The organism is Roseomonas sp. SRI_022, assembly GCF_057586215.1.
Genome location: NZ_JBYCZL010000001.1, coordinates 277,351 through 332,834, shown reverse-complemented (window position 1 = coordinate 332,834; position 55,484 = coordinate 277,351). Strand labels below are relative to the sequence as shown.

General features: G+C 68.9%; 55 protein-coding genes (2 of these 55 only partly in view). 35 read left to right on the top strand and 20 right to left on the bottom strand.

All coding sequences use genetic code 11. From position 1 onward, the window contains the following. From AC2YHJ_RS01560 to rfbC, 7 genes are all read right to left on the bottom strand, one after another. Positions 1–772: the 5' portion of a FecCD family ABC transporter permease gene (locus tag AC2YHJ_RS01560; RefSeq protein ID WP_487393543.1), read on the bottom strand. The gene continues 299 nt to the left of window position 1, outside the view; only the first 772 of its 1,071 coding nucleotides appear in the window; it begins with the start codon at positions 770–772; its stop codon lies beyond the left edge, outside the window. Further along, positions 769–1,638, bottom strand: a complete 870-nt coding sequence (locus AC2YHJ_RS01555) for a heme/hemin ABC transporter substrate-binding protein (RefSeq protein WP_487393542.1) — start codon at positions 1,636–1,638, stop codon at positions 769–771. Before AC2YHJ_RS01555 ends, AC2YHJ_RS01560 begins: the two co-directional genes overlap by 4 nt. Continuing rightward, a complete protein-coding gene (locus AC2YHJ_RS01550) occupies positions 1,635–2,672 on the bottom strand; it encodes a hemin-degrading factor (RefSeq protein WP_487393541.1) in 1,038 nt (345 codons plus the stop codon). The genes AC2YHJ_RS01555 and AC2YHJ_RS01550 overlap by 4 nt, the downstream gene beginning before the upstream one ends. A 17-nt stretch (positions 2,673–2,689) precedes the next feature. Further along, a complete protein-coding gene (locus AC2YHJ_RS01545) occupies positions 2,690–3,679 on the bottom strand; it encodes an energy transducer TonB (protein ID WP_487393540.1) in 990 nt (329 codons plus the stop codon). A gap of 75 nt (positions 3,680–3,754) precedes the next feature. Beyond that, entirely contained in the window at positions 3,755–5,791 is a 2,037-nt protein-coding gene (locus AC2YHJ_RS01540; protein ID WP_487393539.1) for a TonB-dependent hemoglobin/transferrin/lactoferrin family receptor, read from the bottom strand. Between the two features lie 648 nt (positions 5,792–6,439). Next, complete coding sequence (locus AC2YHJ_RS01535) at positions 6,440–7,333, bottom strand: NAD-dependent epimerase/dehydratase family protein (protein WP_487393538.1); 894 nt, start codon at positions 7,331–7,333, stop codon at positions 6,440–6,442. A gap of 1 nt (position 7,334) precedes the next feature. Then, positions 7,335–7,895 carry a dTDP-4-dehydrorhamnose 3,5-epimerase gene (rfbC, locus tag AC2YHJ_RS01530; protein ID WP_487393537.1) on the bottom strand — a complete coding sequence of 187 codons (561 nt, stop codon included), beginning with the start codon at positions 7,893–7,895 and terminating at the stop codon, positions 7,335–7,337. Between the two features lie 277 nt (positions 7,896–8,172). Between rfbC and AC2YHJ_RS01525 the strand changes: the two genes are divergently transcribed. The 4 genes from AC2YHJ_RS01525 to AC2YHJ_RS01510 all read left to right on the top strand — a co-directional run bounded on the left by AC2YHJ_RS01525 (position 8,173) and on the right by AC2YHJ_RS01510 (position 12,137). Next, the gene (locus tag AC2YHJ_RS01525; RefSeq protein ID WP_487393536.1) at positions 8,173–9,294 is read left to right on the top strand and encodes a glycosyltransferase family 4 protein; all 1,122 of its coding nucleotides are present in this window, start codon (positions 8,173–8,175) and stop codon (positions 9,292–9,294) included. A 26-nt stretch (positions 9,295–9,320) separates the two neighbouring features. Then, complete coding sequence (locus AC2YHJ_RS01520; RefSeq protein WP_487393535.1) at positions 9,321–10,247, top strand: class I SAM-dependent methyltransferase; 927 nt, start codon at positions 9,321–9,323, stop codon at positions 10,245–10,247. A 152-nt stretch (positions 10,248–10,399) separates the two neighbouring features. Next, positions 10,400–11,389, top strand: coding sequence for a GDP-mannose 4,6-dehydratase (locus tag AC2YHJ_RS01515; RefSeq protein WP_487393534.1), 990 nt, complete (start codon positions 10,400–10,402; stop codon positions 11,387–11,389). Next, positions 11,382–12,137 carry a nucleotidyltransferase family protein gene (locus AC2YHJ_RS01510; protein ID WP_487393533.1) on the top strand — a complete coding sequence of 252 codons (756 nt, stop codon included), beginning with the start codon at positions 11,382–11,384 and terminating at the stop codon, positions 12,135–12,137. Before AC2YHJ_RS01515 ends, AC2YHJ_RS01510 begins: the two co-directional genes overlap by 8 nt. A 45-nt stretch (positions 12,138–12,182) precedes the next feature. On the opposite strand, the gene AC2YHJ_RS01505 is transcribed toward AC2YHJ_RS01510, so the two are convergent. Then, positions 12,183–13,418, bottom strand: a complete 1,236-nt coding sequence (locus tag AC2YHJ_RS01505) for a glycosyltransferase (RefSeq protein ID WP_487393532.1) — start codon at positions 13,416–13,418, stop codon at positions 12,183–12,185. A gap of 519 nt (positions 13,419–13,937) precedes the next feature. Here AC2YHJ_RS01505 and AC2YHJ_RS01500 point away from each other — a divergent pair. The 11 genes from AC2YHJ_RS01500 to AC2YHJ_RS01450 all read left to right on the top strand — a co-directional run bounded on the left by AC2YHJ_RS01500 (position 13,938) and on the right by AC2YHJ_RS01450 (position 26,550). Beyond that, complete coding sequence (locus tag AC2YHJ_RS01500) at positions 13,938–15,395, top strand: GumC domain-containing protein (protein WP_487393531.1); 1,458 nt, start codon at positions 13,938–13,940, stop codon at positions 15,393–15,395. Positions 15,396–15,459: 64 nt separating this feature from the next. Beyond that, entirely contained in the window at positions 15,460–16,455 is a 996-nt protein-coding gene (locus AC2YHJ_RS01495; RefSeq protein WP_487393530.1) for a glycosyltransferase family 2 protein, read from the top strand. Further along, positions 16,452–17,768 carry a lipopolysaccharide biosynthesis protein gene (locus tag AC2YHJ_RS01490; protein WP_487393529.1) on the top strand — a complete coding sequence of 439 codons (1,317 nt, stop codon included), beginning with the start codon at positions 16,452–16,454 and terminating at the stop codon, positions 17,766–17,768. Before AC2YHJ_RS01495 ends, AC2YHJ_RS01490 begins: the two co-directional genes overlap by 4 nt. After that, on the top strand, positions 17,747–19,222 hold the full coding sequence (locus AC2YHJ_RS01485) for an O-antigen ligase family protein (protein WP_487393528.1): 1,476 nt from the start codon (positions 17,747–17,749) through the stop codon (positions 19,220–19,222). Before AC2YHJ_RS01490 ends, AC2YHJ_RS01485 begins: the two co-directional genes overlap by 22 nt. Continuing rightward, the gene (locus AC2YHJ_RS01480) at positions 19,219–20,172 is read left to right on the top strand and encodes a hypothetical protein (RefSeq protein ID WP_487393527.1); all 954 of its coding nucleotides are present in this window, start codon (positions 19,219–19,221) and stop codon (positions 20,170–20,172) included. The genes AC2YHJ_RS01485 and AC2YHJ_RS01480 overlap by 4 nt, the downstream gene beginning before the upstream one ends. Positions 20,173–20,183: 11 nt before the next feature. Next, positions 20,184–21,344 (top strand): glycosyltransferase, encoded by a 1,161-nt coding sequence (locus tag AC2YHJ_RS01475; RefSeq protein ID WP_487393526.1) that lies wholly within the window; start codon positions 20,184–20,186, stop codon positions 21,342–21,344. Further along, entirely contained in the window at positions 21,334–22,518 is a 1,185-nt protein-coding gene (locus AC2YHJ_RS01470) for a glycosyltransferase family 4 protein (RefSeq protein ID WP_487393525.1), read from the top strand. Before AC2YHJ_RS01475 ends, AC2YHJ_RS01470 begins: the two co-directional genes overlap by 11 nt. Further along, positions 22,515–23,321 carry a glycosyltransferase gene (locus tag AC2YHJ_RS01465; protein ID WP_487393524.1) on the top strand — a complete coding sequence of 269 codons (807 nt, stop codon included), beginning with the start codon at positions 22,515–22,517 and terminating at the stop codon, positions 23,319–23,321. The genes AC2YHJ_RS01470 and AC2YHJ_RS01465 overlap by 4 nt, the downstream gene beginning before the upstream one ends. Positions 23,322–23,397: 76 nt before the next feature. Then, complete coding sequence (locus AC2YHJ_RS01460; RefSeq protein ID WP_487393523.1) at positions 23,398–24,507, top strand: glycoside hydrolase family protein; 1,110 nt, start codon at positions 23,398–23,400, stop codon at positions 24,505–24,507. Positions 24,508–24,529: 22 nt separating this feature from the next. Next, the gene (locus tag AC2YHJ_RS01455) at positions 24,530–25,540 is read left to right on the top strand and encodes a polysaccharide deacetylase family protein (RefSeq protein WP_487393522.1); all 1,011 of its coding nucleotides are present in this window, start codon (positions 24,530–24,532) and stop codon (positions 25,538–25,540) included. A gap of 152 nt (positions 25,541–25,692) precedes the next feature. Further along, the gene (locus AC2YHJ_RS01450) at positions 25,693–26,550 is read left to right on the top strand and encodes a class I SAM-dependent methyltransferase (RefSeq protein ID WP_487393521.1); all 858 of its coding nucleotides are present in this window, start codon (positions 25,693–25,695) and stop codon (positions 26,548–26,550) included. Positions 26,551–26,570: 20 nt separating this feature from the next. On the opposite strand, the gene AC2YHJ_RS01445 is transcribed toward AC2YHJ_RS01450, so the two are convergent. Beyond that, positions 26,571–30,029, bottom strand: a complete 3,459-nt coding sequence (locus AC2YHJ_RS01445; protein WP_487393520.1) for a family 43 glycosylhydrolase — start codon at positions 30,027–30,029, stop codon at positions 26,571–26,573. A 571-nt stretch (positions 30,030–30,600) separates the two neighbouring features. Between AC2YHJ_RS01445 and AC2YHJ_RS01440 the strand changes: the two genes are divergently transcribed. The 4 genes from AC2YHJ_RS01440 (at position 30,601) to AC2YHJ_RS01425 (ending at position 34,568) form a co-directional block, all read left to right on the top strand. Beyond that, positions 30,601–31,422, top strand: a complete 822-nt coding sequence (locus AC2YHJ_RS01440; RefSeq protein ID WP_487393519.1) for a sugar transferase — start codon at positions 30,601–30,603, stop codon at positions 31,420–31,422. Further along, positions 31,419–32,672 carry a polysaccharide biosynthesis/export family protein gene (locus AC2YHJ_RS01435; protein ID WP_487393518.1) on the top strand — a complete coding sequence of 418 codons (1,254 nt, stop codon included), beginning with the start codon at positions 31,419–31,421 and terminating at the stop codon, positions 32,670–32,672. Before AC2YHJ_RS01440 ends, AC2YHJ_RS01435 begins: the two co-directional genes overlap by 4 nt. A 159-nt stretch (positions 32,673–32,831) precedes the next feature. Then, complete coding sequence (locus AC2YHJ_RS01430) at positions 32,832–33,533, top strand: sugar phosphate nucleotidyltransferase (RefSeq protein WP_487393517.1); 702 nt, start codon at positions 32,832–32,834, stop codon at positions 33,531–33,533. 27 nt (positions 33,534–33,560) lie between these two features. Continuing rightward, positions 33,561–34,568 carry a GDP-mannose 4,6-dehydratase gene (locus tag AC2YHJ_RS01425; RefSeq protein ID WP_487393516.1) on the top strand — a complete coding sequence of 336 codons (1,008 nt, stop codon included), beginning with the start codon at positions 33,561–33,563 and terminating at the stop codon, positions 34,566–34,568. 210 nt (positions 34,569–34,778) lie between these two features. On the opposite strand, the gene AC2YHJ_RS01420 is transcribed toward AC2YHJ_RS01425, so the two are convergent. The 8 genes from AC2YHJ_RS01420 to AC2YHJ_RS01385 form a co-directional block, all read right to left on the bottom strand. Further along, on the bottom strand, positions 34,779–35,246 hold the full coding sequence (locus AC2YHJ_RS01420; protein ID WP_487393515.1) for a DUF411 domain-containing protein: 468 nt from the start codon (positions 35,244–35,246) through the stop codon (positions 34,779–34,781). Positions 35,247–35,261: 15 nt separating this feature from the next. Beyond that, a complete protein-coding gene (locus AC2YHJ_RS01415) occupies positions 35,262–36,605 on the bottom strand; it encodes an ATP-binding protein (protein WP_487393514.1) in 1,344 nt (447 codons plus the stop codon). Then, positions 36,605–37,342, bottom strand: a complete 738-nt coding sequence (locus tag AC2YHJ_RS01410; protein ID WP_487393513.1) for a response regulator — start codon at positions 37,340–37,342, stop codon at positions 36,605–36,607. Before AC2YHJ_RS01410 ends, AC2YHJ_RS01415 begins: the two co-directional genes overlap by 1 nt. 41 nt (positions 37,343–37,383) lie before the next feature. Then, a complete protein-coding gene (locus tag AC2YHJ_RS01405; protein ID WP_487393512.1) occupies positions 37,384–38,073 on the bottom strand; it encodes a copper resistance protein B in 690 nt (229 codons plus the stop codon). A gap of 32 nt (positions 38,074–38,105) precedes the next feature. Beyond that, a complete protein-coding gene (locus AC2YHJ_RS01400) occupies positions 38,106–39,905 on the bottom strand; it encodes a copper resistance system multicopper oxidase (RefSeq protein ID WP_487393511.1) in 1,800 nt (599 codons plus the stop codon). A 15-nt stretch (positions 39,906–39,920) separates the two neighbouring features. Beyond that, the gene (locus AC2YHJ_RS01395) at positions 39,921–40,484 is read right to left on the bottom strand and encodes a cupredoxin domain-containing protein (protein ID WP_487393510.1); all 564 of its coding nucleotides are present in this window, start codon (positions 40,482–40,484) and stop codon (positions 39,921–39,923) included. A gap of 650 nt (positions 40,485–41,134) precedes the next feature. Next, positions 41,135–41,542, bottom strand: a complete 408-nt coding sequence (locus AC2YHJ_RS01390; protein WP_487393509.1) for a hypothetical protein — start codon at positions 41,540–41,542, stop codon at positions 41,135–41,137. A gap of 347 nt (positions 41,543–41,889) precedes the next feature. Then, entirely contained in the window at positions 41,890–42,606 is a 717-nt protein-coding gene (locus AC2YHJ_RS01385) for a hypothetical protein (RefSeq protein ID WP_487393508.1), read from the bottom strand. Positions 42,607–43,070: 464 nt separating this feature from the next. On the opposite strand from AC2YHJ_RS01385, the gene AC2YHJ_RS01380 reads away from it, so the two are divergent. The 3 genes from AC2YHJ_RS01380 to AC2YHJ_RS01370 all read left to right on the top strand — a co-directional run bounded on the left by AC2YHJ_RS01380 (position 43,071) and on the right by AC2YHJ_RS01370 (position 45,406). Then, positions 43,071–44,339: a tyrosine-type recombinase/integrase gene (locus tag AC2YHJ_RS01380; protein ID WP_487393507.1), complete on the top strand. Its 1,269-nt coding sequence runs from the start codon at positions 43,071–43,073 to the stop codon at positions 44,337–44,339. A gap of 571 nt (positions 44,340–44,910) precedes the next feature. Then, positions 44,911–45,135 (top strand): hypothetical protein, encoded by a 225-nt coding sequence (locus AC2YHJ_RS01375; RefSeq protein ID WP_487393506.1) that lies wholly within the window; start codon positions 44,911–44,913, stop codon positions 45,133–45,135. Then, positions 45,122–45,406 (top strand): hypothetical protein, encoded by a 285-nt coding sequence (locus AC2YHJ_RS01370; RefSeq protein ID WP_487393505.1) that lies wholly within the window; start codon positions 45,122–45,124, stop codon positions 45,404–45,406. The genes AC2YHJ_RS01375 and AC2YHJ_RS01370 overlap by 14 nt, the downstream gene beginning before the upstream one ends. 1,538 nt (positions 45,407–46,944) lie before the next feature. On the opposite strand, the gene AC2YHJ_RS01365 is transcribed toward AC2YHJ_RS01370, so the two are convergent. The 3 genes from AC2YHJ_RS01365 to AC2YHJ_RS01355 form a co-directional block, all read right to left on the bottom strand. After that, the gene (locus tag AC2YHJ_RS01365) at positions 46,945–47,115 is read right to left on the bottom strand and encodes a hypothetical protein (protein ID WP_487393504.1); all 171 of its coding nucleotides are present in this window, start codon (positions 47,113–47,115) and stop codon (positions 46,945–46,947) included. A 471-nt stretch (positions 47,116–47,586) separates the two neighbouring features. Then, the gene (locus tag AC2YHJ_RS01360) at positions 47,587–47,730 is read right to left on the bottom strand and encodes a hypothetical protein (protein ID WP_487393503.1); all 144 of its coding nucleotides are present in this window, start codon (positions 47,728–47,730) and stop codon (positions 47,587–47,589) included. A gap of 87 nt (positions 47,731–47,817) precedes the next feature. Beyond that, a complete protein-coding gene (locus tag AC2YHJ_RS01355; RefSeq protein WP_487393502.1) occupies positions 47,818–47,970 on the bottom strand; it encodes a ribbon-helix-helix protein, CopG family in 153 nt (50 codons plus the stop codon). A gap of 130 nt (positions 47,971–48,100) precedes the next feature. On the opposite strand from AC2YHJ_RS01355, the gene AC2YHJ_RS01350 reads away from it, so the two are divergent. From AC2YHJ_RS01350 to AC2YHJ_RS01290, 13 genes are all read left to right on the top strand, one after another. Beyond that, positions 48,101–48,397, top strand: a complete 297-nt coding sequence (locus AC2YHJ_RS01350) for a hypothetical protein (protein WP_487393501.1) — start codon at positions 48,101–48,103, stop codon at positions 48,395–48,397. Beyond that, a complete protein-coding gene (locus AC2YHJ_RS01345) occupies positions 48,394–48,765 on the top strand; it encodes a hypothetical protein (RefSeq protein ID WP_487393500.1) in 372 nt (123 codons plus the stop codon). Before AC2YHJ_RS01350 ends, AC2YHJ_RS01345 begins: the two co-directional genes overlap by 4 nt. After that, the gene (locus AC2YHJ_RS01340) at positions 48,762–48,956 is read left to right on the top strand and encodes a hypothetical protein (RefSeq protein ID WP_487393499.1); all 195 of its coding nucleotides are present in this window, start codon (positions 48,762–48,764) and stop codon (positions 48,954–48,956) included. Before AC2YHJ_RS01345 ends, AC2YHJ_RS01340 begins: the two co-directional genes overlap by 4 nt. Then, the gene (locus AC2YHJ_RS01335) at positions 48,953–49,468 is read left to right on the top strand and encodes a hypothetical protein (RefSeq protein WP_487393498.1); all 516 of its coding nucleotides are present in this window, start codon (positions 48,953–48,955) and stop codon (positions 49,466–49,468) included. The genes AC2YHJ_RS01340 and AC2YHJ_RS01335 overlap by 4 nt, the downstream gene beginning before the upstream one ends. Then, positions 49,465–50,391: a hypothetical protein gene (locus AC2YHJ_RS01330; RefSeq protein ID WP_487393497.1), complete on the top strand. Its 927-nt coding sequence runs from the start codon at positions 49,465–49,467 to the stop codon at positions 50,389–50,391. Before AC2YHJ_RS01335 ends, AC2YHJ_RS01330 begins: the two co-directional genes overlap by 4 nt. A 65-nt stretch (positions 50,392–50,456) precedes the next feature. After that, positions 50,457–50,660 (top strand): hypothetical protein, encoded by a 204-nt coding sequence (locus AC2YHJ_RS01325; protein WP_487393496.1) that lies wholly within the window; start codon positions 50,457–50,459, stop codon positions 50,658–50,660. A 146-nt stretch (positions 50,661–50,806) separates the two neighbouring features. Further along, positions 50,807–50,989, top strand: a complete 183-nt coding sequence (locus tag AC2YHJ_RS01320; RefSeq protein ID WP_487393495.1) for a hypothetical protein — start codon at positions 50,807–50,809, stop codon at positions 50,987–50,989. Next, complete coding sequence (locus AC2YHJ_RS01315; RefSeq protein ID WP_487393494.1) at positions 50,986–51,489, top strand: hypothetical protein; 504 nt, start codon at positions 50,986–50,988, stop codon at positions 51,487–51,489. Before AC2YHJ_RS01320 ends, AC2YHJ_RS01315 begins: the two co-directional genes overlap by 4 nt. Further along, on the top strand, positions 51,486–52,430 hold the full coding sequence (locus tag AC2YHJ_RS01310) for a DUF7146 domain-containing protein (RefSeq protein WP_487393493.1): 945 nt from the start codon (positions 51,486–51,488) through the stop codon (positions 52,428–52,430). The genes AC2YHJ_RS01315 and AC2YHJ_RS01310 overlap by 4 nt, the downstream gene beginning before the upstream one ends. Beyond that, positions 52,388–53,692 carry an AAA family ATPase gene (locus AC2YHJ_RS01305; protein ID WP_487393492.1) on the top strand — a complete coding sequence of 435 codons (1,305 nt, stop codon included), beginning with the start codon at positions 52,388–52,390 and terminating at the stop codon, positions 53,690–53,692. The genes AC2YHJ_RS01310 and AC2YHJ_RS01305 overlap by 43 nt, the downstream gene beginning before the upstream one ends. A 236-nt stretch (positions 53,693–53,928) precedes the next feature. Then, complete coding sequence (locus tag AC2YHJ_RS01300) at positions 53,929–54,555, top strand: hypothetical protein (RefSeq protein ID WP_487393491.1); 627 nt, start codon at positions 53,929–53,931, stop codon at positions 54,553–54,555. Between the two features lie 104 nt (positions 54,556–54,659). Continuing rightward, positions 54,660–55,280 carry an HK97 family phage prohead protease gene (locus AC2YHJ_RS01295; protein ID WP_487393490.1) on the top strand — a complete coding sequence of 207 codons (621 nt, stop codon included), beginning with the start codon at positions 54,660–54,662 and terminating at the stop codon, positions 55,278–55,280. Then, positions 55,277–55,484: the 5' end (the start) of a hypothetical protein gene (locus AC2YHJ_RS01290; protein WP_487393489.1), read on the top strand. The gene runs 533 nt beyond the window's last position; the window shows 208 of its 741 coding nt (coding positions 1–208); it begins with the start codon at positions 55,277–55,279; its stop codon lies beyond the right edge, outside the window. The genes AC2YHJ_RS01295 and AC2YHJ_RS01290 overlap by 4 nt, the downstream gene beginning before the upstream one ends.

Here is a 55,484-nt window from a genome sequence, read left to right as displayed (position 1 = left end):
CCTCGACCCGGATGCCGAGATGGAAGGCCTCCGCTTCGCCAAGCAGCAGCGCGTTGAGTGGCCGCGCAAGGCAGCACAAGGCGAGTGTCGGCAGGCCGACCAGCGCCATGACGACGGGCAGATGTGCCCAGCGCGACCCGGCCAGGCTGCCCAGCGTCCAGAAGGTGATGTCGCGCACCTGCCGGTCATCGGCCATGAAGATCAACAGCCCGGTGAGCGACCCGGCCAGCGCATTCACCGCGACGCCGGCCAGCAGCAGCGTCGCCACGCCCGCCACGCCCTGAACCGTGCCGAGCCGCGCCATCAGCGCCGTGGCGGCGAGCCCGCCGATGAAGGCCGCGACCGGCAGCAGCCACAGACCCAGCGCCCCGGCCGCCGCGCCGAACAGGCTGCCGCCGAGCACGATGGCGCCAACCGCCGCCAACGCCGCGCCGCCGGACACGCCGATCAGCCCCGGATCGGCCAGCGGATTTCGGAACAGCCCCTGCATCGCCGCCCCCGCTGCGCCGAGCCCCGCGCCGACCAGCGCGGCCATCAGCACGCGCGGCGCGCGCACCACGCCGAGCACCGCCGCGTCGCGCAGATGCTCGGTCGGCAGCGGCGCGATGCCAAGCGCATCCAGGATGGTGGCGAGCAGCCCCGCCGCCGTGATGTGCGCCGGCCCCAGCAGCACGCCCGCCGCCATCGCCGAGACCAGCAACGCCAGGCCGAGCGGCAGCATCGCGAAACCGCCGCGCGCCCGTGGCGTCGCCATCGACAGGGCGACGCTCACGTCCAGGCCCGCGCAGGCAGCACGGGCAGTGTCGCGCCCGGGTGCAGCAGCAGCGCCATGTCACGCCTTGCATGTGCCGCGCGCGGCCCGAAGCCGAGGACATAGGACCCGTCGATCGCCGCCACGCGCCGTGTGCGCGCGACCGGCGTGACGGACAGCGCGGGAATGGCGAGCAACGCCTCGATGCCGCCGACTTCCTGCAGGACATGGTCCATGATGACGATCGCCTCCGGCGCGATCTGCACCGCCGCCTCGGCCGAGAGCGGGCGATAGCCGCTGAAGCCGGCCACCGCATTCGCCGCCCCGCAGGATGCGAGCATCGCCGCCGCATGCGTGTTGACACCCGAGACCAGCACCGCGCCGCGCGCCGCCGACAGCACGAAGATGCTGCGAACCGGGCGCAACGCAGAGATCGGCGCATCGAGCGCGCGCCAATCCGCCAGCACGGTATCGGCGACCGCGCTGCCATCGACGTCCAACGCGGCCGCGACCGCGCGGATCTTGGCGGCGACACCCTCGCCGGAGGGCGTTTCCGGAATCAGGCGGATCGGCGCCCCGGCCGCACGCAGCACGGCGACCGCCTGCGCCGGGCCGGATTCCTCGGACAGCAGCAGCAGGTCGGGATGCAACGCGATCAGCCCTTCCGGCGCCAGGGCGCGCATGTACCCGATCTGCGGCAGGCTGCGCACCGGCGCGGGGAAGCGGCTGGTGCTGTCCACCGCGACCACGCGATCGCCGGCGCCGAGGGCGAAGGCGCATTCCGTCACCGCCCCGCCCACCGCGACGATGCGCCCCGGCCCCGCCGCCCGCGACGGGGCGGCCAGCGCCGCGCTGCCGCCGGCCAGCAGAAGCCGACGCGTGATCATGCCGCGTTCTCCGCCGGCACCGCATGGGCCTGCGCGACCTGGCCGACGATGTCGCGCCAATCCTCGCGTTCACGCTGGCCCGGCTTGCGGGCGCCGAACAGCAGCGCGACCGTCTCCCCCGCCGCGTCGAGCAGTTCGATCGAGGTGACGGCGCCATCCTCGGTCGGCTTCACCACGCGCCAGGCGGCGGCCACGCCCGCTTCGCGCAGATGCAGGTTGAAGTCGGGATCGAGCACGTTGAACCAGCCGGGGATGTCGACCAGCCGCTCGACCGGGCCGGTGTGGATCTGGATGGCGGCGCGATTGCCGACGAAGACCATCACCGGCACTGCCTGCGCGGCGGCAAGGCGCAGCACCGCGGAGCCCGCATCCGGCGCGAGCCGCAGCGCGAGGTCCTGCCCGGCAAGGCCGAAGGCCTGGCGGCGCGTCGCGCGATGGCGCCGCAGCATCGGGAAGAAGTCGTGCGTGTCGCGCAGCGCGAGCCAATCCGCGCGCAGCGCCTGGGCATCGACCGCACCTTCATCGGCCGGGCCGGATGGGGCGACAGGGGCGGCCGGCGGTTCCGGCGCGGCTTCGGCGGCGAAGTCGGCGACGATCCGGGCCCAGCCATCGCGGTCAGTGGTGGCGGTCGCGAAGATCTTGTGCGCGGCGACGCCATCCTTGTCGAAGATCTGGATCGAGGGCCGCTCCCCATCCAGCGCATAGGCGTGCGCCCATTGGCCGGGGAACAGCCGCAGGTCGATATCCGGCCCGAGCACCAGGATATGCCCGGGCCCGGAGGAGACATCGACGAACTGGCCATGGCGTTCGTGCACGGCGTGCTCGTTGCGGGTCAGGGCCATGATGCGGCCCGCCTGCGGCATGGCGCCGATCAGCTTCGCCCAGTCCGGGCGCAGCGGCGTGGCGGCGCCGGTCGCGCCGCTGGCGACGAGGGCGGCCTCGGTCGTGCCGAGTTGCGTGGCGGCGTCGCGCGCACGGATCGGCTTGCCGGCTTCGCGGATCAGCGCGGCGTGGCGTTCGGCGAGGGTGGTCATGCGGGATCTTCCTCTGCTCAGTTCAGGCGAAAGTGGACGGGCACCTCGACCCAGGCCGGCACCGGCCTGCCGCCGGTGCGCGCGGGTTCGAAGGCCCAGCGACGCACCGCCGCGATCGCGGCGGCGTCGAGAAGCGGATGGCCGGAGGAACGCCAGACGCGCGTTTCCTGCGTGTCGCCATCCGGCGAGACGAGGGCGCGCACCATCACCGTGCCGGTCAGGCCGAGGTCGACGGCGCGCGGCGGGTAGTCGGGCGGGCGCGGCGGCCGGCGGTAGCGCGGCGCGTGCATCAGGATCGGTGCGCCATCCGTGGCGGCGGCGGCGGTCTCCAGGATGGCTGGGCCGGATGCGGCGTTGGTGGTGGCACCATGTGCGGCCGCCTGCTGCGCGGCGTTGGGAATGCCACGCCGTGGACGGCGCAGCGCGCGCTCGGCGGAGGCTGGCGGGCGAGGCGGCGCGGCGCGGGGTTCGGGAGGCGCTTCGGCAGGCATCGGCGGCGGCGGCGGCAGGACGTCGAGCCGCGCCGTCGCCTGTTCGATCGGCGGCGCCGGAGATGCTGCTTCTGCCTCGGAAGGTGCAGGCGGCCCGCTCGCGGCCGGCTGCGCGGGCGCCGGCATCGCCGGGTCCGGCAGTGGTGGAGGCGGCGCCTCGGCCGGTACCGCCATGGCAAATTGCTGCGGCACAAACGGTGGCTCCGGCATGGCAAGCGGTGGCGGCGGCGCCGCGGGTGCAGGCGGCATCGGCACCGGAGGCGCGGGCACCGATGGCACTGCGAGATCGGCCAGCAGAACCGGCGGCGGCGCTTCGTGTGGCGCCACGGCCTCGGCCAGCACCGGGGCTGGCGGCATCTCGGCTTCGGCGCCATCGGGTTCACCCCGGCTGGGCGCCCATTCGACGGTCAGCGCGGCGGCCGGCACCCCCCCGCCGGCCGCCGGCGCGCCGCGCCAATCCGCCAGCAACCAGGCCGCGACGGCGGCATGCAGGCCAAGCGAGACGGCGACGGCCATGCGTCGCGACCCGCCTGCCTCTGTGGCAGGCGGGTCCGGCAGGCGCGACGACAGGATGATCGCGCCGTCCACGGTTCAGAAGGTCAGCGTGACCGCGCCGCGGACGTTCATGCCCGTCTCGTAGAAATTCGGCGGCGGGTTCGAATTCCAGGAGGCGCGGCGGTAGGCGTGGTCGAACACATTGTCGACGCCGATGTCGAAGCGCAGGTTCGGCGCGAAGTTCGGACGCCAGCTCGCATAGAGATCCAGCAGCCCATAGCCCGAGGTCTCGAGCGCCAGGCCGGGCACCGAGGTCGGTTGCCGGTCCTGCGCCGCGACCAACTGCCAGCGCGCCCCCACCGTCACGCCGGATTCAAGGAACCGATACCCGCCGGACAGCGTCGTGCGGCTCGCCGGCATGGTGGCGAGCGGTTCGTTCGTCGTGCGGTTGTCGCCCTTCAGCGCGGTCGCGGAGATGCCGGCGAACCAGTTGCCGGCGTCGTACTGGATCTCCGCCTCGACACCCTGGATGCGCGCCGAAGCGACGTTGCGCGAGACGGTGTAGGTCGTGAAGACCAGCTGCTCGATGTAGTTGTCGATGTCGTTCTGGTAGGCGGTGATGCGCATGCGCAGCCGGTCGCCGGCGGCCAGCACGTCGCGGAAGCGCAGGTTCACGCCGGCCTCGATGTTGTGCGAGGTCTCCGGCAGCAGGTTCGGGTTGGGGATGAAGAAGTTGCCCGGGAAGTGCTGGCCCGAGACGTAGAGCTCGGTCAGCGACGGGGCGCGGAAGGCCTCAGCGTAGGAGATATACGGTTCGAGCCAGGGCAGCACCTGGTAGGCCAGGCTGACCTTGGGCGAGAGCCGGTCGAAGTTGGAATCGTTCGGATTGCCGTTGGCGCTCTGGTTGAAGCTGTCGTAGCGCAGCGCGCCAACCAGGGTGAAGCCATGGAAGGCAATCTGGTCCTGCATGTAGAAGGCCGCGACCTCCTGCGAGGCGGAAGGGAATTGCCCGCGCGGGCGGCCGTTCGAGGTGCCTTCCTGCTCGTCGCGGTAGATCTCCGTGCCGATCGTCAGCACGTGATTGTCCCAGCCGAACAGCGAGAAGCGGCTGTTGTTCTGTGCATCGACGCCGATCGTCGTCAGGTCGGTGTTGTCGGTCGCGCGGGTGCCGGTCTGGCGCCGTTCATCCAGCGAGACATGGTTGCGATAGACCACGACCTGCGGTGCCAGCAGCGGCATCGACGGATCGGCCCAGTTCCAGCGGAGGGTGTAGACCTCCTGCTCGGTGGTGCGGTCGGTCACGCTCGTCGTCGTCGCCGTGTTGGCGGCGATGGGGATCACATGGCTATCGCGGAACACGATCGCCGAGAGATCGAAGACGTGGAAACCCGGCCGCCACTGCACGCGCGCGAGGCCGTTCGCGACGTTGTCGGCGGTGAAGGGTATGGTGTTCCCCGCCCCGTCCGTCATGTTGTTGTTGTTGTAGCCGGAGATGGCGCCGAGTGCGGAGAACTCGTCCACCCGCGCGGCACCGGCCGCGATGCCGCGCCACATGCTGCCATTGGACTGGTAGCCGCCGCGCAGGAAGCCGCCGACCGGCAATTCCGATCCGGGCAGGATGATGTCGTCCGGTTCGATGGTGCGCATGGCGACGACGCCACCGATCGCGCCCGAACCGTAGAGCGTCGAACCCGGCCCGCGCATCACGTCGATCTGGCGCAGCATGTTCGGGTCGATGAACATGCGGCCGCGATGGCCGGCGTTGAAGTTGTTGCGCGCGCCGTCGATGCGGAAGACGACGCGGTCGCCACCGAGGCCGCGGATCAGCGGTTCCATCGCCGTCGCCCGCGGCGCGCCGGAGATCTCGACGCCGGGCAGGTCGCGGATGGTCTCGGCGACCGAGCGCTGGTCACGTTCCAGGATGTCGTCGCGGCGCATCACGCTGACCGGCGTGGCGCTGTCGCCGGAGACGGTCGGCGTGCGCGTGCCGGTGGCCGTCACGGCGTCGAGCGGCGTGGCGATGGCGGCGGGCGGCGTGGGCTGCGGGTCTGCCGCCTGCTGAGCGGCGAGCGGGCCGGCGGCACAGACCGCGGCAAGGGTTGCGCAGAGCCCGAATGGGCGGCGGGAAGCCATGCAAGGACACTCCGAGAGGCAGGTTCGGGGCCTGGCTGGCTGGCGGGGAAGGCGAAGTCCCTGGCGCGCTGGCTTGGCGTTGGACGGGGCGGCGAGCCTATCGTTTGAGGATAGACGCGCCGTGATGCGGCGGTTTGAGCCGGCGGCCGTGCGCATCCTGGCAGATGGACACAGCGCGCGATTCAGCGGGCGGCCTGGTCGATGCGGGGATGGATCGCGCGTCGTGCGTCACTGGCGGTCCGTTCCGCACGCTGCGGCGATCGCTGGGCGCGGCAACCGCAGACCCGGATCGGGACGGGCGAGCGACACGGCGGCGATGCCGGCCACGGTCCAACGGGCCACGCAAGCTGTTCCTTTCCTCACACGCATGCCGGGCGGATGTCCCACCGGGCTGATCGCGACGCAAAATAATGAGAATGCGACTGATTATCAATAGAGATTCATGCTGCCCGCCTGACCGAGGAGGCGGGCGCTTGCCGCCCTGGTCGGAACCGGCCAGCGGAGCTTGGACGGCAGCACCTGGATGGCCGGGTCCGGACCGCAGCGGGTTGGCTGGAAACGTTGACCCAGGCTGCGCGGCCGGGCCATGCCCGCCCGGAGCGCTCCTGGCGGTGCGACACGGGCGCGCACGCCGCGCCCTCCCCCCTGTCAGCCCTGTCCGGTCCGTTCGCCGCCACCGTCCGCGGCTGCACGCCGTTCCTCAAGCAGTTCCCGCAGCCCTGCCTCGAGCGTGACGCCCGGCGACCAACCCGGTGGCGTCGGCGTATCAGCAAATAGCGAGAACCTTTCGCGCGCACGGTATGGATAGACGCCCGGGCGGATGAAATCCGCCAGTTCGAGGCCCGCCGCCCGCAGCATCAGGGCCAGGACTTCGAGGATCGTGACCGGCGCGCCGGAGCGCGCGGCGAAGACCCGGTGACGCCCCGGGGGCGCGTCGCGCAGCAGCGCGAGGGTCGCATCGGTCGCCGCCAGCACGTCGCGGATGTGCACGAGGTCGATCATCTGCCCGCCGGACGACATGGCGAGGTCGCTGCGCCGGGCAATCGCGTCCGCGATCAGGTTGACGACCTTGTTTCGCCGGTCGCCGGGTCCGTAGGTGTCGTAGAGCCGGAGCGTCGCGCTCCGCACCCCGTCCATCGCGAAATGGTCGAGAAAGGCCTCGGCGGCCGTCTTCGACGCGGCATAGGCGTTGAACGGTTCCGCGCCCCCACCCTCGCCGGTCTGCCAGGAGGTCCCGTAGGTCAGGAAGCAGCATTCCGGCGCATGCGCGCGCAGCAGCGACGCGATCGATGCCGGCAGGACGACGTTCGACAGCGCCAGTTCATGCAGCGCGGGCGGGTCGTCGCGCCCGTTCTGGGAACCGCCGGCCAGGATGACCGCGCTCGGCACCTCCGTCCGGAGACGCTGCAGCAGCTCGTCGAGGAAGGCCTGATGCCTCTCGGGCCGGTAGCTGAGCACATGGACCACCTCCCGCCGCGCGCGGAGATGCGCGACGAGATGCGAGCCGAGGAAGCCCATCGCGCCGATGACGATGATGCCCATCTCAGCCGGCGCCGAGGTCCACCGCGTGGATCGCGGGGTCGAGATCCGGCCAGGCGCGATCCTTGTCGGAGACTTCGAGGACCGGGACTGGCCAGGCGATGCCGACCGCCGGATCGTCGTAACGCACGCCGCGTTCGGAACCGGGCGCATAGGCGGCGCTCGTCAGGTAGATGAACTCGGCATCATCGGTCAGCGACACGCAGCCATGGGCGAAGCCCTTCGGCGTGTACATCATGAGGCGGTTGGCTTCGCTGAGCTCGGCCCCGAACCACTTGCCGAATGTCGGCGAACCCTTCCGCACATCGACGATCACGTTGAACACCGCACCGTGGATGACCCGCAGGAGCTTGACCTCGGCATGCGGTGGCGTCTGGTAGTGCAGCCCGCGCAGGGTTCCCTTGCGGCGGCTGAGGGAGTTGTTGATCTGCACGAAGCGGCTCTCGAGCCCGGCTTCCTCGAAGGTGCGGGCGCAGAAGAAACGGGCCAGGAAGCCCCGGTGATCCTCGATCCGCTTCAGCTCGACGATATGGGCGCCCTCGAGCGAGGTCGCATGGAACTGCATGCCTCGGATACTCCAGCCCCCGCTGTGATGACCCGCATCCGGCAGGCTAGATCGTTCCGCCTCACACGGAAACGTCATGGCTAACCCCCCGGCCGGGCGTCCGATCGAGCATGCCGGCCGGGCATGCCGCCGTGCGATGGAACACATCGCGCACCCGGCCGGCCGCGGCGGCATTGCGGAGCCGCGGCCCGCGCGGCTAGATCGTTACGGAAGCCGACACGCCCCCCTTTGTCGAGAGGGGGTCCACCTGTGACCGGCGCTGGGAACCGAATGCCCGATGGCCCGAATCCTGATCAACGCCATGGCGATGGGCGGTGTCAAAACGGGCGTCGGGCGCTTCATCGATGAACTCCTGACCGCGCTGTCGGCCATCGACGCGGAGAACGAGTACATCGTCTACACGACCGAACTCGGCCGCCGGGATCTCCGGCTCGGGGCCAATTTCACCATCCACGCGCCGAGTCTTTCCCGCCCCGTGCGGCTGATGTGGGAGCAGACGGTGCTGCCGGGCCTGGTGCGCCGGCATGGCGCGGAACTGCTGCACGGGCAGGGCTTCACCCTGCCGTTGTGGAAGAACAGCCGCCAGGTCGTCACCATCTACGATATGACCTGGTTCAGCCACGGCCAGACGCATGAACGGGTCAAGACGCTCTATTTCCGGAACCTGATTCCGCGTGCGCTCACCCAGGCGGACCGGATCGTGGCGATTTCCGAGAGCGCGCGGGAGGATATCGGGCGGCTGTTCCCCGCCGTCGCCAGCCGCGTCATCACCACGCCGGGCGGCGTCGCGCCGCATTTCTTCTCGCGCCCGTCACCGGAGGCCACGCGGGCGCTGCTGGGGCGCCGCGGGATCGAGGGGCCCTATATCCTCTCGGTCGGGACGCTGCAGCCGCGGAAGAACCTCCCGCGCCTTCTCGAAGCCTTCGCGCTGCTCAAGCGCGAGGGCGCGATCCCGCATCGCCTGGTGCTCTGCGGCGAGCCCGGCTGGGCCAACAGCGACGTCTATCAGCGCGCCCAGGCACCGGACCTCGCAGGGCACGTCGTCTTCACCGGCTTCATCCCCGATGACGAGCTGGTCAGCCTGTACGGCGGCTGCGACGTCTTCGCCTATCCATCGCTCTACGAGGGTTTCGGCCTGCCGGTCGTCGAAGCCATGGCGGCGGGCGTGGCGGTGCTCACCTCCGACAATTCCTCCCTGCGCGAGGTCGCCGGCGACGCCGCGCTGCTCTGCGACCCACTGTCGGTCGAGGATATCGCGGCCAAGCTGCGCCGCCTGGCGCTGGAGCCCGAGATGCGCCGGGACCTGGTCGCCCGCGGGCATCGTCGCGCGGCGGGCTACACGTGGCAGGAATGCGCGCGCCTGACGCTGCGGGCCTATCGGGAGGCACTTGCCGGCTGAGGGCACAGTCCCAGCGTCTTCGCACCGTGACCTGGCTTCTTCCGACTTCCGCCCGGACATGGCTACGATACCGGTTCATGGCCGAAATTACCCCCAGCCACGTCGCGGAGCCGCACAGGATGCACGCCAACAGGACGCCCGCCGACGACCATCGGATCGACCGGGAGGCGTCCCACTGGGATGCCGTTGCCGCCGCCGAAAAGGCCGAGCTTGCGGAAGACCTGGCGGTGCTTCCGGATGACCTCCACGACCGCGCCAAGCCCTGGCTGCCCTATCTCGACCTACCGGCGCTGACCTCGCATGTGTTCGGCCGCCTGGACGGGCTGCAGGGGCGGCGGATCCTGGATCTCGGGACCGGGAACGGCTTCCTGGCCGCGGCCCTCGCCCTGCGGGGCGCGGAGGTCGTCGCGGTAGACGTGTCTCCCGCGTCGCTCGAACTGGCACGGGAACGCGCCGCGCGGAGTGGCGTCCTCGACCGCGTCACCTTCAGCCTGGCGAGCGCCGAGGAGACCGGCCTGCCCGACGCGTCCTTCGACGCCGCCTGCGGCCTGTTCGTCCTGCATCACACGCGTCTTGGCGATTCGGCACGCGAGATCGGCCGGGTACTGCGGCCGGGCGCCCCCGCCGCCTTCGTCGAGACCATGGCCTACAACCCGGTGCTCTCGGGCGCGCGAAAGCTCCTGCCCGGCCGCTTCGGGCTCGAAAAAGCCTCGACCGACGACGAGGCGCCGCTCGGTCCCTCCGCCGTCAAGCGGTTCCGCGAGGCCTTTCCGGGCACCGTTGCGGTGGAGATGCCAACTGTCGTGTGCTTCCGCATGGCCTGCTACGTGCCTGCGCTCCGCGGCAGGTATCCGGCAGCGGTGCTCCGTGCCGCCGACCGCGCCCTGGGCTGGATGCCCGGCGGCCGCTGGGCGAGCTACTTCGGTGTCGTCTCCATGCGCCGGAACGCGTGAGAACCTGCCCGGAAACGCCGGCACCACTCCGCCGGCGGCAGCACGAACTGTGATCCCGCTCCATTTACGAGCGCCGAGGGGCGCGTGTTAGCCTGCCGAACGGTTCTGGGCCGCAACGGGCCGGACGCGTAGCGACTGGGAGCAGGGCATCGATGGATTGGACGAACAAGCGGGTCCTGGTGACGGGCGCCGGTGGCTTCATCGGCAGCAACGTGGTGGAGGCCCTGGTCGCGCGCGGCGCCAAGGTGACCTGCTTCATCCGGTACAAGGCGAGCGGGGACGACGGCGCCCTGCAATTCCTGCCCGAGGCAGTGCGCGGGGCGCTGACCATCGTCTCCGGCGACCTGGCCGATCCCGCCACCGCAGCGGCGCTGATCGAGGGGCAGGAGGTCGTCATGCACCTCGCCGCCCTGGTCGGCATCCCTTATTCGTACATCCACCCGATCGAGGTGGTGCGCACCAACACCATGGGCACCGCCTACCTGCTCGAAGCCTGCCGCAAGGTGGGCATCGGGCGCATCGTCTGCTTCTCCACCAGCGAGGTCTACGGCACGGCGCGCTACGCGCCGATCGATGAGGAGCACCCGCTGCAGGCGCAATCCCCTTACGCCGCGAGCAAGATCGGCAGCGACCAGATCGCGCTGTCCTACTTCCGCTCCTTCGGCGTGCCGGTCTCGATCGCGCGTCCCTTCAACACCTTCGGACCGCGGCAATCCTCGCGGGCGGTGATCCCGACCATCATCACCCAGGCGCTCAAGGGTGGTGCCGTGAAGCTCGGCGCCGTCTCGCCGACGCGCGACCTCTGCTATGTCGGCGACACCGCCGAGGGCGTGATCCGCATCTGCGAGGTGCCGCAGGCGATCGGCGAGGTGATCAACATCGGCACGGGCCGGGAGATCTCGATCGGCGCGCTCGCCGAGAAGATCTTCGAGATCCTTGGCCGCAAGCCCGAGATCATCACCGACGAGAAGCGCCTGCGCCCCGAGAAGAGCGAGGTATTCCGCCTGATCGCCGATGGTTCGCGCGCCAAGCGCGTGCTCGGCTGGGAACCGCGCATCAGTCTCGAGGAAGGCCTCTCGCGCACGATCGACTGGATCCGCGCCAACCCCGGCTTTTTCAAGGTGGATGACTACCATGTCTGACCCGGCGCCGGGCATGAAGGCCGTGATCCTTGCCGGTGGGCGCGGCACGCGGCTCGCGCCCTATACGACCGTGCTGCCCAAGCCGCTGGTCCCCGTCGGCGGCGTCCCCATCCTCGAGACCGTGCTGCGGCAGCTCCGCTTCCACGGCTTCGGCGAGGCGGTGCTGGCCGTCGGCTATCTCAGTTCGTTGATCCGCGCCTATTTCGACCAGAATCCGATCTCGCAGCGGATGCGCATCTCCTATCACCAGGAACAGGCGCCGCTCGGCACGGCGGGCCCACTCGCCATGATCGGGGGGCTCGACGACAGCTTCCTCTTCATGAACGGCGACCTGCTGACCACGCTCGACTACGCCGCGATGATGCGATTCCACCGCGAACGCGACGCGGCGCTGACCGTCGCGGTGGTCGAGCGGCGGATGCAGATCGAACTCGGCGTCCTCGGCCTCGATGGCGGCGACCGGATCATCAGCTACACGGAGAAGCCGGTGCACAGCTTCGCGGCGAGCATGGGCATCTACATCTGCTCGCCGCGCGCATTGCGGCATGTCGAGCCGGGCTTGCCGCTCGATGTGCCCTCGCTCGTGCTCCGCCTCCTCGCGGCGGGTGAATCGGTCATGGGCTACCGGTCGGAGTGCTTCTGGCTCGATATGGGAAACCCGACCGACTACGCGCGCGCCTCCGAGGCCTTCGAGGCCAATCGGGCCCAGTTCCTGCGGGACGAGGCCGAGAACGGCGACGCCGGCTGAACGCAGCGGCGCCCATTCATCCGGCGCCAAGGTCGATCCTTCGCGCTACCGCCGCTGGCGACCAGGGACCGCCCGGGCGTCCAGCGCAGCGCGGATGATCTCGGCCTTCTGTCGGGTGCGCGCCTCCCAGGAGTGCGGCTGCACCGCCGCCAGCCGCGTCGAGACCGCCTCCGGCGGCTCGGCCAGCGCGGCCTCGATCGCCGTGGCGAATGCCTCCGGGGTCTCGGCGATGCGGATCACCTCCGCGAGGCGGCGGGCGGCGGGCACCGGCGTGCTCACCACCGGCCGCCCGCCCGCCAGGTATTCATAGGCCTTCAGCGCATCGCCACGGAGCGTGATCTCGTTCAGCGGAAAGGGCATGACGCAGACGTCCATGCCCTTGAGGAAGGCGGGGAAATCCTCGTAGGGCTGCGGGCCGAGCAGGTGGATGTTCGGGCAATCCGCGAAGACCGCAGGGTCGAAGCCGTACCAGACATAGCCGACCAGGGCGATGCTCCACTCCGGATGGCTCCGCGCGACCTGCTTTAGCAATCCGACATCGATCTTCCAGGGATCGACGCCGCCGAGATAACCGATGACCGGCCCGGGCAGCCGCGCAATCGCCTCCGGCACGACGGTCTCTGGCGCCGTCGCGCGGCCGAAGAACTCCAGCGCTGCGGCGCAATTCACGACATGGGTGTTGGCGTTGAAGGCGCGCAACGGCGCGGCCAGTTCCTCGGTCACGGTGATGACGATGTCCGCCGCGCGGCAGCTCTCCTCCTCCAGCGCCAGGACCAGGGCGCGGTGCTCCGCGTCCCGCGCCATCGCGGCGTAGAAATCGAAGGATTCGAAGATGCGCAGCCGCGCCGGGAAATGCCGCAGCAGCGCCCCCGTTTCATAAAGCGGCGACCACAGGATCGGATCGCGGAAGCCCAGCCGCTTCGTCGCCCCGCGCAGCAGTCGCGCAAGGATGATGCCGTTCAGCTTCGACGCCATGCGCCAGCGCGTCAGGCCGGGAACGCCAACCGGAGGCGGGCGGTAGGTCCAGAGGTTCTCTGCCACCTGTTCGGTCGCCGGCCGCTCCACTTCCTTGCGCTGCTGCCAGCGCGCGGTACGGCGCAGCGTGATCCAGGACCCGAAGGGCTCCACGTAGAGGACGCGGTTCTCCCGCGCCAGGCCTCGCGCCGTGTAGGCCGTGACGCTTTGGACCACACCCCATTCGGCGGGGCCGAGGAGGATGATGTCGGCGCCGCGCAGCGCGAGACCCTCGTCGCCTGTCTGCTCCGTCGCCACAGTCTGCATTGCTCGCACGCCTGCCCTCCGCAGCCCTTCCGGCTACCCCTCGCGCGATTAGGCGGATGACGCCGGAAGCGCAACGGTCCTGACCCCGACCCGACCATGGTCCGGCGTGCGGTGTGTCGGGACTCTCCCGCTTCCGTGACACGCCGAGGCCGGGACGGCCAAGGCCCTGGTCCGAATGCTTCCACAATTCCGCAAAGCCTTGTTGTGCGCCGCCACACCATCCGGCAAGAAAGGTGATGGTGGTTCCCGCGCCCTTTCCCGCCGGATGCCCATGGTCGGCCAGCCGGGTTCGCGGCGCGGTCGACGCCACGGAGTGATCCTGGTCAATTGACGGCCAGCGCGGCCCAGTGCCTTTTGTACGCGTCTGCAACGTGACGAGGGGAACGGATGGAAGGCGGTGGCGCGACGCCCATCGGGATACCCCCTAAGACGACGTGGCTGCCGTCCGACCTGTTCGGCGTCCTGGCGCTGGCCCGTCGCTACTGGCTGCTGATGCTCGGTTGCGGCCTGGCCGGCGCGGTGGCGCTGCTGGCCGCGGCGGTCGTCTTCGGCGGCCCGCGCTACGTCGTCAGCGCCAAGATCATGGTCAATCTGGGCCCTGAGATGGTGGGCTCGCCCCTGCTCGCCACCCTGCAGGGCACGCAGGCCGCCCCGGCGATGCTGCGGCCCGAAGATTCCATGACCGGCGTGGAGATCTTCAGCAATCCGCGGCTCATCCGCGAGGTCGTCGACAGCCTGGGCGCGGATTTCTTTGCCGACGACCCGCCCGCCACCTTCTTCCAGCGCGTCAAGCACGCCGTGAAGCAGGTGATTCGCAACGCGCAGGACGCGGTGCGGGAGAGCATGGTCGCGGTTGGCCTGCGCCCGCGCACCACCGAACTCGAACGCCTCACGCTGGCGATCGGCGCCTCGCTGCGCGTCGAGCCGGTGCGCCGCACGGACATCATCGACATCACCCTGGGCTTCCCGGACCCACGCGCGGGCGAATTCATCCTCGGCAGGTTCATCGAGCTGGCCATGTCGGGCCATGTCCGGGCCTACCGCGCGCCGGGCGTCGCGGAATTCCTTCGCGGCGCCCTGGCCGAGCGCCGCGCCGAACTGCGCACCGCCGAAGAACAACTCCTCGCGCTCCGCATGGGCCGGGGCAACCCGGTCTGGTCGATCGCCGAGCAGCGTCCCGTGCTGATCCGCTCCGAAGCGGAACTCCAGCAGCAGCTCCGGCAGGAGCACGCCGCCATCGCGGCGACCGAGGCCGAGATCCAGCAGGCCGAGGCGGCGCAGGCCGGTCTGCCCGGGGACATCGAACTCGGGCGCGTCCGCTCGCGCAACGCCGAGACGGACGCGCTGCGGGCCCGCCTCGTGCAACTTCGGCTCGATCGCGCCGCGCAGGAGGCCCGCTACGGCGAGACCAGCCCGGAGATCAACGACATCCGCCGCCAGACCGACGCGCTCGTGGCCCTGATCGAATCCGAGGAGCCCTTCCGCGTCGACCAGATCACCACGGGCATCAACCAGCTCCGCCAGTCGCTCGAGCGCGATCTCCATGCCAAGCGGATCCTCCTCGAGGGGCAGCGGGGCCGGGCGCGGCAGCTCGACATCGAGATCACCGGCCTGCGCGAGCAGATACGGGACATGGAAACGGTCGCGCTCGAGATCACGCAGCTCGAACAGACCGTCGCGCGGCTCACCCGGGCGATCGACCTCTATCAGACCGGCTATGAGAACGCCCGCGTCGCCGAGACCATGGCGGAGGTGCGCCTCTCCGGCCTGCGCGTGGTCATGCCGCCCACGGCGGAGATCATCCCGTCCTCTCCCTCGGTGCGGCGGACGGCGCTGCTCGGCCTGATCGGCGGGCTGATGCTCGCGCTCGGCCTGATCCTGTTCCGCGAATACCGCGCCGCCACGGCCTCACTGGACAACGGCCCGGATGGACAGGACCCTCGGGAAAGCCCGGCCGGGCGCCGGGAGATCCCATGACGCGCTGCCCTCGGCGGCGGCGCGGCGCCCCGTCGCGCGCGGGGCGCCTGCGGGCGGGCCACCCATGACCGCTGCCCCGCGCATCACTGTCGCCATCCCGAACTACAACACGGCGCAGTGGCTGCCGAGCGCCATCGAGAGCGTGCTCGCCCAGCGGTTCGGCGATTTCGAGCTGCTGGTGCTGGACAACGCCTCGACCGACGACAGCCTGGCAGTGGTCGCGCGCTACGACGACCCGCGCATCGTCTGCCACGTCAACGAGCGCAACATCGGCTTCGCCGGCAACATCCATGCCGGCTGCCGGCTGGCGCGCGGCGACTACGTCATCTTCATGGGCACCGACGACATCCTGTGCCCGGATTTCCTGGCGGAGGCGGTTGCCTTCCTCGATGCCGAGCCCGGCTGTCCCATGGTCCATGGCCGTGCCGCCTGGATCGATATCGAGGGACGGCGGTTCGGCGGCAGCGATCCGTCCTGGGCGCGCATGACGCCCGGCAACGAGGCGATGCTCGGCGCCTTCCGCAACGGCTTCTGCTTCACGACCATGGTGATGCGCAGCGCGGCGATCCGCGCCACCGGCCCGTTCGACGAGCGCTGGCTCGAAGTGATCGACCTCTGGCTGTTCTGCCGCATGTGCCTCGCCGGCAGCATCGGCCATCTCGACCGCGTGCTGGTCGAGTACCGCGTGCATACCAATGCGATGTCGATGCAGATGAGCACCGCCAATGTGATGTTCCGGCGTCAGCTCACCGCGGCGCGCGAAGCCTTCGCCTGGCCGGAGACTGCCGCGATCGGCGCCGCCGGCCATCGTCGGGAGGCCGAGATGCATTGCGCGCGCACCGCCCTGGAGGTGCTGCACCTTACGCGCGCCGGCGGCTATGGCCGCTACTTCGCCAGCCTCGCCGAGATCGTGCGGGAGGTGCCGGCGGTGCTGCTGCGCCCGGCGAGTTGGGCGCGCATCGGCTTCGGACTGCTGCCGCAGCCGGCCATCCGCGCCTTGGCGGGGCTGCGCGGTCGGCGCGCAGTGGCACGCGAGGCCCTGCGTCAGGAAGCCGGATGAGCCGGCGCGCCGCCCGCGACGCGATCCTCGTGATCGGCGGCCGGATCGGCTTCGTCGTCCTGTGGTTCGTCGCGGTGCTGCTGGTCTATCGCGGGCTCGGGTCGGATGCGGCGGGGCTCGCGCAGGCCGGCCTCTTCGCCGTGGCCATCGCCTGCGTGAAGATCGCCTCCGGCTGCATCGTGGATCCCGGCGACCTCGCCGTCATGCGTCGCGCCCCCTCGTTGTTGCGGAGCGATCCCGCGGCGGCCTACCGGCTGCTCCGGGCGGGCTTCCTGCTGCGGCTGGCGGCGACCCTCCTGGTGGTCGCGACGATGCTGGCCCTCGCCGCGGCGCTCGGTCAGGGCGTGGCAGCCGCCGCCGGGGTGGCGTCGCTGATGGGCTACGTGGTGGCCGCGATCCTGGCCGACATGCTGTTCCGCTCGGTGATGGTGGTGCTGCAGGCGCAGGAACGCTTCCTCGCCCTGGTGCTGCTGGAAGGCTTCCTGCAGGTCTCGCGCTTCGTGGCCGTCCTGGTGCTGTGGGCGACCGGCGCGATGACGGTGCAGGGCGTCCTCGCCGCCTATGGCGGCGTCGGCTTCCTCGCCGCCCTGGCCGGTGCGACCCTGCTCCTGCCGCGGCCGCTGTTGGCCTCGACGGGCATCGACCGCTCCGACCTGCGGGACCTCCTCGATTTCCTCAAATGGATGATGCCGGCAATGGTGCTGGCCGCGGTTAATGAGCGGCTCGATATCCTGCTGGTCTATTCCTTCAGCGGGGTGGATGCGGCCGGCCGCTACGGCGCGATGCTGACCCTCGCGCTGATCCCCGACCTCGTGGCGGGCTGCCTGCAATCGGTGATCCAGCCGCGGATCGCGCGCATGCGGTCGGACAACACCTACGTCGCCAGCCTCAGGCTGTTCCTGCGCATCGCGCTGCCCGGCGCGGCGCTCGCCTTCGTCCTGGCGCTGCTTCTCGCCCCCACGGTGATCCCGCTTGTCCTCGGCGCGGGCTACGCACCGGGCGTGCCTGTCTTCCTCTGGCTGCTGGCGGGCACGCTGTTCTGGCTGGCGGTGACGCCGCTGCCGATGACGCTCGTTGCCGTCCACGCGCCCGCGCGCATCGCGATGGTCACGATTGGCCAGTCGCTCACCATCACGCTCGGCGGCCTGGCCCTGCTGCCGCTGTTCGGGCCGATCGGCATGGCCCAGGCGGTCTGCGCCATGCGCATTGGCGTCGCGCTCGCATTGCTGGCGATGGCGCAGCGGATGGCGGTGCCGCATCGGCCGGCACCGCTGCGGGCGGGGGAGGAGCCATGGGCCAGAACCGGCCGCTGATCCCGCTCGCCGTCGGCTGCGGCATGTTCGCCGCCGCAGGCGCCGTCGGGCCGCTGATCGCCGTGGGCGGCATCCTCGCGGTGGCGATGGCCGCGGCCATCTACGTGATGCCGGTCATCGGCCTCGGCCTGATGGTGCTCAGCGGCACCGCCCTGCAGATCCTTGGCAGCGAGCACATCACCGGCCTGCCGATCAGCCTCGGCAAGGCCGCCGGCGCGCTCACCCTCGCGGTCTGGCTTGCGCGCAGCGTCGTCCTGCGCATCCCCATCACCTGGTCGCCGCAGCTCCTGGCGCTGATGGCCTTCCTCTGCGCGGTCTGGGCCTCCAGCCTGATCGCCCCGGACCCGGGCGAGGCCAGGGAGGGCGTGGTCCGCTACATCCAGCTCGCGCTGCTGACCTTCATGATCGCCAACATCGCCGGCGAATCCGAGCGTGCGCTGGACCTCTCGGTCATCGCCCTGACGGCCTGCATGACGCTCTCCTCCATCATCGGCCTGATGGAGTTCCTCCTGCCGGGCCTCGCCCTTGAATCCGATGATCCGAGCCAGGACGGCAGCAACATCGGCGCCGTCGTCGACCGCGACTCCATCGACGGTGTCGAGATCAAGCGCGTCAGCGGCGGCGTCTCGGAGTCGAACTGGTTCTCCTACACGCTGGTCGCGGTCGTGCCCGTCAACCTCTACCTGTTCCACCGCTACGCAGGGACAGCGGCGCGCCTGCTGATCCTCGCCGTTGCGACGCTGCAGAGCATCGGCATCGTCATCTCCTTCACCCGCTCGGCCATCATCGCGCTCGGCGTCACCGTCATCTATCTCCTCATCCGGCGCCGCCTGCCGCTCAAGCCGCTGCTGGTCGCGGGCTTCCTCGGCGCCGCCGGCTTCCTCGCCTGGAATCCGGCAGGGCTGGAGCGTATCTACTCGATCGAGTACGCGCAGAAGGGCAGCACGAACTTCAGGGCCTACCTCCTCATGGGCGCCGCCGCGATGGTGCGCGAACGGCCGCTCACCGGCTGGGGCTACAACCAGTTCGGCCCGAACTTCCACAACTGGCTGCTGACGCGCCCCGACCTGCCGGAGGAGATCGCCGCCTGGGAACGCCAGCTCGAGGAGAGGGTGGCCGCGGGCCTCGAGCGCTACGAATGGATCATGCCGCACAACACGCTGCTCCAGGTGTGGGTCGAGTTCGGCGCGCTCGGCATCCTCACCTTCGGCGCGCTCATCGTCTTCATGCTGCACGACCTCAGGCTGGTCGGCCGCTTCGGCGACCCGCCGCGGCGCCTGCTGGCGGATTGCCTGGTCGGCTCGGCGCTGGGCTTCCTGGTCTGCGCCGCCTTCGGTCACCTGGCGCTCGCCAAGATCGTCTGGATGCTCGCCGGCTATGCCGCGGCGCTGCGCCGCGTGGCGATCGCCCCCTTGGCGGCGGAGGCGGCGCGGCAGCGGGGTGCGACGGCATGACGCGCCTTGGTCGCGTCGCGCGCAGCGCCGCGCTCGTGCTCGGCACGGGCTACGTCCTCTGCTTCTTCTCCGAGACGGTCTTCTGGTCGATGTGGCGGCCGGACGAGGACCCACCCGGCCGCGTCGCCCAGTGGTTCCTCTACAGCCTGCTCGGCTACCTGACGCTGGCGGTGATCCGCTGGTTCCGCGTCCGCGACATCTGGAGCCTGGTGCTTGCCGGCGCCTTCTACGGCTGGGTCGGCGAGGGTGTCTTCGCCATGACGGTCTTCGGCGACCCGAGCATGCCCTTTCCCGTCACGATCGCCTGGACCGCGCTCGCTTGGCATGGCCCGCTCGCGGTCGTCGTCGGCTGGTACGCGCTCGGCCGCGCCCTGCGGGATCCGGGCGTGGGGCCCATCCTCGTGCTCTCGGTCTGCCTCGGCTTGTTCTGGGGTGTCTGGGCCCTGGGCTGGCGCGCGGAAACGCCGCCCGTCGCAGCGGAGCCCTTCGAGTTCCTCGCCCATGCCTTCGTCACCACGGCATTCCTGGCGTTGGCGCACAGGGGCATCGCGGCCGGGCGGCCGGAGGACTACGCGCCCTCCCGCCTGGGCCTCATTCTCGCCGTCGTCGCCGTGCTTGCCTTCTTCGGCGTCTTCACCGTGCCGACGGTGCCGATCGCGCCGCTCGTGCTGCTGCCGCTGCTCGCGCTGCTCGGCCTCGCGCTGCGCCGCGGCCGCGCGGCACGCGCGGATGACAGCCTGCTCGCCGCATTCGCCGCACCGGTCCTGCGCCGCAACCTCGCCCTCCTCCTGCTGATGCCGCTGGTGGCGACAGTCGTCTACGCCTCGGCGCTCGAGGCGCTGCCGCCGATCGCGTCCATCCATCTTCTCCTCGCGGCGACGACGATCCTCGGCGGCACCGCCCTGTTCGCCGTCGCCCTGGCGAAGACCTTCCGGCGCCTCCCCACGTGAGACCCGACGCCATGCAGCTTCGATCCCGCAGCCCCGTGCCCCTGGTGATGGTCAAGGGCGCCTACGACAGCGCCGGCGGGCCGGAGACGGTGCTGCAAATGATCGCCGCCAATCTCGACCGGGAAGGCTTCCCGCCGCTCTTCGCCCTGCTGGCACGGCCGCAGGAGACGCTGCCGCCGGTCCTCGAGGACCTGACGACCCGCCTGCCGACCACGCGCGTGGACTGGGGGGGCCTTCTCCGCTCCCCCCTCACCGCGCGTCGCGTCGCGGCGCTGCTGGCGGAACGGCCGGGCGCGATCCTGCACACCAACGACATGCGTTCGAACCTGCTGGCCTGGATGATCCGGCGCGTCCGGCGCGTGCCCTGGATCGCCCATGTCCATGGCTGGCTGCGGGAGACGCATTCGGGCATCCACAAATACTACGAGGAGATCGACCGCAAGCTGATCCCGGCGGCCGATCTGGTGCTGGTCGGGTCCAGCGCCATGGCCGAGGAGGTGACGCGTGCCGGCGCGAAGCGCGTGGACATCGTCACCAACGGCATCCCGGCCGCCGATCGCACGACCTACCTGGCCGAGGCGGCGGAGATCCGCCGTCGTGTCGCCCCCTCCGGCGGGCTGATCGCCGGCGCACTCGGCCGGCTGCATCCCGGCAAAGGACAGGCCCTGCTCATCGAGGCGCTGGCCGGGCTGCGCGCCCGTGGCCACGACATCACCGGGCTACTCGTGGGCGTCGGCCCGGCCGAGGAGGAGTACCGCGCCCTGGCCGCGCGGCTCGGCATCACGCAGCACATCCATTTCGCCGGGCTGGTCCCCGATATCCGCCCCTGGCTCTGCGCCATGGACATGATGTGCGTGCCCTCGCTCAAGGACAGCCTGCCGCTGACGGTGATGGAGGCGATGAGCGTGTCCTGCCCGGTCGTCGCCTCCCGCGCGGGCGACCTCCCCCTCGCGATCCGGGACGGCGAGAACGGCCTGTTGGTCGAGGTCGGTTCCGCCTCGTCGCTTGAGGCCGCGGTCGAACGCCTCGCCCAGTCGGCCGAGTTGCGCGCGAACCTCGGCGCGGCCGGCCACCAAACGCTGATCGAACGCTTCTCCCCCGCCGCGATGCTGCGCCAGCTCGAAGGCTTCTGCACCACGCTGGCCGAGGAGGAGGCCGCGCGTGGCCGCTGAGCGGAAGCGCATCCTCTTCGTCCATCCGAACAACGAGGTCGGCGGGTCCGACATCGCACTGGTGCGGCTGATCGAGGCCCTGGGCCCCGACCGCTACGACATCGCCACCGTCCTGCCGGCCGAGGGACCCATCACGCCGCTGCTGCGGGCGGCCGGCGCGCGGGTGCACCTGCTGCCGATGATCCAGCTCCGCACCCTGCCCTCGGTCCCCTATCAGGCACGCTACCTGGCGCGGTTGTGGCCAACGGTGCGCGACCTCGCGGCGCTGATCCGCGCGGAGCGCGCCGACCTCGTCCACACCAACTCGCTCTATTGCCTCTATGGCGGCTTCGCCGCCCACGCGGCGCGCTGCCCGCATGTGTGGCATGTCCGCGAGATTCCCTCCGCCCTTCCCGTGCTGCGCTCCGCCCTTGGGCGGCTGGTGCTGCGCCTGTCGCGCATGACGGTCTGCATGTCGCATGCGGTCTCGCAGGCGATGTTCGACAGCAGGGCAGGAGACCGACGCATCCGCCACATCGGCGAGGGGATCGACCTGCGCTTCTGGTCACGCGAGGCGGTGACGCGCTGCATCCGCACCGAGCTCGGCATCGCGCGCGACACGCCGGTGGTGGGCTTCGTCGCGCGGCTTGACCCGTGGAAGGGGCTGGACGTCTTCCTCGAAGCCGCTGCCCGCGTTTCCCGGACCTTCCCCGAGGCCGTCTTCCTCGTCTCCGGCGACGCGCCCGCCGGCATGGAGGCGCATCGCGACCGCATGGTCGCGCGCGCCGCTGCGTTGGGCCTCGGCGATCGCGTGCACTTCCTCGGCTGGCGCTACCGTCTCGGCGACATCGCGGCGCTGATGGCCGCCTTCGACGTCTTCTGCCACACCGCGATCGAGCCCGAGCCCTTCGGCATGGTGATCATGGAGGCGATGGCGATGCGTTGCCCAGTCATCGCCGCGCGCTCCGGCGGTCCGACGGAGATCGTCGAGGACGGCGTCAGCGGCCTGCTCAGCCCACCCCGCGACGCCGAGGCGCTCGCCACGCGGATCACGGGGCTGCTCGCCGATCCCGAACGGCGCCGGCAACTCGGCGATGCCGGGCGCGCCCGTGTCGAGCAGCGCTACGCGCGCGATGTATACGCTGCCGAGGCGCGCGCGCTGTTCGAGGAAGCCCTGGCCGGCCCACTGACATGACCGCGGCACCCGACCTTTCCGTCGTCATCGTCAGCCACGGCCACGAAGCGCTTCTGCCGCCCTGCGTCGCCTCGCTTGCCCCTGCGCTGGAAGGGCTCCGCGCCGAGATCCTCGTCATCGACAACCTCCAGTCGGACGGTGCCGCGGCGGCGCTGGCGGGATCGCCCGCGCGTGTCCTGGGCAATGCCGCACAGGTCGGCTTCGCGGCGAACGTCAATCGCGGCGCGGCGGAGACGACCGGCCGCCACCTGCTCTTCCTCAACCCAGACACCGAGCACCATGCGGGGCAGATCGCCGATGCGCTCGCCTTCCTCGAGGCACGTCCCGATATCGGCCTGCTGGGCTGCACGCTGCTCGACGAGGACGGCTCGCCGCAGCAGAATTTCCGGCGCTTTCCCTCGCCCGCCTTCCCGCTCGCGCGCGGCCTCGGCGCCGATCACTGGCCCTGGCGCCCCGCCTGGTATGAACGCCGCATGATGGTCGGCGCGCGCCAGGAAGCGCCCTTCGCCGTCGACTGGATCTTCGGCGCTTTCCTGCTGATGCGACGCGCCGATTTCGCGCGCGTCGGCGGCATGGATGAGGGCTATCGCCTCTACTACGAGGATGTCGATCTGGCATGGCGGCTGCGGCGCCACGGGCTCGCGACCTGGATGTTCCCCGCGCTGAGCTTCGCGCATGAGCATCAGCGCGCCAGCGCGAAGCGACCCTTCAGCCGTGCCTGGCGCTGGCATGTGCGGAGCGCGCTGCGATATTTCGCGCGGACGACGGGCCGGTCGCCGGACTCACGCAGCGGCGGCCGATGAGGCGCCTGTTCTGCTGTAGACCCCTTGCCGCGGCACCACATGGTAGGATGATCACGGCCAGGAACGGAGGACGCGCATGAGCGGCCAGCATCGCCTTCTTCCGGCATTCGTGGCGGCATTCCTTGCGTTCGGTCCGGCGCCGGGCGCGGAGGCCGCGCCGCAATGCCGCTTCCCCGGTCCCTGGACGCGCACGACGCCGCCTGCCCGCACCGCAGCCGGCGCCGCCTTGAGCCCGCTCGGCATCGCCGCGGACCCGTCCGTGCTGCGCCGCGGGGCGCGCTACGAGATGTGGTTCACCAATGCCGACAGCCGGCAGCGCACCGGCATCGCGCGGGCCGAGAGCGCCGATGGCCGCGTCTGGACGGTCTGGCGCCGTCCGACCAGCCCCGACCCCATCATGGACCTGGTGGTGACGGCACCCGCCGATGCCTGGGACGCGCCGGGGCTCGAAACCGCGAGCGTCCTGGTCGGGCCCGACGGCGTCTACCGCATGTACTACACCGGCAACCGCGTACCGCAGGGCAGCGTCACCTTCGCGATCGGCCTCGCCACCTCACCGGACGGGATCAGCTGGACGCGCCAGGCCGCGCCGGTGCTCGAAGCGGCGAATGACTGGGAGCGTCCGATCTGCACCAATCCCGGCGATCCGCGGAGCTGCACTCGCGGCGGGGTGCTGGAGCCGAGCGTGCTGTATGACGCGACGGCCCGGCTCTACCGCATGTGGTATGTCGGGCTGGGCGAACCCTTTGATTCCTTCCGCACCTACCGCATCGGCCACGCCACCTCTGCGGACGGCGTCACGTGGACACGCCGCGCCGCGCCGGTCATCGCGCTCGGCCCGCGCGGCAGCTGGGACGAGATGTGGACCAGCCATGTCAACGTCGTCGCCGACCCTGGCGGCGGCTACCACATGTTCTATTTCGGCAGCCGCCCGTCCGACTATCGCGACGGCGCGGAGATGCAGCGCGGCGCCATCGGCCATGCCTACAGCAGCGACGGGATTACCTGGGAACGCAATCCGGCGAACCCGATCCTCGCACCGCGCGCCGGCGAAGCCGATGCCTGGACCCTGGGCGGCCCCACGGCGGTCGTCGAAAGCGGGCGCATCCGGCTCTGGTATTTCGGCAACCGCACCGCCGGCCTCGCCTCCGACATCATCCTGGCGGAAGCGCCTTGCGGACCGTGACGCGGGCACGCGGGGGATGCGCGTGCTGAAGGACCTTCTCGTCCGCCTCGGCGTGCCGGCGCTGGCGCGCCCCATCTTCGGGGGGGCAGGTTGCGTGCTGGTGTTCCACCGGGTGCGCCCCCGCGACCCGGAGCTGATGTTCGAGGCCAATCACCGCAACAGCATCCCACCCGAAAACCTGCACGCCGTGCTCGACACGCTGGCGGAGCAGGGGATCGAGGTCATTCATCTCGACGAAGCGCTCGAACGGCTCGCCGCACCGCGGCCCGGTCCCTTTGCCTGCCTGACCTTCGACGACGGCTACCGCGACAATCACGACACGCTGCTGCCGATCCTCGAGGCACGCCGCGTGCCGGCCACGATCTACATCGCACCGGGGCTGATCGATGGCAGCGCGCCGCTCTGGTGGTATGCGCTCGACCAGGCGATCGCCCGCGAAGCGCGGCTGCGCCTGCCGCTGCCGGACGAAACCGACATTCCCTGCGCGGACGGCGATGCCAAGGAACGCGCCTTCGCGCAGACGACGGAATTCATGCTGCGCGCGGCGCCGGAGGCGGCGCGGCGATTGAACGATGCGCTCGCCACGCGCTACGGCACCGACCCGGCCGCGCTCGCGGCACGCCACATGATGACCTGGGACATGGTGCGCACCGTCGCCGCCTCACCCTTCGTCGAGATCGGCGCCCACACCCTCTCGCATCCTCCGCTGGCCACGCTCGGGCCGTCGCAGGTGACGGCCGAGATGCAGGGGAGCCGCGATCGCCTGGAGCGCGAGACCGGACGGACGGTGCGTCACCTCGCCTATCCCTACGGCACGCAGGCGACGACAGGCGCACGCGAGATGCGTCTGGCCGCAGAGCTTGGCTTTCGCACCGCGACCACCACCGCACCCGGCAATGTCTTTCCTCGCCATGCGAGCGCGCGCCACGCCTGGCCGCGTCACGGCATCGGGCCGGCCGATGGCACGGCTGCGCTGCGTCTCAAGCTCGCTGGCGTTTCCAATCCGCTTCGCGCCCTGCGCTCCGGCCGCTGATCCCGGATCACGTCGTTGCGAAGTTGCATGAAACTGTGGACTGCAACCACGTCGTGCAAGCAAGATCCTGAACCAACGAAGGCTTCCAAAGAAGCCGCCGGATCATTGGTAAGAGGACATTCATGGGATACCGAAGGCTGAGCCTTCTTGGTGTGGATGTGCTCGTGCGCGTACCGGACTCGGTCACCCAGTCGGTCCGGGCCGCGTTTGGACGACGGCGCATCCACGATGACCGAGAGGTCATGGTGCAATCGGCCGAGGACGTTCCCGCGCTGGTCCCCGCCGGCACGCCGGAAGGTCGCGAGATCCAGGACCGCATCCGCTCCGTCCCGCTCTGGTATCACACGATCGAACTCGGCCACGGCGTGGCGACACCGGGGGGCTTCGACCATCGGCCTTACCTGAGGCACTACGCGTTGCCCGACCGCCTCGACGGCAAGCGCGTGCTCGACGTCGCCACTTTCGATGGGTTCTGGGCTTTCGAATTCGCACGTCGGGGCGCGACGGAGGTCGTCGCCATCGACGTCGACCGCGTGGGGAGCCTGGATCTTCCCGCTCCGGTCCGCTGCCGGATGAGCCGGGACGATCTCCAGCGCCCGCTCGGTGACGGGTTCCGGTTGTGCCATGAGATCCTCGGCCTCGATGTGCGGCGAGAGGAGCTGAGCGTCTATGACCTCGATCCCGATCGGCTCGGGACGTTCGACTTCGTCTTTGTCAGTGACCTGCTCCTGCACCTGATGAACCCGATGAAGGCGCTGCAGAACATCTGCAATGTCACGTGCGGGACAGCCCTGGTGGTGGAGACCTTCGACCCGCATTTGCCCGGGGAGCTGATGGAATTCCAGGGCGGCCTGGCCGATTGCGTCTGGTGGCGAATGAGCCTCGGCGGGCTTGAGAAGATGGTGCGGGAGGCTGGCTTCTCCTCGGTCGAGTTGGTGGCGAAGTTCCCCATCGGCCAGTACGGGGAGACGCCGTGGCTCTGGCACGCCGCCTTCCGGTGCTCGGCCTGAGGGAGCCAGACCTCCCCCGATCAGATGATCAGGAAATCGGCTGCGGTCAGCAGAGCCTTGTTGTCCAGCACGGCGAACTTGACCGCCGCCACGCCGCCAATTCCGTCGGCATCGTAGGCCAGCTCGCCGGTGCTCGTATTGTAGAGGATGCGGTCATCGGCGTCGGCCGCGCCCGTCACGCCGGCGCCGCTGCGGAAGGCCGCAGCCGAGAGCACGCCCGTCGCTGTGCCGAGGCCGGTGAAGATCGCGTTCTCGAGATGGATCGTGTCGTCCACCGCCGAGAAATCCACGATGTGGTCGAGATTGCTCGCCGCGCCGAGCGCGGCATTGAAGATGAAGCTGTCGCTGCCGGCATTGCCGATGAGCCGGTCATGGCCCGCTCCGCCGGTCAGGTGATCGTTGCCGGCGCCGCCCTGGAGCGTGTCGGCATTGAGCCCGCCCACGAAGGTGTCGTTGCCGCCGCCACCGACGATCATGTCGCGGCCGCCGCCGCCGATGATGACGTTGTTCAGCGTGTTGCCGGTGAGCGCCAGGTCGGCGGACACGCCCGCCGTCACCGAAAGGTTCTCGATATTGGCGCCCAGGGTGAAGTTCACGGAGGTCCGCACCGTGTCGGTGCCGGAGGCCGCTCCCTCGAAGACGATGTCGGCCGTGCTGTCCACGATGTAGAGATCATCGCCCGCGCCGCCCGACAGCGTGTCGCCCCCCGCGCCGCCATTGAGCGTGTCATGACCGGCGCCGCCGGTGAGAATGTTCCCGAGCCCATTGCCGGTCAGCGCGAGGCCGGCCGACACGCCGGTCAGGACGCTGAGATTCTCGACATTCGCGGCGAGGGTCAGCGAGACGGTGGTGACCACGATGTCCGTCCCGGCCCCCACGGCCTCCGTCACCACGTCGGCGGCGCGCTCGACGAGGTAGACGTCGTTGCCGGCCCCGCCCGCCATCGTGTCGGCACCAAGCCCGCCTTCCAGCGTGTCCCCGCCGGCACCGCCGGTCAGTCCATTGCTCAGCCCATTGCCGATGAGCCACAGGCCCGCGGCGACACCCGCCTGCACGGCAAGGTTCTCGACATTGGCGGCGAGTTGGAAGGACGCGGTGGTCAGCACCGTATCGGTCCCGCCGCCGGCGAGCTCGACCACCATGTCCAGCGCGCTGTCGGCGATATAGAGATCATTGCCCGCACCGCCGGTGAGCACATCGGCCGCGGCGCCGCCATCGAGCGTGTCGTTGCCTCCGAGCCCCTCCAGCCAGTTCGTCAGGCCATCGCCGATCAGCCGATCGGATCCGGTCGCCGATCCGATGATCCTCTCGACGGAAATGAAGATGTCGCCGGCCGCGTCCCCGGTGCCGGCGACAGAACCGCCGAGCGACGCGGTGACGGCGCCCGACCGGGAATAGTCCGCCGTATCCGTCCCCGTGCCGCCGTCCATGGTGTCGGCCAGGGCGCCGCCCACCAGGCTGTCATCCCCCTCCCCGCCATAGAGCCCATCCGTCCCGTCGCCGCCGAGCAGGAGATCGTCATCCCCGCCGCCGTCGAGCACGTCGTTGCCCGCACCCCCATCCAGCGTGTCGCGTCCCGCGAAGGCGAGGAGGAGGTCGTTGCCCAGCCCGCCGACCAGCGAGTTGGCCGACAGCCCGTCATCATAGATGCCCGAATGCAGCGTGTCCGCGCCGTCCCCGCCATCCAGCGTGTCGTTGCCGCTGCCGCCATCAAGCAGGTCCAGCCCGGCCCCGCCGAGCAGCATGTCTGCGCCGTCGCCGCCATCGAGCTGATCGTCGCCGGTATTGCCGAGCAGCCTGTCCGCCTCCGCGCCACCGATCAGGGTGTCGGCATCGGCGCCGCCGTCCATCGTGTTGGCGCCCTCGCCGCCATACAGCACGTCCCTGCCGAGGCCACCGGCGACGCTGTCATTGCCGCCGCTCGCCCAGACCACGTCATCGTCATCGCCGGCGTCGATCACATCGGCGTCGTCGCCGGCGTAGATCGTGTCATTGCCGGTGCCGCCGCGCAGCAGGTCGGCATCGGCATCGCCCGCGACGATGTCCGCCCCGCTGCCGCCATCGATCGTGTCCGCGCCATTGCCGCCGACCAGGACATCGTCGCCCGCGCCGCCGAGGATGCTGTCATTGCCCTCGCCCGACCAGACCCGGTCGTCGCCGTCGCCGCCATCGATGGTGTCAGCACCGTCGCCGCCGTCGATCGTGTCGTCGCCGATGCCGCCCAACAGGCGATCGGCGCCGAGGTCGCCGGCAAGCAGGTCCGCGCCGTCGCCGCCATCCATGGTGTTTGCGCCGACGCCGCCATAGAGCGCGTCGTTCCCTGCACGCCCGAGGACGCTGTCATTGCCGTCGCCGGCCCAGACCTCGTCATCGCCGGCACCCGCATCGATGGTGTCGTTGCCACCATCGGTGACGATCAGGTCCGCGCCATCCCCCGCGGTGACGAGGTCTCCGGCCGCACCGCCATAGATGGTGTCATTGAGCTCGGTGCCGAGCCAATGCGGCGGGCCGTCCATCGCCGTGGCGCCCCCGCCCCAGTCGCTCTCGGCATAGGCGATCTTGTGCGCTCCGTCCGGCGTCACCGCCGTGTACCAGAGGCGCAGCACGCCGTTCACCAGCTCGGCATGCGGCGCGATCACGGTGCTGCCCGCCGGCAGTCCGGTGTCGGCGGCGGTAACGATCGGCTGCGGGACGATCTCCCACGACCCGAGCGGATCCGTCGCGACGGCGAGCCCGATGGAACGGTCGCTGCCGTCCAGGCCGGTGAAGAACAGGTAGTACTTGCCGTCTGGCCCGGTGATCAGCGACGGCTCGGCGACGCCGTCGGACATCCAGGCGATCGACGGATCTGCCCGCAGCACGGGCGCGGCGGTCTTCGTCCAGTTGATGCCGTCGGGCGAGGTCGCGGCGAGCAGCGACACGCCCGCCGTACCGCCCGTTCCCGACGTGTCCGTGTAGCAATGCCCGGCGTAGAGCATGAAGTAGTTGCCGCCGAGCGTGATCACCGTCGGGCTGTAGATCGCGTCATTGTCGAACCAGCCCGCGGTCGGCGTCATGACGGCCTGCGTCGAGGCCGGTTCGAAATGGATGCCGTCGGTCGAGACCGCGGCGAAGAGCCGCGCGGGGAACTGGCTGACGGGAAAACCCGTGTCGGCATAGGATGAGTACAGCAGGATGTAGAGGTCGCCGGCCTTGAAGATGCAGGCGCCTTCGACGTTCGCCGCATCGCCCCCGTCGCCCGACAGGACGATCCCGTTCGAGCCATTGCCGCCGAGCTGGGTCCAGGTCACCCCGTCCGCCGAGACCGCGCCCGCGATCACCGGACGCACCACCGAGCCGTCGATCGGGCCGTCGGTGTAGAACATCCTGTAGATCGTGCCGTCGAACAGAATGGTCGGATCCGCAGCGGCGAGATGGCCGCCGAAGCCGGCGGTCTCGATGAACGACCATGGTGTCAACGCGTAGGCGGTCAGGCTCATCCTGGCTGTCCTTGCCTCCTTGTTCGGGGGCCCTGCGGAGTTCGTCGCGAGCCCGCGAGTACATCCATTTCAAACACAACTGTGCATATATTGAGATGAATAAATCCATCCCAATGGTAGAAGCGATCCCATCCGCCGATCGCACGCCACCAGACCGGGCGCCCACCGATTGAGCTGATGAGGACTCTGCAACCCTTAGGCTTATCGTCAGCCACGAAGGTAGGTCTTTGTAGAGTTGTGGACGGGTCGATTCAATCAACGATTGCAGATAACCGAAATGCGACCACTGCAAGGCACTCATGCTACGGCATGAACATGCGTCGACCCGGTCCTGGTGACGATGCGAAATCCTGGCCTTGATACTACCTTGGGGAGAGTATTAGCGCCGTCACTTCTACCATTGCGTCGCTTGGTGACGGCCGAAGGGGGCGCGTCGCGCAACATGTCCGATTTGTAATCTAATGCTAGGCCGCGCCCGATCGTCGGGGCTGTAATCCATTTCACAGACGGCGCAAAATCGGCGGCTTAGGGTCACCGCGGCACCTATTGTGGTCACCGAACAGGCGGAGCCATGCGCAACCCATCCCAACGCACGCAGAAGGGGCATTACGTGGGACCGACGATCCCTCGAGCGAAGCGCGGTTTCGATGTCGTGGTGGGCTCCGCCATGTTCATCCTGCTGCTACCGCTCCTGGTGGTCCTCGCGACCGCGATCGCGCTGCTGGAAGGGCGGCCCATCCTCTACGTCTCGCGCAGGCGCCTCGACCGGGGCCCCGCCCAGCCGATCTACAAGTTCCGGACCATGCGGCGGGACGCCGACCGGATCGCCAACCGCGACACGGTCCCCGTCGAGAAGACCCGGTTCCTGAACCTGTCCATCAGCTCGCCCCTCTACACGCCGATCGGGCGCTTCATCGAGCGCCTCATGCTCACCGAGATGCCGCAGCTCGTGCACGTGCTGCAGGGCCGCATGAGCGTCGTCGGCAACCGGCCGCTGCCGGACAACGTCGTCGCGGCGCTGCGGGATGAATTCAGCTGCGTCGAGGACCGCTTCCTGACGCTTGGCGGCCTTACCGGCCCGGTGCAACTGATAGGCCGCGACTTCATCAGCGACGCCGATCGCCTGGCGATCGAGATCGCCTACTGCGAGCGGGTCCTGCACAACTACTCGCCGATGCTCGACTTCAAGATCCTGGCCTTGACCGTGTTTGCGGGCTTCACGCCAAGCGCGAGGCTGACGGCCGAACAGGTGCTCGACCTCGTCAGGAGCTACGGGGTGCGCCCGGTCCGGCGCCGCGGCGTGCAGCGGCACGGCGTGCCGGCGCTGCCCTCGGGCAAGATCGATCCCGACGCCGAGAGCCAGGTGGTCAAGGACGGATCCACCAATCGATGACGCATCGCAGGCGCCACCGGCTGAAGGGAGCGTTCCTCGGGCTGGCCCTTGCCTGTGTCGCGGCAGCCGCGCCGGTTGCGGCCGACGAACCCTTCCTCGTCGGGCCCGGGGACCGGATCTCCGTCACGGTGCATCGGCGACCCGACCTGTCCGGGGAGTTCCGCGTATTGCCCGGCGGCACGGCCGCGCTGCCCTTCATCGGCAACATTCCCGTTGCCGGCCGCACCGTGGAGGAGGTCCGCGAGGCCGTCGTGCAGCGCCTTCGGGAGGATGCCTCTCTTCTCGACCCGCGCGTCTCCGTCGAATTCTCCGAGCTCCAGCCGATCCTGGTCGCGGGCACGGTCCGCCGCCCGGGGCAATATCCGTTCCAGCTTGGCATGACGGTTGGCCATGCGGTCGCGGTGGCTGGCGGCATGCGTCGCGTCGAGGCGGACGAGATCGGCGGCCGTATCGAGATCACCCGCCTGCGGGAACAGCTCCGCCAGGGCCAGGACAGCCTCGGTGCCATGCTGGTCGCGCGGGCCCGTTGGCAGGCCGAGGCCAGTGGCGCCGAGGATCTCCAGGCGCCGGCCGAAGCCGCGCGCCTGCTGTCGCCGGACCGGCTGCGGCAGACGCTTGAATCCGAGCGCGAGATCCTGCGCCGGCGCGGCACTGCCTTCACCAGCCTCATGGCCATGCTGACGACCCAGGCCGCAGCCTTCAACGACGAGATCCAGGCACTGCGGGAGCAGAATGAGTCGAAGGACCGGGAAGCCGACCTGCTGAACCAGGAGAGGGAGTACGTCGCGGGGCTGATGCGCCAGGGCCTGACCGCACGCGATGCGCGCGTCGTCCAGCTCGCACGCTCCGTCGTCCAGGTGGAGGGCGAGCGGCGTCAGATCATGGCCTTCATCGCGCGTGCCCGCCAGGAGATCGCACGCATCGAGCAGACGCGGGTCAATGCCGGCACCCAGCGCCAGCTCGAGATCGCGACCGGCCTCAAGGACGCGGACGACACCATCGCGCGGCTGCGCGTGACGACCGAAGAGGCCCGGGCCGGCCTGACGGTGCTTCGCGAGGCGCTGCCCGCGGAAAGCGCCCCACTCGGACCTCCTGGAGCCTCCTCCTACGTCATACTCAGGGTCCGCTCCTCCCCGCCGCGACGGCTGCAGGCGAGCGCCGAGACGCCGCTCGTGCCCGGCGACCTCGTGGAGGTCGGCTCGGATGAACCGGCGCCGGCCAGGCGCGCCGCTGCCGACACGCCGGGCTGACCGGCGCGCATGCTATCCAGGGACGGTCCGCACTTCTTCGGCGCATCGCGACGCCGCGCGGTGGCATCCTGTGCTGCCGCGCGCCCGAGGCCCGGTGCCTGCTGGAACGTGCCCCGGCGCAGGGGAATACGTGTCGGAAGCTGAGTGGAGGATTCTGCGATGAAGGTGGTGATCCTGGCGGGCGGCTCCGGCACCCGTGCCTACCCGTTCACCGAGTACCTGCCGAAGCCGATGATGCCGGTCGGCGGCAAGCCGATCCTGCTGCGCGTGATGAATCTCTATGCACGCCAGGGCATCACCGAATTCGTCATCTCAGTGGGACACCGCAAGGAAGTGATCCTCGACTACTTCGACGGCCGTGACTTCGGCTGGAAGATCGACATCGTGGATACCGGCGCCAACACCGACACCGGCGGCCGCATCTGGGGCTGCCGGCACCTGCTCGGCGACACCTTCATGGCGACCTACGGCGATGGACTGTCCGACGTGGTCTTTGCCGACCTGCTCGCCTTCCACCGTCGCGCAGGTCGGCTTGCCACCATCACCTCCGTTCCGCTGCGCTCCCAATACGGCACGATCGAGGCGGATCCCGAAGGGGTCATCACCGATTTCCGCGAGAAGCCCGTGCTGCGCGAGCACTGGATCAACGCCGGCTTCTTCGTCATGGACAAGCGCATCTTCACCCATTGGAAGGGCGAGAACCTGGAACGCGAGGTCTTCCCGGCGCTGGTGCCCGGCCGCCACCTCGCCGTCTTCAAGCATGACGGCTTCTTCAAGACCATGGACACTCACAAGGACCAGCTGGAGATCGAGGCGATGTTCGCCGAGGGCAGCCTGCCCTGGCTCCGCAACGTCGCCTGACCGACCACCGACGGGAACAGCATCACCATGACCGGACCTGCCGATTTCTGGGCGGACAAGCGCGTTTTCGTCACCGGGGCCTCGGGCTTCCTCGGCAGTTGGATGGTGCAGGAGCTGAACCGGCGCGGCGCCATCACCATCGGCTACGTCCGCGATGCCGGCTGGCACCTGACACGCCGCGACGAGCCGGCCACCGAGCCGCGCTTCATCGTCACCGGCGCGCTGGAGGATTACGAGACGGTGCTCCGCGCCATCAACGAGTACGAGGCGGACACCGTGCTCCATCTCGGTGCCCAGCCCATCGTCGGCACCGCCAACCGCAACCCGCGCTCGACCTTCGAGGCGAACATCCGCGGCAGTTGGAACGTGCTCGAGGCCTGCCGCGAGTTGCGCGGCCAGGTGAAGCGCATCGTCGTCGCCTCCTCGGACAAGGCCTACGGCACCGCGCCCAGCCTGCCCTATGACGAGACCATGCCGCTCAACGGCCGGCACCCCTACGACGCATCGAAATCCTGCACCGACATCATCGCGCAGACCTACCACCACACCTACGGCCTGCCGCTGTGCATCACGCGCGCCGGCAATTTCTTCGGGGGCCGCGACCTCAACTTCAACCGCATCGTGCCCGGCGTGGCGCGCTGGGCGATCCGCGGCGAAAGGCCGATCCTGCGCTCGGACGGCTCGATGATCCGCGACTACATCTACGTGCAGGACGTGGTGCTCGCCTACCTCGCCGTCGCCGAACGGATGGACGCGGATCCCGCGCTGCACGGGCAGGCCTTCAACTTCTCGACCGAGCAGCCGCTCTCGGTCGTCGCCCTGGTGCGGCACATCCTCGCCGCGGTGGGACGCGAGGATCTGGAACCCGTCATCCTTGGCCAGGCGACGAACGAGATCCCGGAACAGCATCTGTCGGCCGCCAAGGCGCGCGCCATGCTCGGCTGGTCACCGGCCTACACGCTGGATGCGGCGCTCAAGGAAACCGTCGGCTGGTATCGCGACTGGCTGGCGCGGGAATCGCCGGGCGCGATGTGAACAGGAGCGGGATCCAGCGAAGCTCGCCGTGACTCGATGCCGCCATCGGCGGGCGCCGCGTGGTGCCATGCGGCGCGTTCGTGATCCACGCCCGCGACGGCACGCCGGCGAGGCTCGGCTTCGCACCGCTGGCGGTGCGGCGTCGCCTCCACATTGGAGCCGAACCGCCCCCCCTGGCGCCAGCCTCGCTCGCAAGTCCGGGCGACGGGCTCAGGCCGGCGCGCCACCCCGGAAGCGCATATAGGTGACGTGCCGGCCGGCCGCGTCGAAGGTGACGACGTCATAAACCTCGTCCGGTTGGCCCGGGACCTCCATGCCGGGCGAGCCGGTCGGCATGCCCGGCACGGCGAGGCCGCGGATGCCGGCAGGGCGCTCGCCCAGCGCGCGGCGCACTGCCGCGGCCGGCACATGCCCTTCCAGCACCAGGCCCGCCACCCTGGCCGCGTGGCAGGACAGGAGGTCCGCCGGCGTGCCGAGCATCTGGCGCACCGGGCCGAGCGCCGGCAGGACGGTTTCCCGCACCGTGAAGCCGGCGGCACGCATATGCGCGGTCCAGCCGCCGCAGCAGCCGCAATTCGGATCGCGCCACACCTCGAGCAGCGGGCCCGTCTGCGCCACCGCGGGTGCCGCGGCCAGCACGCCGAGGCCGACCAGCATCCGGCGCCTGTGGATCGTCATCATCGTTGCTCCTTCCTATCCGGCGCCCGGCAGCGTCAGGGTCGCGACCAGGCCGCCGCCGGCGCGATTGCGCAGCACCACGATACCACCGTGCCGCTCCGCCACCTGGCGCGCGATGGTCAGGCCGAGGCCCGAGCCGCCCGATGCCGGGTCGCGCGACGGGTCCAGCCGGCGAAACGGCTCGAAGGCCGTCTCGATCTCCGCCTCCGGAATGCCGGGGCCATCATCCTCGACCGCGACTTCCACGAAGGTTCCGTGATCCCGCAGCGTCACGCGCGCCGCGCCGCCATACTTCACGGCGTTGTCGATCAGGTTGGCCAGCGCGCGCTTGATGGCAACGGGGCGGCAGGCAAGCCGCGCCTGGGATGGCCCGTCATAGGACACCGCGCGGCCTGCATCGGTGGCGTCGTCGCACAGCGTCTCCAGGATCGCCGCAAGGTTGGTCACGCGCGGCTGTTCCTGCTCCGCATCGCCGCGCAGATAGGCGAGCGTCGCGGTGATCATCGCCTCCATCTCATCAAGATCGGCATCGATCTTCCGCTGCGCGTCCTGGTCCTCGATGAAGCCGGCCCGCAGGCGCAGCCGAGCGATCGGTGTGCGCAGATCGTGGCTCACTGCTGCCAGCGCCTGGACGCGGTCGGCGATCAGGCGGTCGATGCGGGCCTGCATGCGGTTGAAGGCCTGGGCCGCGTGCCGCACCTCGCGCGGACCGTCCTCCGGCACCAGCAGGGTCGGGCCCGGGCGCCCGATGCGGTCCGCGGCGACGGCGAGGTCCCGCAGCGGGCGCGCGATCAGCCGCACGACCAGCAGGGCGAGCAGCAGGATGCCCAGCCCCATCGCGCTCGTGGACAGAAGCGTCGCGTGCTCCACCACGGTCGGGCGGAACAGCGCGGCCGCGAAGTTCAGCCAGGTCCCGTCCGGCAGTTGCAACGCGCCGACCAACTGGTGGCTGGTGCCGCCGCGGCCGACCGGACCGCCTGCCGTCTCATCGGCATAGCCGACGCGCATGCCGCGTTCGGCAAGGCCGGGTTCAAGTTCCAGCAGCCGCGCGCGCACGGCTTCGATGCGCGCGCTCGTCTCATCGGTCAGGTGCACCGTGGCCATGGGCGTCCAGTGCAGGTCGAGCCCGATCGAGGAGAGCGCATGCGCCATGCCGTCGCGATCGGCCGGCGGCAGCCCCGCCACCGCGCGCTTCGCCGTCGCGAGGCGTTCGGCGAGCTGATGCTCGCGCGTCGTGCCCAGCACGGCATCCGTCCCGGTCTGGTGCAGCCACAGGCTACCCAGGTGGAAGGCGAGCAGCCCGACCAGAAGGACCAGGACGATCCGCCCGCCGAGCGTATCGGGCAGCAGCCGCCGCATCACCCGCGCGTCACGGCGGGGATGAACATGTAGCCGGCGCCGCGGACGGTCTTGATGATCGCCGGACTGTCGTCGGTCGGCTCGACCTTCCGCCTCAGCCGGCTGACCATGACATCGACCGACCGGTCGATGCTGTCCGAGACCCGGTTGCGCGCCAGGTCCAGAAGCTGGTCGCGCGTCAGCACGCGCTGCGGGTGCTCGCAGAAGGCGAGAAGCATGTCGTATTCGCCGCCCGACAGATCGACGATGCTCCCGTCCGGTGCCGTCAGCTCGCGTCGCCTGGTGTCCAGCGACCAGCCCGCGAAGAGGATGCGGTCCCCCATCGCGCCCGCCGACCGGGTCTCCTCGACCGGCTGCGCGCGCCGCAGCACCGCGCGGATGCGGGCCAGCAGCTCCGGCCGGCTGAACGGCTTCGGGATGTAGTCATCCGCGCCGAGCTCAAGGCCGACGATGCGGTCCGTCTCGTCGCCACGCGCCGTGACCATGATGATCGGGACCCGCGTCTTGGCGCGCAGGGCCCGTGTCAGGTCGAGGCCGGATTGGCCCGGCAGCATCACGTCGAGCAGGATCAGGTCCACCGGCGCATGGCCGAGCGTCTCCCACATCTCCCGGCCATCGCGCGCGCCCGTCACGCGATAGCCATTCTGGCGCAGGAACTTGGCGATCAGCGTGCGCATCTCGCCGTCATCCTCGACGACGAGAATATGGGCCTCATGCGCCATGATGTCGGTTGCCATGGCAGGAAGTCTCTCCGGTCGGGGCGGGTGTCCGTCCCCCCTTAGAATAGAGAACGAATGCCGATGACGGCGTAGGTGATCGAGGTCCGCTCCCCGTCCTGGCGGGCCTCGCTGGCGGTCCTGCCGAGAAGGCGTTCCCAGCCGACCTCGACATAGGGCGCGAATCTGGGGGTGAATTCGTACCTCAGCTGAAGCGACAGCTTGATATCGGTGAAGCCGGCGTAGGTTTCCATCTCCCGGTCATCGGCCGACTGCACGTTGGTTTCAAGGCGAGGCCGGAGGTACATCCCCGGCCCGGAATCGCCAAACACCTCGCGCGCGATCAACAGCTCGGTCGAGAGTTCGAGCCGGCCGAGTGCTACGCCCTGCTCGCTCATATACGCGGTGGCCTCGACCTCATAGAAATTCGGCGCGATGCCTGACAGGCCGATGGCCGCATAGTTGCGGTTGGTGGGAAAGAAGTCGCGCCGCCAGCCGACATTGACGTCCCAGAATTCCGCTATGGGCCGGTTGTAGAACAGCTGGATCTCCGCGTCCTCGGTCTGGCCGCGCACCATCTCGCCTTCCGTGCGGAAGAAGATGCGGTTCTCGGCAGTTCCGACGCGAGCATCGAAGTCCCAGCTGAAGCGATCGCCGGGCGAGGATCCGCCCCAATCGAGGTTGTTCAGGCGGAAGCGCGAACTGATCGCATCGTGGTTGTGCGCGAGGGCGGGCGCGGCGGCGGCGAGCATGGCGGCAACCGCCAGGGACGACAGAGCACGCATCAGCCGGCACTCACGAGCCGCGCGGGTTCAACGATGAAACGCGTCATCATCCCTGCTTCCATGTGATAGAGAAGGTGGCAGTGGAACGGCCAGTCGCCGACCTCGTCCGCCGTCAGCAGGACTGAGGCCTCGGCACCGGGCCGCACCAGCACGACATGCTTGTAGGGCAGCCGGTTTCCGGCACCGTTCTCGAGTTCCATGAACATGCCGTGCAGGTGCATCGGGTGGGCCATCATGGTCTCGTTCACGAAGCGGATCCGCACGCGCTCGCCTTCGCGGGTGCGGATGGGCTGCTCCATACCGAACGGACGGCCGTCGATCGTCCAGTTGTAGCGGTTCATCTGCCCGCCAAGTCGCACCACGATCTCGCGCGATGGCGCGGGAGCATTGCTCCTCGCGGTCGTGCTGCGAAGGTCAGCGTAGCGAAGCGCGCGCTTGCCGGGCGGCGTGCCAGCGAATTCCCATCCCATCGCCCGGCCACCGACCGCGGCGCCAGGTGCTGGCATGGCGTGACCCGCGTGCGGGTTCGCCGCTGCCGGGGGAGCGCTTGGCATCGGCATGGCGTGGCCGGCGTGTGGATTCGCCGCGCCGGCGGGAGCCATCGGCATGGCATGCCCCGCATGGGGATTGCTCGCCGGCGCGGACGGCGCCGGCATGGCGTGTCCGGCATGGGGATTGGCGCCACCGCCCATGTCCATGCCGCCATGCGCCATGCCCATATCGGCCATGGTCAGCACAGTGCGCGGACGCAATGCGGGGATCGGCCCGCTCATGCCCTGCCGTGGCGCGAGCGTGCCACGCACGAAGCCGCTGCGGTCGATCGGCTCGGCCATGATGGTGTACGCGCGCGCGTCCGTCGGTGTGACCAGTACGTCATACGTCTCGCCAATGCCGATGCGGAATTCGTCGGCCGGCGCAGGCAGGACCGGCATGCCGTCGGCGGCGACCACCAGCATCCGGAGCTCCGGCATGGCGACGTCGAAGATTGTCATTGCGGACCCGTTGATGAAACGCAGCCGAACGCGCTCGCCTGGGTTGAACAGTCCGGTCCAGTTGTCGTCCTTGCCCTTGCCATTCACCAGGAACTGATACCCGGTGACATCCGCGAGGTCGGTGGGGTCCATCCGCATGTCGCCCCAATCCATGCGGTCGCGGATCGTTGCCCCCAAACCGTCCCGACGCGTGTCGCGCAGGAAGTCGATGAAGGTGCGCTGGCCTCGATTGTAGTACCCCTCGCGTGCGCGGAGGTTGCGGAAGATCGCCTGCGGCGACTCGCGGCTGTGGTCTGACAGCAGCACGACATAGTCGCGCGCGAAGGTCGTCGTCTCCGGCCGTGCCGGCTCGATCACGATCGCGCCGTACATGCCCGCTTGCTCCTGGGAGGAGGAGTGGCTGTGGTACCAATAGGTGCCCGCCTGACGAAGACGGAAGCGGTACGTGTAGGTCGCGTTCTGTTCGATCGCGACGAAGCCGTTGAAGCCAGGCGCCCCGTCCATGACACCGGCGAGCAGAAGGCCGTGCCAGTGGATGGAGGTCGGCTCGTTGATCCTGTTGGTCACGCGGATGACGACTTCCTCGCCTTCGCGCCACCGCAGCGTCGGCCCCGGTATGGAGCCGCCGATGCTGATCCCGTTGCTCGTGATGCCATCAACGGTGATCCGTGTGCGTTCGACCGCGAGGTCGAGCTCGCTATTGGCCGACGCAAAGGAGCGCCGGCCAGGATAGGCAGTGACGACGCCGGCGGCTCCGGCGGCGACGCCCAGGCGGAGTGCATCTCGTCGAGAAAGAACTGCCGACATCGTCATGCCCTCCGATCAGCGGCCGGTGACTTCGAGATCGGCGCGCATGCCGGATTCGTAGTGGCCAGGGATGTTGCAGGCGATCTCGATCGTCCCGGCGCGATTGAACCGCCAGGAGATCTCGCCGGTCTTGCCCGGCTCGACCAGCACGGTGTTGGGGGCGGTATGGCTCATGGAGTGACCGCCAGGCCCGCTCATCGTGAGGCTGACGATGCGCTCCGGCGTGATCATCCCGTGCTCCATCATCATGGCCATTTCCGGCCGATGCGCGGCATGGACCTCCGCCGGCGCAAAGCTGAATTCATGGAGGAACTGCCCCCGATTCACCGCCACGAATCGGATCGTCTCGCCCGCACGAACCTGAATGCGGCGCGTATTGTACCGGTGGTCGGTCATCTCGACGCGAATGACGCGGCCCTGCCCGCGCGGCGCGGGCGACCCCAGCAGCTGCGCATTGTTGCCGTGGCCGCCCGGGTCGGCTGCGGCGGGCAGCGATGCAATCGCGGCAGGAAGCGCGAAGGCTGCAGCGAGGCCGAGCATGAGCGCACGGCGGTTTCGAACGATCACGGGCATGTCCATGTCCTCGGGAGTGGCGGGGCAGGAAGCGCCCCGTACGAGAGACATGCCCGCCGAGTTTTGACGCAAGACAACCGCTTCATGACAAAGTATTGCCGGCCAGGCGAAGCGACAGGGGATCGCGACGCGGAGCGCCCGGGCGCATCAGCCGCGCGAGGCGCTCCGCCCCGGCGCGGTCATTGCTGGCGCTGCATCATCCGCTGATGGTCCGCGGCGCTCATCGCCGGCATGGCTTGGCCTTGCTGCATCATGCGCTGATGCTCGGCGGCGCTCATTCCGGGCATGGCGGAGGCCGGGCCTGACGCCGCGGGCGGGCTCGTGACCTGCGGGGAGCAGGCAGCCAGGCCTACGGCGGCCAACGCCGCCATTGATGCCGAAAGACGATGCTTCATGGTCCGGTTTTCCTTCGCGATTCTGCTGCGCCTGGAACAGCCGCATCAGTCGCCGCGCCCGTGCCGGCACGGGTCAGGTCGCCGATGCTTCGGGTCGCACGATGAGCCTCGACCGTTCCAGAACCTGCAACGATGAGGGTCGCGCCGGAGTATGATCCTGGTGCTACCAGGTGATGACAAAGTGTTGCCGGCGATGCGAATCGCCAGCGGCGCCGAGCGCCCGGCGCCGCCATCGTGATGATCCTGCGAGTGCCCGACGCTTCAGCGCAGCGATCGCGGCAGGGCCTCGAAATTCGACAGTGCCGGATTGTGCCGGCCGGACAGGTCGGGAAGCGCATGGGATGCGCGGGCGGCCGCCGCATCGTCGTACTCGATGTCGACGCTCTCCCCGCTGTTGCGGACATTGCTGACCGGTCGCGACGTCACGCTCCGCAGCACATTCGTGTCGTAGATCGGCGCGAAATCGGGCGATGGGCCGTAGCCAATGACACGCGCGGTCGTGACGGGTGTGGCGCTGGTATTGTAGAAGGGCAGGCGCATCGGGCCGACCGGCGTGACGCCAAGGGACACCACCGGCGCGCCGTCCGCGATGGCGGGAAGCGGCGCTGCAACGGCCAGGCCGCCGGCGGCGAGTGTGGCAAGCGCAAACGACCTCGCCTTGGTGAACATGGGCAGTTGCTCCTTCAATCGGGCGCGGGTGAAATCCCACGCCTTGCAGGAACAAAATCGCTCAGCGGCATTGCACGCGTTTGGCTCAACCATATCAAAGCATGAGCGCCACGCTGGATTGTGTCCGCGCGGTCAGTTTGTGACTTCGCGATGTTGCAGGGATGCGCTGCGTTCTGCTGCTGCACGGCGAGGGAAGAAGCACCCACGCGGCCAACGCGATCGGCCGATGCCGACAGTCACTCGGCAGCGGGCGACGCCTGGACACCAGACGCGCGAGCGAGGGGAAGGCGCGCCCGCCTAGCGCGTTCCCCGCGAAGAATTGGCGGTCGGCGTCCTCAGCGAGGCGGTCACGGGCAAGTCGGATCCACGCGCCGCGATCCACACATCCGTCGCCATTCCGCCGCCATCGCATCGACCGCGGCGAGATCTCCGTCGCGCCGCAGGCCGACACAGGCCCTGTCGCCAAGAATGAGGCCCCGCAGCGTCGTCGCGATGAAACCCGCCTGGTCAAGCAGTGCGAGCGAAACACGTGCTCGGGCCGCCTCATCTCCCTCCAGGTCGCCTCGGAGCCGGATTGCTCGCCGAAGCGCCGGCCCGGCATTCCGCGCCCAATGCTGGTCGCGCAGGTCGCAACGCATGGCGAGCGTGCCAATCACCGCCTGCCAACCAAGACGCACCAACCCCGGCGATAGTTCTGGCAGCGGTGCCGCATCCTCGCGAAGCGGCGGTAGGTCCCGGGCATCGAGCCACGGCGGTCGCGCCCGGTCATCGCTGCAAAGCGCTCGACCAAAACGCGCGAAGAGCAGAGGGCCGAGCTGTACGGACAGCGCGGCTGCCGCCATCCCATCCCGTTGGGCTTCCGGTGTGGCATTCCCCTGCTGTGCCGAGGCTACCCGTCGCGCCAGTGCCGCTGCCCAATCCTCATCATGCCAGCCGCAGGCCGGGGCCAGCGAGACCAGCATTCCTGCCCGCGCCCAGGCAGCACTGAAATGATTTGCCGATGGCTGCGCGGTGACGGCTTTCGGCATCAGAAGCACGACAAGGAGGAGGACGCGGAAAGCCATCCTCACCCGATAGCAGCGCGCAATCTAGGCCACGAGCGATCCACGTCACACGCGCATCCTGGCCGCCTCAGTCCGCGCCGCCGGATGGTTGGGGGCTTGCTTAGAGCCGGTTCGCGCCTCGGAACAATTCGGGGCGGCAGCGAAACTGCACGTGAAGGCCGAGCGGCGGGAAGAAGGATCGGAACGCCTGACGGACAAGCGTCGGAACGACTTGCCGCTAAGTCCTTGATAATGGTGCCGGCACGCGGATTTGAACCGCGGACCTACTGATTACGAATTGGGGGTTCACCCAATCCGCTCGCGTCCCGGCGCGTCCCTATCCGTTCTGCATTGCCCGCCTAAGCCAATAGATACCTTGGGTTTTCTGCCATCGACTGACTATCAATCCGTCCTGTATCGTCCCAATCTGTTCCGGGCTGACGGGTCGTTGTTGAAGCCCCGGTGAAGCCCCCGAGGGCGACGAGATGGCAGTGAGGCTGACTGAAACGGCGATCCGGGCAGCCATGCGCGATGCCGCGTCGGCAGGGCGGCGGGAGCTCGTGGACGCTGGCATGGCGGGTCTGCGGCTGCGCGTCTCTCCCCCGTCAGGCCGCACCCCGCAGCCGGCGGCTCGGTGGACGCTCGCTGTGCGCGATCAGGATGGCCGCATGCGCCGCTATCCGATCGGCGACTTCCCTGCCATTGGCATCTCCGACGCGCGCCGCGAGGCAGAGGCGTTGAAGCAGCGGGTGAAGCGCGAGGGCGCGGATCCCGTGGCTGATCGGCGTCGAGCCCGCGCGGTCAATCAGGACGCGAAGGCCGGAGTGGGAACCCTTGCCGCGCTCCTCGACATGTACGGGGGCCCCATCAAGCCGGATGCCGATGCCGCCGCGATGAAGGTGATCGGTCCAGGAAAGTCTCTGAAGACGTGGCGACCACAGCGGCAGTCCATCGAGGCGGTATTCAAGGCCTTCCTGCCGAAGCCTCTCGCGTCGCTCACCGCGACCGATCTTCAGATGACGGCGGATGCGTGGCCAGCAGCCGGGAACGCTGCGGCGGCGGTTCGCTACCTGAGGCCGATCCTGAAGTGGGCTGCCGCCCGCCAGTACGTCCCGCGCGAGGTGACGCTGCTATCACAGCCACTGGCGGTGAAGCCTCGACAACGTGTGCTGTCGGCGAAGGAATTGGGTCTCCTTCTGCCTGCCCTAATCGGCAGTGCCAACGCCTACCGCCAGGCGATGCTGTGGATGCTGCTGACGTTATGCCGGCGCGAGGAGGCTGGCGCAGCGACCTGGGCCGATGTGGACCTCGACGCGGGCGTGTGGCGCATCTCAGAGACCAAGAGCGGACAGCCGCACGCTGTATCACTGTCTCGCCAGGCGCTTGCCCTTCTCGCCGGGCTGACGCGCCGCAAGGGGGCGGCGCTGATCTTCGCTAACGCGGCAGGCGGCCGGCTCGCCAACTGGGATCGCGAGACCAAACGCTTGCAGGCGGCGACGAAGACAAGCGGCTGGCAGCGCCACGACCTGCGGCGCACCGGCGCGACCATGCTGGGCGACCTCGGCATCGAGCCTCACGTCATCGAGGCCGCTCTGAACCACACCGCCATCCATTCGCAGTTGGCCGCGACCTACAATCGGGCGCGCTACGCACCAGCGGTGAAGGTGGCTCTGCAGCGCCTAGCCGACCGGATCGACGGCATTGCGGCCAGTGCTGGGGAGGTGGAGCCGTTGCGGAAGGCGCCTGGGCCATAGCGGCGCGACCGAGGATCTGCTGCGGCGGGGCCCTGGTGCCGAGGGCGCCGGCGTTGGTGAGGGCGGTGCGAAACGCGGGGAGCAGTAGAAGCCGGCCCCGGTCTTCCCCTCTCACGCGAATGTGCGCCATGCTGATTATCCGGGAAGGGGAGATTCGGATGGCACGAGGAATGGCGCTGCTGGCTACGTTGTTAGCTGTGGCCGCGGTTGCCGGGTGCTCCACCACCCCTACCACCCTCGCCAATGCTTCCCACGGCCGCCGGTTTGCCTATGCAGACCAGGCGCCAGGGACGGTTATGGTCACCGTCATCCGAGATGGCGGCGTCATGGGTGCCGCGTGCGCGACTGATATCGCTGTAGACGGCCGCCCCGCCGGTAGTGTGGGCGCTGGCCAAGCCATCCAGCTGCACATCCCGGCGGGAGAGGTCATCATCAGCGCGAGGCAGGGTGGCTTGTGTGCCGGAGGACTGGTGGAGCGGGAGGCGAACCTCGTAGTCGGCCGCTCGCAGACCTTCCGGGTCGCGATGGACCACAACGGCGGGACCGCGCTCTATCGCACGACAGCCCGGTAGTGACCCGCACCCTCCCCCTCGCGACCCTCGATGAAGGGGAAGTGAAGCGCGTGGCGACGAACCGGCCCAGGACCCGCGCGCCGCGGCTGGTGCCAGAGCCGACGCCGCCGGAGGTCGCCCGCGCGCTGGCCCTGTTCGGCGGGCTGTCGCCACGCGGCCAGGCGGCGGCGATGCGGTTCATTGAGGTGCTGACGAGGGATGAGGGGAAGAATGCCGGAACTTAAGCCGCCCGAGGCTTTCCAAGCCGCTCTTCACAGATCGTTTCTGCACGGCCTCAAAGCGGCGGCGTTTATCGTGATGCACGTGGTCCTTGCGCTGGTTATCATCGCAGCTATGTCCATAGTGCACGCGGTGCTTCACTACGTGGGCGATCCAATGATCTATGATCGCATTCCTGTGAAATACCTCTTTGAAACTGCGGAGGTCGGGATACTCTTCTTTTTCGCGTGGGAAGGGACGAAAGATGCAAGACGGGCCTTCCGAAATGACCACTAGCCGCCGGCCGAACTGGCCGACGCCACGGTACATGCTGCGCCGGCTCGCTGCGGGCCTCCTTGTTGGCGCAGTGGTCCTTGCCATCGCGCTCGTCCTTGTCTCTTTTTGGACGCACCCGACGCTTGGCTTGGCGGCCATTGCCGGCTTCCTCGCGGGACGCAGATCCCCAGAGGTCGTGCAGCACGCCTTGGTGGGGATGGCTTGGATGAGGGGCGTTCTGTCCGGCATGCACACGCACAACGGGCACAGGATCTAACCCAGCCCGCGCCCCCACCCCGCCCGCGCGAGCCGGCGGGGTTTTTTGTGCCCGGAAGGCACTTCCGTCGATTGGGTTCAGGGTGAACCCTATCCACCGCCATTAGCTACGCTTGGCGCGCGCTCACCCCGGGCGCCGCAATGTCAGGCGCCCCCCGGCGTAAGTGCAAAGGACCTCGTAACCCGTCATCACGGCTCGCCCGTCGTTCAGTGACCTATGGGCAACTGGGGGGCCAACGGCGATCGGACGGTGCACGTCGCAGAACTCGGACGCGACCGACAGGGCGGTTTGCTCGATGCTTGTGATGTGAAGTGCGTCCCCCGCTCGACATCTCATTGCCCGCAGATCTGAGTCTGCTGCCCGAAGCCGCACTTCAATATCTTGCTGTGGATCACGACCGAACGGTCCCATCCCGCTGAACCCGATTCGGCACAACGACGTCGGCGATTGTGCTTTCGCCGGCCCGACGACAGAGGCGGCCACCAGCCATGCGGCAATGGCGTACATGGCGGTGCGCATTCTCGTCCTGCCCAACTGCTCGGCCATGAGCCTACGCAGAGCGAGGCGGTTCCAGCCAGTGCCGCGCGTGCCCCGTGTTGGGGCGTCGGCCGCGCCGTGCTCGGGAGCGTGACGACCGCGTGCAGCACTCGTACCGCGGCGGCGTTCCCTTCCTCGTGGGCCACCGCGAGGAAGCGTTCGACGACGTCCGCAGGCGCCGGATAATCTATTAGGTTGAGTTTTGTGTGTAAAAAGCGCGTCACCAGCGATGCCGTTTGTTTGTTCAGGTGTTGGCGTAAGGTGGTCCCGCCGCGCTTCCGCCCCGTCGCCGGGACCGTCGGCCCCGGCTCGCCAGGGGCTTCGGGCCCGCCGCGCACCTCGCTTTCGGGACCGATAGAGCGACGCGTCCTGGGCGCCTCCGTTGCCTCGTCGCCGCGGCGCTTCATGTCACCTATGCATCGCGGCGATAGGCGTTGCGCCGTGTCAGCCCTTCAGGTGCCCGTGCTGCACCAGCCATTCGCGGAGGATGCAGTCGCCGGCCATTCGCGCAGCCTCATTTGACCTCGACGCGATACCACTCGCGCAGGGCGCCGAAGCCCCGGCTTGCTCCCATGCCCATCGTGCCCGTGGCAGCCGCGTGGCAGGGGCCCCAGGACGTGAACCCCGGAACATGTTGAACTGCGATGCCTTGCTGCGTGACGAACACAAGGACGAGAACCCAACTCATCGCATGCGCGCCGGCTGCCCTGCCTTCAACCCTGCCTCGATCAGCCGACTCACGGCCCTACTCCCGTCTTCGCGACCGCGTCTTGGGCTTCGCGGCGCCTGACCACAATGCGCGCACCTCGCGCAGCGCGGCAGCCGTCGCAGCGGCGTGTTGCCGTCGCGCGGCGGCGATGGCGAACCCGCGCCCTGTATTGGCGATGCGGTTCGCCGCGCTGAGCCACAGCGACATGAAGGGGTTCCTGAAGCCTCGCGCCATGAACAATCCTCCCATCTCATCCTGGGGAGAACACTGGGCGCCACTACTCGTTGCCCGCTCGCCCGTCGGTTGCGCGCATGAAACGGTGAGGTGTGTGGATAAGGTAGCCGTGAGGGGATAGTGTCAGTCGGTGGAGGACCCGCATGCCGACGCCCGATGGATGACCGGCGCTTCTACGCACTCCTCGCCGCAATCGTCGTCGGGGCGATGCTCATGACGGTTTGGTTGATGCGGTGAGCCAAATTGTCCTTACGCGGCAGTCTCCCAGTCACGGACGCCGGGAGGCGATTTCGGCGGCGAGGGCATGAATCGCTGTCCTTGGGTCCGTTGACGCTACGCCTTCCCCCTCATCGACCGGAAGGGCCGCGACCTCACGATGGTGCTGGAAGGTCAGAACTTCGCGGCGCCGCGAAGTTTTCGAATCTGCGCGAGACCGATTCGGCGTCAGCTTAAGATCCAGATTGCGAACACCGACAAGGTCAGCCCCATCGCCAGCGTGAGGATCAGAAATCGAGCGTCCGACATGGCCGTCAGCCCCATCAGCCCCGACGGCGCCGGATGGTGGCGCCGGGCGGCGAACTTTAGCATATCCGAATGCAGCCCTGCGAGAGATGCGGACAGCGCCGGTCGGAGGAACTTGGCCTGCTCTTTGCGTTTGGGGCTCGGTCTGCGACGTCACGCCTTCAGATGCCCGTGCTGCACCAGCCATTCGCGCAGGATGCGCTCGACCAAGTAGGACACGCTGCGGTCCTCGGCAGCAGCGGCCTTGGTGATCGCTTCCTTGGTGTCGTCATGGATCCTGAACGACAGCACAGCGTCTTTCACCATCTATTACACTCTCTCACAATTCGCTTGACGTGTTCGTGGACATTGTAAGAGCATGTAGGCGGCCAGACAAGGAGCTTGCACCTCCCCGCCCGGCCTAACCGCAACCGCGACCTTTTGGGAGATCGCGACCATGGCTGATGCTGCCCATAGCACGCCTGCCCCTGGGGCTGGCCAACTCCCCCGCAACTTCGCCGACCACATGACGCACTTGTCGAACGTGATGGGCGCCCTTCACCTCGCGATCGATGGCGTCGTCGGCTGCGAGGGGGAGCCGAACGAAGCAGCCATGGGCGGCCTCGGCTGGCTGGCCGGATACGCGCGCGGCGTGGTCGAGGGTCTCCATGCGCTGGCCCACGAGGAGCGGCCGCGGTGGATCATCCTCGCCGAAGCCCAGGGCCTGCTGCGTGACTTGGAGGCGCAGTCGTGAGCGCCGCACAGACCCCCGCAGTCGAGGCCATGCGACAACGGCATCAGGCGGTGATTGACGGGGCATCGATGGGCGAGCTCGTCGCCTGCGGGCGGATCTTCCACGCCGCCATTAACGTGCATGGGCGGGGATTTGAGGATGATGACTTTTTGGCGTTGGCATCGTTCGACGACGTCATGTCCGAGGTCATTGCCCGCCGGCGACCGGCTTCGTTGCAGGAATTCGCGGCGAAGGTCGCGTATCTCCTGGGGCGCATCGAGGGCGAAAGCATGTCGGATGACGCTACCGAAGCCGTGCTGAACGGGCTCAAGGAGGATGCGGCGCTGCTCTGTACAAGGGATGCACAGCGTCTGGAGGTGGCCGCATGAGCGCGACCACGTCTTACTCAGACCGCGATCTTGCGCTGTTCCGTAGGGGGAAGGCCCTGTTCAAAACGGCTACGACCGCGCCGGGCGGGGCGGAAGCAGAACGGGCCTTCGCCGAGTTCAACGCCATTGTGCCGGCCTTCCTTGCCGCGGAAGCGCGGATAGAAGCCGCGCTTAGAGAGGCACCGGCATGAACGCTCCGATCCCGCTCCTGACTTGGCCCGACCGGGCCGCACCTCGCCCGGTCCTGTGCCTCGATCTGGCACGCAAGGTTGGCTGGTGCGCCGGAGTTCCCGGCGCACATCCCAGCTACGGCACCGTCGAACTTCAGGGTCGCTCGCATGGCGTCGTCTATGCCGACCTCGTCCGCTGGATCCACGCGCTGATCCGGCAGCATCACCCGGCGGAGATCGCCATTGAATCCCCGCTCGGCAGCGGCGCCGGATCCAGTACCACGCGGCTCGCCTATGGGCTGGCCGCGCACTTGTCTCTGCTCGCCTATCAGCACGGCATCCCAATGCGCGAAGAACCTGTCTGGCGCACCCGTCGCGACGTCATCGGGCGCAGCGACTTCCCGGCCGGCACTGCGAAGTCGGAGGTCATCGCCTGGTGCCGCGCGCATGGCTTCGCGCCCAATGATGACAACCAAGCCGATGCCATAGTGCTGTTCAAGGCGATGGAGGCGGAGCAAGGCCGCAAACGATGAAAAGCCCCCCGCGTCCGCCGCCCGGCGCTGAGTTCGACCTCATTGAGATGTACTTCTCCATGAGTGCGGAACAGGCGGAAGCCATCGCTGGCGCTTCCGAACTTCCGTTGCTTCGGACATCCGCGCAACTCGCCGAAGCCCTGAGCGCGATCGCGAACCGATGGCTCCTGCACGTTACGGCTCAGGAGTTGGGAGGACTGCCCCGTGGCGCGCCTCCCTCAGAACGCGCGACGTGGTGCGATGGCGTCGCGCGCGCCGCGGATGACTTGTTGGTCCAACTAGGGGCGGGCCGCGGCGCCGACGACCGTTACCCCGTAGTGACGCGGATCCGCAGCGGCCAATACCGGACTCAGATCAATCCTCACAGCCAGATTCAAGCCGCGCTGGGCAACCTTATTGGCTACCGCGAGAGTGACACTCCGGTTGATCAGACACCGGACGACACACTGCTCTCTCTTCGATCCAGCCTCGAGCTGCATTTCGCACCGGCACTCAGCACTGCTACGAAGCCCGGGGAGTTCGGCGAGAGCCGCCGCGTAGATGAGGACGTCCTCAGGGCAGCGATTGCAGCCGTAGCGTTGATCCGCGGCCATGCTCAGCTATCGGCCGCCGGATGGCGGGCACGCGCGAGCAGGCGGGCCAAAGGAGGGCGGCGCCCGAACGCGGCGCGGCGAGCGGCTGCCCATCAATTGGCGGTGGCGTTTGAGTGGGCAACTGGAACGTCAGCGTCACCGCCGACACCTCGAATCAAATTCGCCGCATTCATGAGCGCGTTCTGCGAGTGGATGGCCGCATCAAGCCGGCAGGACAGTCTCGAAGCGTTCGGTGCTGATGGTCCCAATGGGGTCACCATGACGATCATCGAGGACTTGATGCAGGGCACCACCCCGGGGAGGAAACCTCCCCGAAACCGGGGAAGTTGATGTTGTAGCGTCGGGCATCTGGATCCCTATTGTCCATGACCGTTCCCCCTCATTCGGAGCGGTACATGAACCTTCCAGCCCTCATCCCCGTCCCTCGCGTCAAGGACGTGCTCGGCATCCCGCGCACCACGGCGTATCGGCTCGCCGCCGAGGGCCGCCTGCGCATGGTGAAGATCGAGAGTTCGTCTTTCATCACCGGTGAGTCGGCCGCGGCGTTCCTCGCAACGCTGAGCGACGCGCAGCTGCGTCCCGCTAAGGCCGCCGCCTAACCCAACCCCGCCAACGACAACCCCCGCACAGCGGGGCTGGCGGGGGCTGGGAAGGCACATATTCGGGCAACTATCGACACCCCCGATGTAGCGGAACCGGACACCGATTTCCAGCCTGCCGTGCGGCCTTTCTCGAAAGGCACACGATGACAGAAGCATCCCGTCTCAGAGCGTTACTCGCTGAGGCAGCCGAACTGCGCCAGCGCCGCGATCTCGGAGCCGCCGAGGCGATCGAAGCCATGGCGATCGTCTCACTGCGCTCCATCCTCGTCTCCGCCCAGCCGCGACAGGCGAAGCGCCGCAACGCCCGCCGGAGGGCGCGCGCATGATCCGCGTAACCTCTCGCGCGGCGATCGGCAGCATGGCCGCGCGCGCAGGCCAGGTGGGCGAGCCCTGGACAGCCGGGCTGCTGCGCGGCGCCATGCAGGGCGAGATCACTCTTGTCGCTGTGCAGCCGGGGCAGCGCGTCCCTTCCGCCGCGCTTGACCACGATGTGCGGCAGCGGCCGATGGTCCTCCTGCTGTGTGCCGACACGGTGGATCGCGCCGTTGGGCCGGAGGATTTCCCTGGTGCCTGGCGCGTCTTCCGGTGGGCGGCCGCGATCCTGCTTCACGCTGCCGCGGGCGAAGCTGCGCACGCTGAGGAAGTCCTCTGCGCCGCGACAGTGATGCGCCGGATCCTCGTCATCGAATGCGGGACGGCCTCCTTGCCGAGCTGGTTGGGGAACCGCGATCGGTACGCCCCGAACCGCCCCAGCCTGATCATCAAGCCGCGCGATGGCCTTCCGCACCCGATCCAGGGCGCGCCGGCCGGGGTGGTGCTGCAGTGAGCGCCCCTTCCCCTTCCGACATCACCGAGCAACTCGCCGGCAATGTCGAAGCGCTGGCTCGGGAACTGGTTGGCGCGCACCCCACCAGCCGCACCGGCAGCGAGATCCGCTTCCGCGCCAAGGGCAGTCTTGCTGTGGCGGTGTCCGGCTGGAAGCGGGGGTCCTGGTACGACCACGAAGCCGGCCAGGGCGGCGATGCACTCGGGATGGTCGCGCACGTTCTCGGCGTTCCGATGCGTGAGGCCTACCGATGGGCACTGGAGTGGCTCGGCGGCTCCAACGCAGTCGAGCACCAGTTGGAACCGAAACCCGCTGTACGGACTCGCCAAGCCAACGCAGAGGCATCCCACACGCTCGACACCGCCCGGAACGTTTGGCGCGAGGCAGCGCCACCTTCCGGCACCATCGTGGACGCCTATCTGGCTTCGCGCGGCCTGACCGTTCCCGATGCTCCGGTGCTGCGGTTCCATCCTGCCTGCCCACGTGGGTCGGATCGACTGCCCGCCATGGTCGCGCTGATGACCGACCCCGCCACCGGCGAGCCCTGCGGCGTGCATCGCACCTTTCTCCGCGCCGATGGCAGCGGCAAGGCTGACGGCAATGCGAAGATGATGCTCGGCAATGTCGGCGTGATCCGGCTCGCGCCCGATGCGGAGGTGACGATGGGCCTCGGCCTGGCCGAGGGTATCGAAACTTCGCTCAGCGTCATGCAGGGCTTCGGCTGGTCCCCCGTATGGGCGGCTACCTCAGCCGGGGCGATTGAACGCTTCCCCGTCCTGCCGGGCATCGAGTGTCTGACAGTGTTCGCCGACGCGGACGAGGCGGGCCAATCCGCGGCACGCCATGTCGCAGACCGTTGGGCGGATGCTGGGCGCGACGCTCAAATCCTCACCGCGCCATGCGGCGACTTCAACGATCTCGCCCGGAGGTGCGCGGCCTGATGGATGGCATGCCGGACCCGGAAGTCCGCCTCCGCGACGCTGGCGTACGCCTCACGAAAGTGCCTCCGCCAGCGAAAGACACCCCTTGTGCGGCGGCGAGGAAGAGGCAGCCGCTCGACCTTCAGCCCCTCTTGCTGCCGACAGAGCGTGCCATCCCGGTCCGTCGCTGGGTCGGTGGCGTCGGTGCATTCCCGCGGCCGCGCCTCGCATGTCTGGCCGGTCCGCCAGGCGTGAACAAGACCACGTTGGCCCTTGGCGTCAGCGTCGCGCTCGCGGCTGGCCTACCCTACGGCGGTCTCGTGAATCCAGAGGCACCTTGCCGCGTCCTGTTCGGCGGCATCGAGGACGAGATCGCAGAGCTGCGGCGCCGCGGTCACGCCATCGCAGCGTCGATCGCGGACCGACCAGCGCAACGAGATCTCATCAACACCAACCTTGCGGTGATGGACGTCTCCGATTGCGTGCCTCTCTTCCTGGTCCAGCCCGATGGCCGGCTGATCGAAACGGAAGGCGCTGCCCGCCTTCGCGACACTATCGAGGCCTTCCGGCCTGACCTCGTCGTGCTGGATCCGCTGATCGAGTTGCACACCGCCGAGGAAGGATCGAACACCCTCATGCGCCCGGTGCTGCGCGCCCTGCGCAACATCGGTACCGAGGTCGATTGCGTCTTCCTGCTGCTGCATCACGAGACGAAGGCTGGTGAGGGGACCGCCCTTCAACGTCTCCGCGGCGCCGGCGCGATCGGCGGCGCCATTCGCTCCCTCTGGTCCATGCGCACAATGACGGCCGACGAAGCGAAGCAGTTCGGCATCACCGAGGACATGACCGACCTCTTCGTGAAGGTCGAAACCGGGAAGGCTCAGTACGCTCGCAAGCGTCCACACGCTTGGTTCGTCGCCGAGGAGCGCGAGTTGGGCAACGGCGATCCCGCCCACCACCTCGCCCCCTGGACACCGCCCACGGTTTCGATCTCCCCGGAGATGATGACCAGAGCCCTTCGCGCGCTGCGCCAAGGCCTTCACGGCGAACCCTGCTCCACCAGCCCTACTGCTCAGGCCGCGGCGCGTATCGCTATCGAACAGGCAGGCGTCCCCCGGGCCGCATGCGCCGATGTGCTGAAGCAACTCCTCGCCGCCGGAGAAGTCAGCCTCCGACTCTGGCGCGACCCCTCAGACCGGAAGAACCGCAAGCGGCTTTGGGCGCAAGGCAACCCATTCACCGGATGGCATGAGGAGGCGGTTCCCGATGCCCCGCGCCACTAATCCCAGTGGCGCACTTCCAGTGGCGCAGCGGCGCAGATTGGGTGCGCCGCGCCACTGGGGCGCCCTAGGGAAAAACCCTAGTGGCGCACCCTCCCAGTGGCGTCATGCGCACCCTCGGCCAGTGGCGCACTCAACGGCAGGGGCGCGTCGCCCTCCGTCGTCCCTCGCTCCCACAGCCCGGCACGCCCGCCGCGCTGCGTCCATTCACGTCCACCCATCCGAAAGGAACTGATCCCATGTCCCTCATCAGCAAGATCCTCGGACTGCGTCCGAAGGAGAACACGCAGGAAGCATTCGAAGTGTCGCTGAACGACGCGGAGGCGCAACTCGATGGCGCCCGCGCTCGCCTCGCCGATCTCAGCCGCGAGCGCGGCGAGCGGTTGCTCGATGCCAACCCCGAACTGCTCGCGCGAACCGAGAAGGAATTGACTGACGCGCGCAGCGAAGCCGATCGGCTGGAGGCCATGATCCCGGTGCTCCGCCGGCGGATCGACGACATGGCGCGACAGAAGATCTTCGATGAGTCGGTGGCAGCCATCGAGGAAGCGCAGGAACTGGGGGAAGCGTTCAAGGCCTGGTTTCGCTCGCGCTATCCCCAGTTGGCGGCAGAGATGCGCGAGGGGTTTGTTCTCGAAGTCCGTGCTGCCCGCGCGCGCGATGCCGCGATGAAGGCCATCGATAAGGCTGTGAAGGCCGGTCACGAAGCCGGAAAGCTTCCGCGGCCGCCGGCCGACGAACTATGGCCCGGGCAAGTGGAGGCCATGTACGGCGTGTCGGCGTTCGTGAAGCTGCCGCCGGAGAAGGGACCGCCCGGGAGCAATCACGCCAGCTTTTGGCCGGCGGCTGCGGAGCACCTGACATGAAGGCCCCCTTGGACCTCTCCGCCTGGAGAACGCTGCCGGGAAGAATCTGCAGCGTCGCGCCGGCAGACATGCTCTTCAGCGGGGTCGCGCTATCTGGAGCGCCCATGACAACCCCGGCCGGACTGTCCTACCTCCCAGCGATCGACGGATGCGCGCAGGAACTATTGAGCGGTGTGCCCGTGCTGCTCGACCACCGCATGGAGTCCGAAGCCGTCGTCGGCGTCACCGAGTGTGGCTGGATCGACGAGCTTGGCATGTTGCGTGTGATTGTCCGTCTGGCTGCAACTGACCTCGCGAAGCAGATCTGGTTGGCGATCGAGGCGGGGGCGCTGCAGGGCTTGTCATTTACCGTCTCCCCGCTGGAAGCGTTGCAACGGGACGGGGTCATTCACGTTCCCAAGTGGCGTCCGTTGGAACTGAGCATCTGTCCGCTTGGCTGGGACTCCGGCGCGCAGATCGATCGGTTTCAGGACAAGGCGGCGCTCTTGGCCCGCATGGTTCACGAGGTGGAAGAGTCGAATTGTAGGACCACCAAGCTAGTGAACAAGGCGGCCAGCGATCGGGTCGCGTTCATGGAGCGCGTCGCCACGGCGGTGGCCTGCGATCTTGGTGTGGATCCCGCCGAGGCGCGCGCATCGGCGCGACGGTTTGCCATCGAGACTGATCCATCCCTCGCGACGCACATCGACGGCACCGACGCAAATGCGGAGAGGGATGAAGCATGAGCGGACCAGCAACCTTCTCCGTTCCGCATCGGCCCCGCGCAACGGCCGTGCGTCGTTTGGCGCGGCCGCGCTGTCGTCCTCGCGGGTCCTTCCCGGGGGTTGGCGAATACGGGCGGCTTTCGCGCCCGAGTTCCCTAGCCAAAGAAAATTACAAGGGGTTCATCATCATGTTGCCAACTGAAGCCTCCATTGCCGACTTCGCCC

Coding starts and splice junctions, on each gene's coding strand:
- AC2YHJ_RS01555 (WP_487393542.1), bottom strand. CDS start 1,638: ATGATCACGCGTCGGCTTCTGCTGGCCGGCGGCAGCGCGGCGCTGGCC.
- AC2YHJ_RS01550 (WP_487393541.1), bottom strand. CDS start 2,672: ATGACCACCCTCGCCGAACGCCACGCCGCGCTGATCCGCGAAGCCGGC.
- AC2YHJ_RS01545 (WP_487393540.1), bottom strand. CDS start 3,679: ATGGCCGTCGCCGTCTCGCTTGGCCTGCATGCCGCCGTCGCGGCCTGG.
- AC2YHJ_RS01540 (WP_487393539.1), bottom strand. CDS start 5,791: ATGGCTTCCCGCCGCCCATTCGGGCTCTGCGCAACCCTTGCCGCGGTC.
- AC2YHJ_RS01535 (WP_487393538.1), bottom strand. CDS start 7,333: ATGGGCATCATCGTCATCGGCGCGATGGGCTTCCTCGGCTCGCATCTC.
- rfbC (WP_487393537.1), bottom strand. CDS start 7,895: ATGCAGTTCCATGCGACCTCGCTCGAGGGCGCCCATATCGTCGAGCTG.
- AC2YHJ_RS01525 (WP_487393536.1), top strand. CDS start 8,173: ATGGCCCGAATCCTGATCAACGCCATGGCGATGGGCGGTGTCAAAACG.
- AC2YHJ_RS01515 (WP_487393534.1), top strand. CDS start 10,400: ATGGATTGGACGAACAAGCGGGTCCTGGTGACGGGCGCCGGTGGCTTC.
- AC2YHJ_RS01510 (WP_487393533.1), top strand. CDS start 11,382: ATGTCTGACCCGGCGCCGGGCATGAAGGCCGTGATCCTTGCCGGTGGG.
- AC2YHJ_RS01505 (WP_487393532.1), bottom strand. CDS start 13,418: ATGCAGACTGTGGCGACGGAGCAGACAGGCGACGAGGGTCTCGCGCTG.
- AC2YHJ_RS01495 (WP_487393530.1), top strand. CDS start 15,460: ATGACCGCTGCCCCGCGCATCACTGTCGCCATCCCGAACTACAACACG.
- AC2YHJ_RS01490 (WP_487393529.1), top strand. CDS start 16,452: ATGAGCCGGCGCGCCGCCCGCGACGCGATCCTCGTGATCGGCGGCCGG.
- AC2YHJ_RS01485 (WP_487393528.1), top strand. CDS start 17,747: ATGGGCCAGAACCGGCCGCTGATCCCGCTCGCCGTCGGCTGCGGCATG.
- AC2YHJ_RS01480 (WP_487393527.1), top strand. CDS start 19,219: ATGACGCGCCTTGGTCGCGTCGCGCGCAGCGCCGCGCTCGTGCTCGGC.
- AC2YHJ_RS01475 (WP_487393526.1), top strand. CDS start 20,184: ATGCAGCTTCGATCCCGCAGCCCCGTGCCCCTGGTGATGGTCAAGGGC.
- AC2YHJ_RS01465 (WP_487393524.1), top strand. CDS start 22,515: ATGACCGCGGCACCCGACCTTTCCGTCGTCATCGTCAGCCACGGCCAC.
- AC2YHJ_RS01460 (WP_487393523.1), top strand. CDS start 23,398: ATGAGCGGCCAGCATCGCCTTCTTCCGGCATTCGTGGCGGCATTCCTT.
- AC2YHJ_RS01445 (WP_487393520.1), bottom strand. CDS start 30,029: ATGAGCCTGACCGCCTACGCGTTGACACCATGGTCGTTCATCGAGACC.
- AC2YHJ_RS01440 (WP_487393519.1), top strand. CDS start 30,601: ATGCGCAACCCATCCCAACGCACGCAGAAGGGGCATTACGTGGGACCG.
- AC2YHJ_RS01435 (WP_487393518.1), top strand. CDS start 31,419: ATGACGCATCGCAGGCGCCACCGGCTGAAGGGAGCGTTCCTCGGGCTG.
- AC2YHJ_RS01430 (WP_487393517.1), top strand. CDS start 32,832: ATGAAGGTGGTGATCCTGGCGGGCGGCTCCGGCACCCGTGCCTACCCG.
- AC2YHJ_RS01425 (WP_487393516.1), top strand. CDS start 33,561: ATGACCGGACCTGCCGATTTCTGGGCGGACAAGCGCGTTTTCGTCACC.
- AC2YHJ_RS01420 (WP_487393515.1), bottom strand. CDS start 35,246: ATGACGATCCACAGGCGCCGGATGCTGGTCGGCCTCGGCGTGCTGGCC.
- AC2YHJ_RS01415 (WP_487393514.1), bottom strand. CDS start 36,605: ATGCGGCGGCTGCTGCCCGATACGCTCGGCGGGCGGATCGTCCTGGTC.
- AC2YHJ_RS01410 (WP_487393513.1), bottom strand. CDS start 37,342: ATGGCAACCGACATCATGGCGCATGAGGCCCATATTCTCGTCGTCGAG.
- AC2YHJ_RS01405 (WP_487393512.1), bottom strand. CDS start 38,073: ATGCTCGCCGCCGCCGCGCCCGCCCTCGCGCACAACCACGATGCGATC.
- AC2YHJ_RS01400 (WP_487393511.1), bottom strand. CDS start 39,905: ATGTCGGCAGTTCTTTCTCGACGAGATGCACTCCGCCTGGGCGTCGCC.
- AC2YHJ_RS01395 (WP_487393510.1), bottom strand. CDS start 40,484: ATGGACATGCCCGTGATCGTTCGAAACCGCCGTGCGCTCATGCTCGGC.
- AC2YHJ_RS01390 (WP_487393509.1), bottom strand. CDS start 41,542: ATGTTCACCAAGGCGAGGTCGTTTGCGCTTGCCACACTCGCCGCCGGC.
- AC2YHJ_RS01385 (WP_487393508.1), bottom strand. CDS start 42,606: ATGGCTTTCCGCGTCCTCCTCCTTGTCGTGCTTCTGATGCCGAAAGCC.
- AC2YHJ_RS01380 (WP_487393507.1), top strand. CDS start 43,071: ATGGCAGTGAGGCTGACTGAAACGGCGATCCGGGCAGCCATGCGCGAT.
- AC2YHJ_RS01370 (WP_487393505.1), top strand. CDS start 45,122: ATGCCGGAACTTAAGCCGCCCGAGGCTTTCCAAGCCGCTCTTCACAGA.
- AC2YHJ_RS01365 (WP_487393504.1), bottom strand. CDS start 47,115: ATGTCGCTGTGGCTCAGCGCGGCGAACCGCATCGCCAATACAGGGCGC.
- AC2YHJ_RS01360 (WP_487393503.1), bottom strand. CDS start 47,730: ATGCTAAAGTTCGCCGCCCGGCGCCACCATCCGGCGCCGTCGGGGCTG.
- AC2YHJ_RS01355 (WP_487393502.1), bottom strand. CDS start 47,970: ATGGTGAAAGACGCTGTGCTGTCGTTCAGGATCCATGACGACACCAAG.
- AC2YHJ_RS01350 (WP_487393501.1), top strand. CDS start 48,101: ATGGCTGATGCTGCCCATAGCACGCCTGCCCCTGGGGCTGGCCAACTC.
- AC2YHJ_RS01340 (WP_487393499.1), top strand. CDS start 48,762: ATGAGCGCGACCACGTCTTACTCAGACCGCGATCTTGCGCTGTTCCGT.
- AC2YHJ_RS01335 (WP_487393498.1), top strand. CDS start 48,953: ATGAACGCTCCGATCCCGCTCCTGACTTGGCCCGACCGGGCCGCACCT.
- AC2YHJ_RS01330 (WP_487393497.1), top strand. CDS start 49,465: ATGAAAAGCCCCCCGCGTCCGCCGCCCGGCGCTGAGTTCGACCTCATT.
- AC2YHJ_RS01325 (WP_487393496.1), top strand. CDS start 50,457: ATGAACCTTCCAGCCCTCATCCCCGTCCCTCGCGTCAAGGACGTGCTC.
- AC2YHJ_RS01320 (WP_487393495.1), top strand. CDS start 50,807: ATGACAGAAGCATCCCGTCTCAGAGCGTTACTCGCTGAGGCAGCCGAA.
- AC2YHJ_RS01315 (WP_487393494.1), top strand. CDS start 50,986: ATGATCCGCGTAACCTCTCGCGCGGCGATCGGCAGCATGGCCGCGCGC.
- AC2YHJ_RS01305 (WP_487393492.1), top strand. CDS start 52,388: ATGCGGCGACTTCAACGATCTCGCCCGGAGGTGCGCGGCCTGATGGAT.
- AC2YHJ_RS01300 (WP_487393491.1), top strand. CDS start 53,929: ATGTCCCTCATCAGCAAGATCCTCGGACTGCGTCCGAAGGAGAACACG.
- AC2YHJ_RS01295 (WP_487393490.1), top strand. CDS start 54,660: ATGACAACCCCGGCCGGACTGTCCTACCTCCCAGCGATCGACGGATGC.